Here is a 51,072-nt window from a genome sequence, read left to right on the forward strand (position 1 = left end):
GAGCCGCTGACGGAGCCGACCGATGAGGTCAGTGTTCCAGGCGGTGTCAGAGGTGTTCCCGTCGAGGATATCTCCGACGACGGGAACGCCGGCTCGGTTGACACCGAGACCGACTTGGAATTGCTTGAGATCAGGCCGATGGTCTTTGCTGTAGCCATGCGTGATAGAGAGCGTCTCGTCAGCGTCTTCGTCAGTTTCNTGCTTGAGATCAGGCCGATGGTCTTTGCTGTAGCCATGCGTGATAGAGAGCGTCTCGTCAGCGTCTTCGTCAGTTTCGTAGAGCCCGTGGACGGAGAAAGAAGTGGTATCGGCGTGAACCACGTCAGTAGAAACGTCTTCGCGAGCAGCGGCTTCGACCAGCACGGTCCCGAGGACCGTGCCTGGGTCGGCGTCAGAAAGCTTATCGAGTGCTCGTCCAAGCGTGTGGTCGTTCAGATCTTCAGGTGAGATTCCTCCGCCAAAGAGGTTCTCTGTGTCGGTATCGTGGAAGAATTCAGGCAGCCGATACATCGGCTGCCCTCGGGTCAGACAGTTCGTGATCAACGCCATGAGCCGCAGACCAGGCGAGAGCTGAGAGCGTTGTTCGTCCCAGTCCAGCTCCTCGTTGAGAACAGCAATGAGACCGCTTTCCTTGCAGACGGCACAAATGACCGGAAGAGGACCTGGTGCGAGGATTTTCACAGACGAACTCACGGTGCCGTGAGTTTGTCTGTGTGCCTCAAGAAGCTCACCCTAATCATCAGCAGAAAATAACGTCGTCAATCTAGACGAGGTACTGAAAGTGGGNCGTGAGTTTGTCTGTGTGCCTCAAGAAGCTCACCCTAATCATCAGCAGAAAATAACGTCGTCAATCTAGACGAGGTACTGAAAGTGGGATACTTACTCCCTGACCAACGTTTCAAGCACTGACGTATGTTTCACACCATGAAACATACACATATAGAAGTTTTGACTGTTTCTCCAACGACAATGGGGATGGGTGTTTGGTCGGTGTCGTCGCCGATCCGTACCCCAACGTTAACGCTCCCGGCTGCCTGATTTTCCAAAAATGAGTACACAGGAGGTCTCGCGCGGTCGTGCGTGGCTGATGGCCGCGCGACCGCAGACGCTGCCGGCGGCCGCCGCGCCGGTGTTCGTCGGCACCGGTCTCGCCGTCTCGATGGACGTGTTCGCACCGCTACCGGCGCTCGCGGCGCTCGTCGGCGCGCTGCTCATCCAGATCGGAACGAACTTCGCGAACGACTACTACGACGCCAAATCCGGCGTCGACTCCGAGGATCGCGACGGGTTCACGAGAGTCACCCAATCGGGCCTCATCGGGGCGAGCGAGGTCCGGCGCGCGATGATCGCCACGTTCGCGCTCGCCATCGTTCTCGGGAGCTATCTGGTCTTCGTCGGCGGCCTGCCGATCGTGATCATCGGGCTGTCGAGCGTCGCCGCGGGGATCCTCTACACCGGCGGTCCCTACCCCTACGGCTGGTACGGCCTCGGCGACCTCTTCGTGTTCGTCTTCTTCGGGCTGGTCGCCGTCAGCGGCACCTACTACGTGCAGGCCGCGGCTCTCGCGCGCTCGTTCCCGCTCTGGCTCCCACCCGACACGCTGCCGCTCGCGGCCGTCGTGGCGAGCCTGCCCGCCGCTGGCCTCTCGACGAACATCCTGATCGTCAACAACCTGCGCGATCGCGAGACCGACATGGCGGCGGGCAAGCGCTCGCTCGCGGTGCTCCTCGGCTACCGCTGGAGTCGCGTCGAGTTCCTCCTCATGACGGGAATGGCCTACGTGATCCCCGTCGTCTTCTGGCTCACCGGCTCCGGCGCGCTCGTGCTCGCACCGCTGCTCACATTGCCGTACGCCGCCTCGATTGCCACGACCGTGCTGACCAAAACCGACGGCGACGCGCTCAACCCCGCGCTCGAACGGGTGGGCAAACTGCTCGCGGCCCACTCCGTGCTCTTCGCGCTCGGACTCGCGCTACCGGGGCTGCTATGAGGATCGAGCCGTTCTCGCTGGCGCTCGCGAGCCCGCTCTCGACCGCCAGGGGTACGATCGATACAAGGGAGGGTTTCCTCGTCACGATCGACCACGACGGGGTCCGAGGCGTCGGCGAGGCGACACCGCTGCCCGGCTGGACGGAATCACTCGACGAGTGCCGGACGGCGCTCGATCGTGCGCGCGACATCGACGATTGGTCGGCAGCCCTTGACACGCTCGACGGAACGCCGGCTGCCCGCCACGGGCTCGCGCTCGCGCTTGCCGATGCTCGCTCGCGTGCCGCCGATCTCCCGCTCTACCGCCATCTCGGCGGTGATCCAATGAACGAGATCCCGGTGAACGCGACGATCGGCGACGGCTCGGCCGACGAAACCGTCGCCGAAGCCACCGCGGCCGTCGAACGGGGGTTCGAGACTCTCAAGATCAAGGTCGGGGCGCGGGCGGTCGCGGAGGACATAGAGCGCGTCGCCGCCGTCCGAAACGCGATCGGCGAAGACGTCGAGCTCCGTGCGGACGCGAACGGCGCGTGGGATCGCGAGACAGCACGCGCAGCGTTCGACGGGTTCGCCGACGCAGGGCTCGCGTACGTCGAACAGCCCCTTCCCGCGGACGACCTCGCCGGCCACACGGATCTCCGGGGACGGCTGCCGATCGCGCTCGACGAATCGCTCGCGACCCACTCCGTCGAGCGCGTTCTCGCCGCCGACGCCGCGGACGTTCTGATAGTGAAACCGATGGCGCTCGGCGGGCCGGATCGCGCGCGGACGGCCGTACTTGCTGCCCGCGCGGCCGGCTGCGAGGCGGTGCTCACGACGACGATCGACGGCGCGCTCGCACGGACGGGGGCCGTCCACGTCGCGGCGAGTCTCCCCGACCCGCCGGCGGCCGGGCTCGCGACCGCCGATCGGCTCGCCGAGGACCTCGTTCCGGATCCGGCACCGATCATCGATGGTCGTGCGCGCGTGCCACAGGAACCGGGCAACGCGCCACTGGAGGACGGATGACCGACGTGCTTGCCCGGCGCGTACAGGCCTCGCCCGACGCGACCGCGCTCGTCGGGATCGGGGGAAGGGAGTGGACGTACCGCGACCTCGACGAGCGCGTCGAGCAGGTCGCCGGCCGGCTCGCGGCGCTCGGGGTCGCGGGCAAGCATCTCGGCTGCCTGCTCGAAACCCGGCCCGCGACGGTCGTCCTCGTCCACGCGGCCGCGCGCCTCGGCTGCGTGCTCGTTCCCTTGAACACGCGTCTCACGCCCGCCGAACTCGACAGTCACGTCGAGCGTGCTGAGCTCACGACGCTCGTCTGCGGGGCGGACACCGCCGACACCGCCGTCGGGCTCTCGGCGGACGTTCCGATCGCCTCCGTCGACGACACGGAGCATGCGGCGATCACCGCTCTCGACAGCGTTTCGCCGGCGGAGTTCGCGCCTGCCTCGCGCGAGGCCGACGAGCCGGCGGTCATGCTCGCCACGTCGGGGACGACCGGCGAGCCGAAGCTCGTCGTGCTCACGACCGAAAATCTCCGTGCGAGCGCCGTCGCCTCGGCGTTCCGGCTCGGCATCACGCCCGACGACCGCTGGTTCGACCCGCTCGCGGTCTACCACATGGGCGGGCTCGCGCCGATCGTTCGCTCCGCGCTCTACGGGACGGCCGTCGTCGTTTCGGGCGAATTCGATGCCGAGACGACGCTCGGCGCGCTCGAACGGTTCGACTGCACCGGGATCTCGCTCGTGCCGACGATGCTCCGCCGGCTGCTCGATGCAGGGTCGCTCGCCGACTCGCTCCGGTTCGTCCTCTTGGGCGGTGCGCCCGCCTCGGAAGAACTCATCGAGCGCTGCGAGGAGCGGGGCGTTCCCGTCCACCCCACCTACGGCATGACCGAGACGGCCTCGCAGGTCGCCACCGCCCGTCCCCAGGAGGCGTTCGCCCACACCGGTACGGTCGGTCGCCCACTCCTGAGCACCGATCTCTCGGTTCTCGACGGCGACGGGAAACCCGTCGATACCGGCGAAACGGGCGAACTCGTCGTGTCTGGCCCGACGGTGTTCGCGGGCTACTACAACGATCCCGACGCGACCGCGCGGGCGTTCTCCGACCGTGGCTTTCACACCGGCGACGTCGGCCATCGCGACGCTGGCGGACGGCTCTGGGTGACGGGGCGGCGCGACGAGATGATCTCGACAGGTGGGGAACTCGTCGCACCCGGAGAGATCGCCCGCATGCTCCGGTCCCATCCGGCCATCGACGACGCCGGCGTGGTCGGTCTCCCCGATTCAGACTGGGGCGAGCGCGTCGGCGCGCTCGTCGTCGGCGATGTTGCCGACGCGGAGATGGTTCGAGATTACTGCCGCGAGCGCCTCGCCGGCTTCAAACTCCCACGGACGATCGCGTTCGCCGACGAACTCCCCCGCACCGCTTCGGGCACCGTCGAGCGTGCGGCGGTTCGAGAGCAGCTCTTGGACGCCAGCGACTGATCGGGTCGGTCGTGGCTCTCAGTCAGCACCGCCTTCCGCGACCGGCCGGCCGTCGGTGTCGAGCGCTGCCGCGGTGGGCGGCCGTGTCCGTACGTCCGCGCCCTCGCGCTCGTCGATGACGTCGGCGTAGGCCTCGGGCATCACCTTCACGAAGTCCGCCAGCTCCTCGTCCCAGTTGTCGAGAACGGACTGTCCTCTGTCGGAACCGGTGTAGGTGACGTGGTTTTCGACCAGCCGGCGGAGCATCCGCTCGTCCTTCTCGTCGAGTTCGGCGGTCGTCCGCACCATGCCGTGGTTGACGCGCGATTCGAACTCGCCCGCCCTGTCGAGCACGTACGCGACGCCGCCGCTCATGCCGGCCGCGAAGTTCTTGCCCGTCTCGCCGAGCACCGCGATCGCTCCCCCGGTCATGTACTCGCAACCGTGGTCGCCGACCGACTCGACGACACCCTTTACCCCGGAGTTGCGCACCGCGAACCGCTCGCCGGCCTTTCCGTTGACGTACACCTCGCCCTCGGTCGCGCCGTAGAGGGCGACGTTGCCGATGAGACTGTTCGCCCCGGGTTCGTAGGGCGCGGTCGGCGGCGTGTTCACGACGAGTTTGCCGCTCGAGAGCCCCTTGCCCACGTAGTCGTTGGCGGTCCCGGTCAGATGCATCGTTACGCCCGCGGCGAGAAAGGCCCCGAAGCTCTGGCCGGCAGTCCCGTCGAAGTCCACGGTTATGGAATCCTCGGCGAGACCGTCACCGCCGTGCTCGCGGGAAATGTGATGGGAGAGCAGCGCGCCGACCGCGCGATCGGCGTTCGAGATCTCCCGACTGAGCGAGACGGGTTTTCCATCCTGGATCGCCGCCTCGGCGTCGGCGATCAGCTCGTGGTCCAGCTGCTCGTCGATCTCGTGGGTCTGTTCCCGTACCTTCGTGCGTTCGGTGCCCGGCTCGCCGTCGCTGCGCGGCTCGGCGAGCATCGATGAGAGATCGAGCTTCCTGGCCTTCTCGTTGGCGACGTCCTCGCGCTGGCTCAGGAACTCGGGCCGGCCGATCATCTCCTCGACCGTTGCGAAGCCGAGCTCGGCCATGATCTCGCGGAGTTCCTGTGCGATGAACGTCATGTAGTTGACGACGTGTTCGGGTTCGCCGGGGAACCGGTCCCTGAGCTCCTCGCGCTGGGTGGCGACGCCGACCGGACAGGTGTTTTCGTGGCACTGCCGGGCCATCACGCAGCCCGAGGTGACGAGGGAGGCGGTCCCGAACACGTACTCCTCGGCACCCAGGAGCGCCGCGACGGCCACGTCACGACCGGTCTTCATCCCGCCGTCGGCCGAGACCCGGATGCGCGAGCGGAGTCGGGTCTCGCGGAGCAGCTGGTTCGCCTCGGCCAGTCCGAGCTCCCAGGGAAGCCCGGCGTTCTTGATCGAGGTGCGCGGGCTCGCGCCCGTGCCTCCCGAGTGGCCCGAGATGTGGACGACGTCGGCGTTGGCCTTCGCCACGCCCGCCGCGATCGTGCCGATGCCCGCCTCCGAGACGAGTTTCACGTTGACGTCCGCCTCGGGGTTCGCCGCCTTCAGATCGTGAATCAGCTGCTTCAGATCCTCGATCGAGTAGATGTCGTGCAGTGGCGGCGGCGAGATGAGGCCCACGCCCGGCGTCGCGTATCTGACGTGGGCGATCATCTCGTTGACCTTCTTCCCGGGGAGATGGCCGCCCTCACCGGGTTTGGAGCCCTGGGCCATCTTGATCTGTATCTCGTCGGCCGATGTGAGATACTCCGAAGTGACGCCGAACCGACCCGACGCGACCTGCTTGACCGGACACTCTTTTTCGGTGTCGAACCGTGCTGGCGGCTCGCCACCCTCGCCGGTGTTCGATTTCGCGCCCAGCCTGTTCATCGCGATCGCGTTCGTCTCGTGCATCTCCGGCGAGAGACTGCCGAGGCTCATCGCTGCCGTCGAGAACCGCTCGACGATTTCGTGGATCGGTTCGACCTCCCCTACTGGAATCGACTCGCGCTCGCTGTCGAATTCGAGCAGACCACGCAGCGTCTGGAGCTGCTCGTTCTGCTCGTTCATCAGGCGGGCGAACTCCCCGTACTGCTCGTAGTCGCCCTGTCTGACGGCCTGCTGGAGCGTGCCGACGGTTTGCGGGTTCCACTCGTGGAAGATCCCATCCGAGCGGTGTTCGTACTCGCCCTGCCGTTCGATATCGGGCTGGTCGCCGAACGCGACCGCGTGGCGGTCTTCGAGATCATCTTCGATCTCCGCGAGGCCGATACCCTCCGTGCGGGCGGTCGTCCCCTCGAAGTAGTCGGCGACGAAATCGGAATCCAATCCGACTGCCTCGAAGATCTGGGCACCCTGGTAGCTTTGGACTGTGGAGATCCCCATCTTCGACATGGTCTTCAGGAGACCGTCTTCGAGCGCACCCCGGTAGGCCGCGACGGCCGCATCGCGATCGGCACCGTCCGCGCCACGCGTGAGATCTGCGATCGTCCGGTAGGCGAGATAGGGGTTGACCGCACCCGCACCGTAGCCGATCAGCGCCGCGACGTGGTGAACGGTACGCGGATCGGCCGATTCGACGACGAGTTCGACGCGGTTGCGGCGGCCGTTGCGCACCAGGTGATGGTGGACGGCACCGGTCGCCAGCAACGACGGGATCGGTACTCGCTCGTCGCTCGCCGCCCGATCCGAGAGAATCAGGATATCGTTCTCGTCGGCGGCTGCGGTCGCCTCGCGTCGCACGCGCTCGACGGCCGATTCGAGGTCGCCGTCGACGTCGTAGGTGATGTCGACAACTCGGCTCTTCATTTCGTTGGCTGCCTCGCCGCCCATCCCTCTGATCGCTGCCGTCTCGTCGTTCGAGAGAACGGGCGAGTCGGCGACGAGCTGGCGGGCGTGGGCCGGCGACTCGGCGAGCAGATTGCGCTGGTGGCCGAGGCGCGTTTCGAGCGACGTTACCAGCTCCTCGCGGATGTAGTCGAGCGGCGGGTTCGTCACCTGCGCGAACAGCTGCTTGAAGTAGCTGAACAGCGGGCGATTGAACTGCGAGAGCACCGAAAGGGGTGTGTCGTCGCCCATCGAACCGACCGGATCCTTTCCCTTGGTCGCCATCGGTTCGAGCAAGTTGTCGAGCTCGTCATGTGTGTAGCCGTAGAGCGCTTGTCGACTGCGGAGATCGATGTCGTTCTCGTGCTTCGAGCCCCCTCGACGATCACCTGTCGCGTCGACGAGCCCGGCGAGATCGACCTGCTCCTCGTCGATCCACTCGCCGTAGTCCTCGTCGGTCAGCTCCCCGAACACTTCCTCGTCAGGCAGAACGCGTCCTTCCTCGGGATCGGCGAGGAACAGCTGGCCGGGTTCGAGACGACCACGCTCGGCGACGTTCGCCGGGTCGAGATCGAGCGCCCCGGTTTCGGAGGCCATCACGAGCTGTCCATCGGTCGTCACGTCGTAGCGACAGGGCCGGAAGCCGTTGCGATCGAGCACCGCGCCGACCCGTTCGCCGTCTGTCGCCGCCACCAACGCCGGCCCGTCCCACGGTTCGGACAGTGAGGCATGGAAATCGTAGAACGCACGGCGCTCGTCGCTCATCTCGTGTTCGTCGCCGCGGAACGCCTCCGGGATCAGCAGCCTGAGCGCGTGCGGGAGCTCGCGACCCGATTCCAGGAGGAGTTCGAGCGCGTTGTCGACGCTCGCGGTGTCGGACTGCTCGGTGTCGGCGATCACCGGCCTGACCGCATCGACGTCGAACTCGTCGGTCTCGATATCGGTCTCGCGGGCGCGCATCCAGTTGACGTTGCCCTGAATCGTGTTGATCTCGCCGTTGTGGATCGTCCGGCGGTAGGGATGGGCGAGATGCCACGCGCCGAGCGTGTTGGTCGAAAACCGCGCGTGGACCATGACGAACGTCGAGGCGAGCCGCGAGTCCCGAAGGTCGGGGTAGTAGCCGCCGAGCTGGTCGCCCTTCAGCAGCCCCTTGTAGACGAGCGTCTGGCGGTCGAGCGAGCAGACGTAGAACCGCTCGTGGCCCGCGGGCGCACGCTTGGCGACGCGCTTTTCGACCGTCCGACGACCGACGTAGAGCCGCGTGTCGAACTCGTCGGTAGCGAGGTCGTCCTCGGGGACGACGATCGCCTGAGAGACCGTGGGTTCGGAATCGATCGCCGTCCGGCCCAGCTCCGCGTTGTCCGTCGGGACCGCCCGCCAGTGGGCGACCGAGAGACCGTGCTCGGCGAGTGCGTCGGCGACGAGTTCCTGGAGCGCCTCGCGCTCGGCGTCGTCCTGCGGGAAGAACAGCGATCCGACGGCATAGATCTCGGGAAGGTCGATCGGGAGTTCGTCGGCGAAAAAGTCGTGGGGCGTCTGGAGCATGACACCCGCACCGTCACCGGTGTTCTCCTCCGCGCCGGTCGTGCCGCGATGTTCGAGGTTCGAGAGGAGGTCGAGCCCATCGGCGACGACCGAGTGGCCCCCCTCCCCGTCGAGGTCCATGACGACCCCGACGCCGCAGTTCGCGCGCTGCTCGGACGGATCGGCCAGTCCCGTGGCCGCCGACTGCTCTCCAGAGGGGTGTGTGTTAACCATCTGCACCCGAGTCTTCCGGTCATGTATAAGAGGTTAACCCTGAAGGACTAAATGTGTGCTAATACCAAATAAGGGCGACAGTGCGTGTCGTTGCGGGTCGTTAGCGCCGAAAGAGAGAGGAGACGAATTGGTGGAACTCCTCAGTAGGATTTGGCGAAGTAGGCCGTCTCGGTCGCGTCGTCGCCACAGATCGCACACGTGTCGTCGATCGGCCCCTCGTCCTCGTCGAGCGGGACCATCACGATCTCGGCGGCGATCTCGTCTTTGATCTCGGTCTCGCAGCCTTCCTCGCCACACCAGGCGGTCTTGACGTAGCCACCGTGTTGGCCGATCGTACCGAGCAGCTCGTTGCGGCTCTCGGCCTCGCGGACGTTCTCCTCCAACTCATCCTCGGCGGCGGCGTACAGTTTCGCGTAGACGGTGTCGAGATGGTCCTCGACCGTTTCGGCGATCTCGTCCCGTGTCTCGACGATCGATTCGCCGTCCGGGCGGTGGACGAGCGTCGCCTCCTCGTCCTCGACCTCGTTCGGCCCGATCTCGATGCGCAGCGGAACGCCGTTGAGCTCCCATTCGTTGAACTTGAAGCCGGGGTTGCGCCCGTCGCGGTCGTCGAGTTCGACCCGCAGACCGGCTTCATCGAGCTCCGCCGCGAGCTCGGCGGCGTAGTCGAGCACCTCCTCCTGGGTGTCCTCCTGCCAGATGGGCACGACGACGACCTGTTCGGGCGCGATCGCGGGCGGGAGCACGAGCCCCTGATCGTCCGAATGGGTCATGACCATCCCGCCGAGCGCGCGCCAGGAGAGGCCCCACGAGGCAGTGTGGGCGACGTGTTCGTTCTCGTCCTCGTCGACGTAGGTCACGTCGAACGCCTCGGCGAATCCGTCGCCCAGGTAGTGACTCGTCGCCGCCTGGAGCGATTTCCCGTCGGGCATCAGCGACTGCACGGCGGTCGTCGTCTCGGCCCCGGGGAACTTGTCGTGTTCCGGTTTGCGACCCTCCAGAACCGGGATCGCGAGCACCTCTTCGTGGAGGCGGCGGTACTGCTCCAGTCGGAGCATCGTCTCCTCCCACGCGCTCTCGCCGTCGCGGTGGGCGGTGTGACCCTCTTGCCAGAGGAACTCCTTGGTGCGGAAGAACGGTTTCGTGTCCGTCGCCTCCCAGCGGACCACCGAACACCACTGGTTGAGCCGCATCGGGAGGTCGCGGTGGCTCCGGATCCACTGGCTCATGAACGGCGTGATGATCGACTCGCTGGTCGGGCGGACCGCGAGGCGCTCGTCGAGCTCGTCGTTGCCCGCCTCCGTCACCCACGCGACCTCGGGGTCGAACCCCTCGACGATCTCCTTTTCCCGTTCGAGATAGCTCTCGGGGATGAACATCGGGAAGTAGCTGTTCTGGACGCCCGTGTCCTTGAACCAGCCGTCGAGATGGTCCTGGATTCCCTCCCAGAGGGCGTAGCCACGGGGACGAGTGACGATGAACCCCCCCATCGGCGCGTAGTCGGCGAGCCCCGCCTTCTGGACGAGTTCGGCGTACCACTCGCCGGGGCTGTGTTCCTTCGATTCGGTGATCCCGAGGTCCTGTTGTGGGTCGCTCATAGATACCGATCCGTCCGCTGGGTTAAACACGGTACGATTCGCACAGGCGTCGGAGCTATTCCAGTCTGCGTTTGGTCTCGCGGTGGCGATAGCGGAACATCGGCTCGAAACCGATGTCGCCAAAGGGTTCGGCGAGGCGGCCGAGCTCGCCACAGGGGAGTCGGTACTCCACACGATCACGGAGGATCGTCCCGCCGGCGTCGGCGTAGAAACTGTGGGTGTGGACCCAGCGCTCGAACGGGCCGTCGTGCATCGTATCCCGGAACAGCCCGGCATCGCCGTCGCGCCGTCGCTCGACGATCCGGGAGGTCCAGCCCTGTCGCGGGCCGACACCGAACGGGCGCATCGAGAGGTCGATCTCGGAGCCCTCTTTCAAGATGTCGGGGTCGGGTTCACCGTCCGGGCCGCGCGAGGCCTCCACTCGGAGGTTCATGAACCGTGGTGTGACCGCCGTCAACCCAGTGGTCGCCGAGTGGAACTCCCAGACGTCCTCGAAGGGCGCGCGCAGGTACGTCTCGCGCTCGTAGGTGGCCATAGCCATTCTTCGCCCCGCGCGGGCAAAACTCCCGCGGACGGGCAACGGCGAAAAAAGCGGCACGCATATATCCCGCGACTGAGAATCAGCAAGTATGACCCGGACCTGCAGGAACTGCAAGCGGACCTTTAGCAGCGAGCTCGAACTCGAACTCCACCGCGACGTCTGCTCGGACGCACAGTTGGTGTGTGAGGTATGTGGCGAGCGCTTCGCCGAGCGGTATGCGACGACGGACGGTTGGCGATACGACTGTCCGAACGACGACTGCGACGGCACAGGACTGAAAGAAGATCTCCGACCGGTCAGCGACGTACTCGTCAGCCAGTAGCGTCGCCGGCGAGTCGTTCGATCGCGACCAGCGCCCGCCGACAGACGGGTGCGTACGCCGCCGCAGGCAACGGGATCTCGAACGCCGCTCGACAGTTCTCTCCCACAGGTTCGACCCGATGGCCGGTCGCCGGAACGCCGGCGACGCGCCACGTCCACCGACGATCGGCGCAGCTCGTAACGCGAAACGGAACCCGTAGTCCGCTGTCCGGCAGACTCGGGAGTAGTGCGCCGGGACCCACGGTTTCGACGTGGCCACGCGATCCCTCATGGATGAATCGGTCGGGACAGTCGACGGCCGCGATCGACGGTCCCCACTCGGGCCAGCGGTCGGTATCGGTGAGGATCGACCAAACGGTCTCGGCGGGCGCGTCGATAGGTTGCGAAATCACGAGCCGACGGCCGTCGGGCGTACGCTCGATGGCTGGGTTCACGACACGTGTCGGAGTTCGGGCAGCATATACCGTGGGTCGATGACGGCGACGTTGATCTCGGGTCGATGCTACGACTTTTCCCAGCGGCCGCCGATGACATGCTATGGAATACACGACCCTCGGTGACACGGGCATGGAGGTCAGTCGGCTCTGTCTCGGCTGTATGAGCTTCGGCAGCTCGGAGTGGCGTGACTGGGTGCTCGAAGAAGAGGAGAGCCACGAGATCATCGAGCGCGCGATCGACCTCGGCATCAACTTCTTCGACACAGCGAACATGTACTCGCTCGGCGAATCAGAGCGCGTGCTCGGCAACGCGCTCGCGGGCTACGATCGCGACTGGCCGGTCGTCGCCACGAAGGTCTATCATCCGATGGACGAAGACAATCCGAACGCCGGCGGACACTCCAGAAAGGCCATCGAGCAAGAACTCGATAACAGCCTCGACAGGCTCGGAATGGACACGATCGACCTCTACCAGACCCACCGCTGGGACGAGAACACGCCGATCGACGAGACGCTCGGCGCACTCGACGACGCGGTGCGCCGGGGGAAAGCCAGATATATCGGCGGCTCGTCGATGTGGGCCCACCAGTTCGCCGACGCGCTGCACACGAGCCGAGTGGAGACCCTCGAACGGTTCGTGACGATGCAGAACCACTACAATCTCGTCTATCGCGAGGAAGAGCGCGAGATGCTCCCGCTCACCGAGAAGGAGGGCATCGGCGTCATGCCGTGGAGCCCGCTCGCGCGCGGCTACCTCACTCGTCCGCACGAGGAGATCGGCGCGACCGACCGCGGCGCGAGCGAGGAACACCTCTACGAGCATCCCTACCGCGCGGGCGGCGGGCGGGAGATCAACGAGCGCGTCCAGGAACTCGCCGACGAAAAGGACGTCACGATGGCGCAGATCTCGCTCGCGTGGCTGCTGCACAAGGAGTGGGTCGACGCGCCGATCGTCGGTACGACGAGCATCGAACACCTGGAACAGGCCGTCGCAGCGCTCGACATCTCGCTGTCGGAGAGCGACCAAGAATATCTCGAAGAGCCCTACGAACCGGTACCCGTCTCGGGCCACGACTGAGCCGTGCAGCCCGTCGTGCGATGGCGTTCCAGTCGCTTTATCCGCGTCTCGACCGTACGACCGCCGTGAACACCGACCGTGCCACGCTCGCGGCGATGATCTTCGCCGTCATGTTCGGGCAGGTGGCACTCTATCCTGGCGTGCCGGAGCTCGTCGCTGCACTCGGTGCGCAGACGACGCTCGACGCGAGCACGTGGTTTCTCGCTGCCGAGTACGCGGGTTTCGTCCTTTTCGCCGGCGTCTGGGGCGCGCTGAGCGATGCCGGCGGCCGCCGAACCCGGTTCATCGTCGCCGGCGCGCTCGGCGGCGTGGCGAGCTACGCGCTCCTGGTCGGGCTCGCGTGGTTCACCGAGATCGGCTTCACGACGATGCTCCTCGTCCGCTTCGTCGAGGGGAGTTTCACCATCGGAGCGTTCTCGCTGTCGATAACGATGCTGATGGACATGGAGGGCGGGCACGGCCGGAACATGGGTGCGGCGGGCATCGCCATCGGCTCGGGAACGGCACTCGGCGCACCGCTCGGCGGCCAGCTCTCGGCCGTGGGCCCGCTCGTCCCGCTGGTCGTCGCCGCCGGTCTGCTCTGCCTCGTCGCGCTGCTCGCAGTGCGACTGTCGGATCGTACGGTCGAGAGCCGGCGAGGCGGCATCGGGGCGGCGCTCTCGGGGCTCACCGATCGCCCGGCGCTCGGGCTGCCCTACCTGTTCGGCTTCGCCGACCGCTTTACCGCAGGGTTCTTCGCGCTCGTCGGCACGCTCTACTTCAGGCAAACCTTCGGCCTCGATGCCGGCACGGCGGGGCTCGTGCTCGGACTGTTCTTCGCGCCGTTCGCGCTCGGCCAGTACCCGATGGGCCGGCTCTCCGACCGGATCGGCCGCCTGCTCCCCGTCGTCGCCGGATCGGTACTCTACGGCGGCGCGGTGCTCGCCGTCTATCTCGCCCCGACGGTCGAGATCGCCGGCGCGACGATGGTTCTTCTCGGCGTCGCTGGCGCACTCGTCGCCCCGGCGACGATGGCGCTCGTCACCGACCTCGCGACCGACCGCGGCACGGCGATGGGCGGGTTCAACGTCTTCGGCAGCCTCGGCTTCCTCGTCGGCACCGTCGGCGGCGGCGCGATCGCCGACAGTTTCGGCTTCGGCGCGGCCTTTTTCGCCGCCGCGGCGCTCGAAGCCGGCGTCGTGATCGTGACGCTCCCGCTGCTCGTCCGCCTCGATGTTCCGCGGAGCGTGTTGCTCGGTGATCACGACTCCGCCTGAGAGCCCGACGATCGGCCGTCCGTCCCGAGAACGTTTCCCGTTGGAAGCGGTAGCCGACGCATGGCCGATCCCGAAACCGTGGTCCGGCGGTACTACGAACTCGTCGACGCCGAGAACTACGACGACCTCGTCGCGCTGTTCGCCGATGACGTCAGCTACGAGCGCCCCGGCCAGGACGCCATCGAGGGCCGCGACGCGCTGCGGACCTTCTACGAGGAGGGTCGCCCGCTCGACGACGGCTCCCACGAGGTCCACGACGTGGTCGTCGATGGCGATACGGTCGCCGTACGGGGTTCGTTCTCCGGTCGGCAGAACGGCGAGCGCGTCGGGTTCGGTTTCGCCGATATCCACGAGTTCGAAGACGGAGCGATCGCGCGACGATACACCTTCACCGACCGCGACGAGGTCTGAATCGGTGTTCTGTACGGGAATTTCCGTTTCAGCAGATTTATTCCGAATCGAGACCGAGCAACCGTATGCATCGTTCTCACACGGTCAGTAGTGCTCCGTTCGATCGTCCCGCCGTCGGGCGGTCGGCGGACTGATGTCGTCCGCGGCCGAATCGAGCGACGTCGACTATAGCGCCCGCGCACGCGAAGCGCTCGGCTACTCGCGCTGGTGGCAGATCGCCGCTGCCGCGGTGATGATGGCACTCATCAGTCCCTACCAGTACGTCTGGTCGTCGATCGAGGGGCCGCTGGCGGCCGATCTGGATCTCCAGCTGTCGGCGCTCGGGCTCGTGTTTACCCTGTTCGTCGCCTTCCAATCGATCTCACAGTTCCCCGTCGGGACGTGGCGTGACAGCCACGGCCCGCGCCGCATCAGCCTGCTCGCCGGCGTGCTCGCCGGCGGCGGCTATTTCGGTCTCGCCTACGCGACCGAACTCTGGCAGGTCTACGTGCTCTACTCGCTCGGTGCGATCGGCGTCGGCATCGTCTACACCGTCTCGATCAACACCGCGCTCAAGTGGTTCCCCGACCGGCGCGGGCTCACCACGGGCATCGGCACGATGGCCTTTGCCGCCGGCAGCGCCGCGTTCATCCCCTACGTCCGTGCGAACACGACCGTCGGCGGCTACTCCGCGGTGGTTCGCAACATGGGGCTGCTCATCGGTGTCGGCATCCTCGTCGGCGCGGTCGTGCTCCGCGACCCGCCAACCGACTGGCTTCCGGGACGAACCGACGGCGGGCAGGCCGCGACAGCTGCACACTCGGGAAACGACTACACCTGGCGCGAGATGCTACGTACCTGGCAGTTCTGGGATCTGCTCGTCATGTTCGCGTTCGTCAACACGGCCGGGCTGATGCTGACGGCGAAGGTCGTCTCGTTCGCCCAGCAGTTCGGTCTCGCGGCGACGGTCGCCACCGCCTCGGCGACGATCCTCGCGCTCGTCGGCGGCCTCAGCCGCGTCGTCGTCGGCGGCATCTCGGATCGGTTTTCACGCCGGCGCGCCATCCTCGCGTCGGCGATCCTCACCGGTGTCGGACTGTTCGCGCTCGTCTGGTTCGCTCAGCTCGGCTCCGGCATCGGCTTCGTCGCCGCCGTGATCGTCACCACGTTCTTCTGGAGCCCGCAGTTCGCGCTCTTTCCAAGCATCGTCGGCGACTACTACGGACAGACGAACTCGTCGAGCAACTACGCGCTGGTCTACATGGGGAAGGTCGCTGGCGGCACCCTCGGTGGCGTCGTCGCCGGCTTCCTCATCACCATCGTCGGCTGGTCGACGACGTTCCTCATCGGCGGCGGGCTCTCGCTGCTGGCGGGCATCGGCGCGTTCGCGCTCAGACCGCCCGGCCGATCCTGACAAAATACGCTGAGAGCGCGTCAGTAGCCGGCGACCGTGCCGTCCTTTCGCGGTTCGGTCGCGCCCGAAAGGGTACCCTCGTTGTTTCGCGCGATCTGTGCGCCACCGAACTGCGTCGGCGTGTCGATGCGCACGTCGTGACCCATGCGAGCGAGTTTCGTCGCGAGATGGCCACCGATACGACCTTCGACGGCGAGTGATCCGTCCTCGCGGTAGCGCCAGCGTGGGCGATCGAGCGCCGCCTGGAGGGGAAGATCGTGATCGACGAGATTCGAGATCACCTGCACGTGGCCTTGAGGCTGCATGAACCCACCCATGACGCCGAAGGCCGCCCAATCGTCCTTGCTTTCCTCGGGCGCGAAATCGACGACGCCGGGGATGAGCGTGTGGAACGGACGCTTGCCCGGCGCGAGGCTGTTCGGATGCTCGGGATCGAGCGAGAACGAGGCACCACGGTTCTGGAGGGTGATCCCCGTTCCGTTGGCGACGAGACTGGAGCCGAAACCGGCGAACAGCGAGTTGATGAGCGAGACGACGTTGCCCTCGCCGTCGGCAACGGAGACCAGAACGGTATCGGCGTCCTCGGCGTGGCTGTCGGGCACCCCGAAACTCACATCGCTCGCGGCCGCGCCGATGTCCGTCGCGCGTCGCGTGGCCCACTCTCGTGAGGCGAGCGGCGGCACGTCCACGTGGTCGGGATCGGTGATGTATCGATGGCCATCGTGAAAGGCACGCTTCATCGCTTCGGCGAAGTAGTGGACGCGCTCGGGCGACTCCAGCGGCTGTGCGCCGGCGTCGATCTCCTCGGCGATGTTGAGCGCTTCGAGCGCGATGAGTCCCTGATTGTTCGGCGGGAGTTCGTACACCTCCGCACCGTGATAGCGCGTCGAGACCGGGTCGGGGAACTCGACTTCGAACGCCGCGAGATCTGCATGCGAGAGGAAGCCGCCCTTCCCCTGGATCTCGTCGACGATCGCGTCGGCGATCTCACCCTCGTAGAACGCGTCCGCACCCCGCTCGGCGATCGTTGCGAGGCTCTCGCCGAGGCGTGGGAGGCGAATCTGCTCGCCGGCTGCGGGGGCAGCGCCGTCGTTGAGATAGGCGTCGACGGCGTGGCTGTCGGTGAACAAATTCTCTGCGGCCTGCCACTCGTGGGCGATGACCTCCGAGACGGGGTAGCCATCGGTCGCGTAGCGGATCGCGGGCTGGAGTGTATCGCCGAGCGAGCGCCGGCCGTAGCGCTCGACGGTCGCCTCCCAGCCGCGCGCGCTGCCCGGCACCGTGACGGCGTGCGGGCCGAGAAACGGCATGCTGAGGTCGTCGGAGTCGTCGCTGCTATCGACCGCATAGCCGCGGTTTTCGGGATACCACGACGCCGACTCCTCGTGATCGCGCACGGACTGGCGAACGTTCTCGATGGTCGCATCGGCCGGCGCGCCGCCACAGGCCCGCATCGAGCCGACCTCGCCGTCGGCGGTCCGATAGAGTGCGAACGTGTCGCCACCCAGTCCGGTGCTCATCGGCTCGACGACGTTGAGCGCGGCGGCGACTGCCACGGCGGCGTCGAAGGCGTTGCCACCATCCCGAAGGAGTTCGACGCCGGCCTCGGCGGCGAGCGGTTGGCTGGTGGCGACGATACCATCGTTCGCGTAGACGGTCGAACGACGTGAGGTGAACCGATCCAGATCGGGATTCGGCATGTGTTCGCTCACCATCCTATCCACCTAAAGATGGCTATCCGACGGTGGTGTCGAACGCCCATTTCGTCACGGTTGCTGCGATGACTATCGGCGCTGTAGTCAGAAATCACGGGCGGAGACCGGAGCACGAATTCGATTCACAGTACCGATACGAACCGTCGGGTTATCGAAGGAACCCGAGCAGTTCGTAGTCGTGATCGGGGGTGTAGTTCCGGAACAGCAGGCTGTTCGAGAGCACCGACACCGACGAAAACGCCATCGCCGCGGCGGCGAGCGCGGGCTGGAGCAGCCCGAGCGAGGCGAGCGGGATCATCGCCGTGTTGTAGCCGAGCGCCCAGAAGAGGTTCTGCTTGATCTTCCGGAGCGTCCCGTCGCTGATGCGGATCGCCTTCACCACGTCGAGCGGATCGTCGCGCATCAGCGTGACGTCGGCGGCCTCAATGGCCACGTCGGTCCCCGAACCGATCGCCGTGCCGACGTAGGCGGTCGCGAGCGCTGGCGCGTCGTTGACGCCGTCGCCGACCATCATCGCCCGCCGTCCATCCTGCTGGATGTCGTCGATCGCATCGGATTTGTCCTCGGGGAGCACGCCCGCACGGACGTTGTCAGGATCGATGCCGACCGCCTCGGCAACCGCCTCGGCCGTCCGTTCGTTGTCGCCGGTGATCATCCGGGTCGTGACGTCACGATCCTGCAGCGCCGCTACCGCCTCTTTGGCGCTCTCCTTCACCGTGTCGGCGTCGGCCACGACGCCCAGGAGACGGCCGTCGCTCGTGCCGGCGGGCACGCGTGCGACCAGCATCGCCGTCTTGCCCTCGCCTTCGAGCCGTTCGAGCGTCTCGACGGCGGGTTCGGGATCGATGTCGGCCTCGCGCAGCAGCGTCCGGTTGCCGACGAGCACCTCCTCGCCATCAACTGTCGCGCGCACGCCCTGTCCGGGAACGTTCTCGAACCCCTCGGGGTCGGCAAGGTCGATGCCACGCTCTTGGGCCCCTTCGACGATCGCCTGCGCGAGCGGGTGTTCGCTGCCGGATTCGGCACTCGCGGCGGCCCGGAGCACGGTTTCCTCGTCGATTTCATCGGTGGCGGGTTCCGGATCGCCACCGATCGCCTGCGTACCCCCGTCGGCCGCCGTCTCGGTGCCGCCGTCGGTGGAGCGACCGTCGAGCGGGACGACGTCGGTCAACTCCATCTCGCCCTCAGTGAGCGTCCCGGTCTTGTCGAAGACGACCGTGTCGACGTCTTTGGCGCGTTCGAGGACATCGCCGCCCTTGAACAGGACGCCGTTTTTCGCGCCGATCGAGGTGCCGACCATCGTCGCTGCTGGGGTCGCGAGCCCGAGTGCGCAAGGACAGGCGATCAGGACTGCGGAGGCGAACACGACCACGGCGAACTCGAAGACCGAGACCGTGCCGCCGGCGATCGCGGGTCCGCCAGCGACGAGCCCCCACAGCGGGAGCCAGTCGACGAAGCCGGCGAACGCTTCGGGGAACAGATACCAGACGACGCCCCACAGCAGCGCGTTCGCGATCACGATCGGGACGAAATACGACGAGATGCGGTCGGCGAGGTTCTGGATGTCGGGCTGGCGCGACTGGGCCTCTTTCACAGTCTGAACGATCTGCTGGAGCGCCGTGTCCGCGCCGACCTTCGTCGCCTCGACGATCAGCAGGCCGTTCTCGTTGATCGTCGAGCCGACCACCTCGTCGCCCTCGCCCTTCTCGACGGGCACCGACTCGCCGGTGACCATCGACTCGTCGACCGCCGACTGGCCCGAAACGACGGTCCCGTCCGTGGGAACCTTCTCGCCGGGTCGGATCTTCATCCGGTCACCGACATCGACCTCGTCGAGGGCGATTTCCTCTTCGTTGCCGTCCTCGTCGACGATCGTCGCGGTATCGGCCTCCATCTCCAGGAGCTGCTGGAGCGCCGCGCCGGCCTGGCCCTTCGAGCGGGCTTCGAGATAGTTGCCGAACGTGATGAACACGAGGATCAGCGCGGCGGTGTCGAAGTAGAGACTGCCCGCGAGCAGCCCGAGCAGGACGACGACCGAGTAGACGTAGGCCGTCGAGGAGCCGAGCGCGATCAGCACGTCCATGTTCGCCGTTCGATTCTTGACGAGCGCGTTGTACGCGTTCTCGTAGAACGGTCGCCCGAGCACGAGCTGGACGGGCGTCGCGAGCAGGAACTCGATCCAGCCGAAATCGACGCCGAAGATCGTCTCGGGGAGCGCGCCGCCGCCCAGCAGCAGCTTCTCGACCATGAACGCGATCAGCGGGAGCGACAGCGCCGCGCCAAACAGGGTGAGCCGGAGCTGGCGGCGGATCTCGCCCTCACGGGCGGCATCGCGCTGCTCCTGTTCGGACTCACCGCTACCGTCGTCGCGCACGGGCGAGTAGCCGGCGTCCTCGATCGCCGCGTAGAGGTCCTCACGGTCGGTGTCGGCAGGGTTGTATTCGACAGTCGCCTCGTCGGTCGCGTAGTTGACTTCCGCCGCAAGCACGCCCGGCACGGCTTCGAGCGCCTCCTGGTTGGTCTCGGCGCAGTTCGCACACGACATGTCGGTGATAGCGATCGACGTCGAGCTGCTCACCGCCTCGTAGCCGGCGTCGTCGACCGCGGCGTAGATCTCGGCAAGCCCCACCGCGTCGGGATCGTAGTCGACGGTTCCCTCGTCGGTCGCGTAGTTGACGGTCGCCTCGCTCACCCCCACGAGTTCCTCCACGGATTCCGTTATCGACTGGGCGCACGTCGCACAGCTCATGCCCCGAACGTCGAGTCGGGCGGTTCGGTTACTCATCGGTTGTAGCTACGCGATACTCGTTTAACGTGGTTTCCGTTACGATCGAGGAAGATTCCCGCCGGCGGACTTTCGGTTCCAAAACGATCGTTTCAGTCGATCACGCAGCACCTTCCTCGAACTGCTCGTACTGCTCCTCGAAGCGCGCCTCGCAGGAGGGACAGCAGAACTGATAGAGATCGCCGTCGATCCGGGTCGCGACGCCCTCGCTGGTCACCGTGTTGCCACACTCGGCACACGTGAGCGCGAACTCCGTGCCGCCGGTCGAGGGTCGCCATTCGGCGTCGGTGAGCAATTGGACCTCGTAGTCGGCGATGCGATCGGTCTCGATCGTCCGCGAGAGCCAGAACGGAACGTCACCGTCTGCGATGCGCGCATAGCAGAGGAGGTCGCCCTCGGCGGTCGTGAACACGTACTCGACGGCTTCGGCGTTGAGCAGCGTCTCGCGAACGTCTTCGAATCCCTCCGAAGCTACCGATAGCGTGAGCAACACGGGAACGCCGCCACCAAGCTGCGAGCGGTCGATATCGACCGTGAACCGACGGAGAACGCCGCGTTCCTGGAGTCGTTCGACACGGTCGGCGACCGCCGGTGCCGAGAGGCCGACGACCTCGGCGAGCTCGCTCCAGGGCCGGCGCGCGTCGCTCAGCAACAGTTCGAGCAGTTCGAGATCGGTCTCGTCGAGATCGCGCATACCGACCGAACGGGTGCGATGGACAAAGGTCCTTCCGACCGGTCGGTTTGGAATCGACGGTTTGTCGACCGACCAACCATCGATTCGCAGTCGGTGTCGAAAGACAGGATGAACGAGGAGGAGAAGGAGGGAAACGAACCGGATCACATCGGGGTCCGCAGTGCTTTCGGGCCTATTGTTGCCTACGGGCGCGGCGCGGCCTTTTGGAGCGCCGTTTCGGCGATATTGCCACCGTAGTCGGCGCTGCGCGACAGCGAGTCCGCGACGAGGCCAAGCCGTTTGACGCGCTGGGGGTCGAGCGTTCGCAGTAGGTCATCCACCTCGCGGGCACGCTCGTCGACCGTCTCGATGCCCGCCATCGCCTCGTTGGCCAGTTCGACGGCCTCGTCCGAATCCTCGGTGAGTAGCGCATCCATCGCCGTCTCGACGACCGCCGCGGCGTCGCTGTGAAGCGTCCCGAGCGCCTCGCCCGCGTCGTCGGGAACGCCGTCGAGCGCGCCCGCGAGATCGGCGATCTTGGTCGCGTGGTCGCCAACCCGTTCGAGCTGGCGCGCGCTCGTGTGATAATCGAAACACGTCTCGCGCGGCAGGCCGATGTCGGACGCTGCGCTCGGGTGGCGAAGCGCGCCGCGGAAGACGCGCGAGGTCATATACCAGAGCCGATCGACGTCGTCGTCGCGTTCGATGACGTCGGCCGCCAGATCCTCGTTGCCCGTCCGCAGCGCCGTCACGGCGTCGTCGAGCATGGTGAGCGCGACCAGCCGCATCCGGGTGACGGCGTTGTGGATCGACAGCTCCGCCGAATCGAGGAGATCCTGCAAGCTCACGTGTTCAGCCGTCTCCTCGATGATTTCGAGCCCCACCAGCCCCTGAGCGGTCTCCCGGATGGTCCGGCGCTGGGCGGCATCGACGCTCGCGGTTTCGAGCGTAATGACGTCGAACCCGCTGACGTACATCGTCACGACCGCGCGGGTGAGTTCGCCGTCGTTCAACCCCGTCACGTCGAGCGTTCCCTCGGCGTTCTCGGTCTCGGTACGCGGCGCGAGCAACAGCGATCCCTCCTCGGGATAGAACTCGATCTCGCCGCCGGCCTCGACGCCGTGGGCGGTCGCCCAGCCCTTCGGTAACGAAACGGTGTACGTCGAGCCACCCGTGACCTGCACCTTGCGCGTCTCCATACGCCAGATCGCCACGCCGGCACAATAAATCCGTGTATTCTATATAGTAAATTCGAGATTTTGCAATCAGCTGGACTTTCGTCCACTGATCGCTGCCAATCGTACGCTGCGGCTCTGAAGCGGTACATAGTTCGCTATTGAAATCGTTATTCATCCGAAATCGGTCGCCGATCGGCGTGTGAACGGCGATTTCGGCGAAGGGTACATTAGGTGGACGGTCCGACGGGTCGACATGCCCCGCGAAAGCTATCAGGAGCAGCTCGACAGCCTCCGCGAGGACGTCCTCTACATGAGCGAGATCGTGCTCGAACGCCTCCGGATGGGGCTCGAAGCGCTCTCGACGAAGGACGAACGCCTCGCACACGAAGTAATCGAAGGTGACGACGAGATCAACCGGATGTATCTCGATCTCGAACGGAGCTGCATCGATCTCTTCGCCCTCCAGCAGCCCGTCGCCGGCGATCTCCGCTTCATCGCCGCCTCGTTCAAGATCATCACCGATCTCGAACGGGTCGCCGATCTCGCCACCAATCTCGGCAAATACACCCTGCAGGCCGAACGCGACGTCTTCCCCGAGGTCGACATCCAGGGCATCGGGGGCATCACACAGGAGATGGTCGAGACGGCGATGACGGCCTACGACGAGAACGACACCGACGCTTGCTACGCCATCGACGAGCGCGACAACGAACTCGACGCGCTCTGTGAGCGTGCCTCGGAGATCGTCGTCCGCGATCTCATCGAATCGGAGCTCGATCCCGCCGACACCGACCAGCTCATGGCCGACGTCTCCCGCCTGCTGCTCACGATCCGCGATCTCGAACGCGTCGGCGACCACGCTGTCAACATCTCCGCACGCACCCTCTACATGGTCGACAACGACGACGAGCTCATCTACTAGTACCTTTTTACTTCGTCGGGTTCGCGCTTCGCGCGCACCACTCTCTGCTCGCGGGCGTGCGAGGCGGCGAAGCCGCCTCGAACTCGCGGCGCTACGCGCCGCGCATGGCCCGCTCGCATGGTACGAGGGACCGGAGGTCCCTCGCTACTCGCAAAAAGTACGCTGAAAACTCCCTGCTCGCGCCTGACGGCGCTCGCAGTGAACCGCGCTCACTGCTCACGGTTCACTCCGTTCACCGTTCGCTACCGAGGTTCTCCCTCCGGTCGAACCTCGCTTCGTTCGCGCGGACACTACCACTCTCCGCGACCGCCCGCAAAACCGCAACAGCACCCTCCGCCGAAGCCCTCGCGCTCCCGCTGGTCGCGCTCGCCCTTCATCCGCCAGGGGCGGGCAATCACGAGCGATTCGACAGCAGAGAATCAGGATCGATGAAACGTTCGCAGAGACGAGGGGCTTCCAACCGGCTTGCGACGTGATGTTCTCCAGCCGGCACCCCATCACCACGATTGAGGCGTGATCTGATCCTCTCCTGTAAGATGAAAGCTGAGCGCCGGAGCACGAACCCAACCGGAAAACGGTGGCGTTAGTAGTGTCGTTCTTTCGGCTCGTAGCTCTTGTCCTCACCGTCGAGAATGACCGGCGCGTAGTAGAGATCGGGCGATCCCTCGTTCCACGCGAGCATCGTGTGTTTGATCCAGTTCTCGTCGTCGCGGTCCTGATACTCCTCGCGCCAGTGTGCACCCCGGAACTCGGTGCGGGCGAGCGCCGAGAGCGTGATCGCCTCGGCGAGATCGATGAGATTCCTGGTCTCGATCGTGTGCTGGAGATCGGTGTTGAACGTGCGCGAAGGGTCGTTGACGTAGACATCCTGATAGGCCTCGCGGGCCTCGCGGATGTCGCGCAGCGCCTGCTTCAGCCCCTCCTCGTTGCGGAAGACGTTCACGTTCTCGGTCATCGACTCCTGAAGCTTCGAGCGGATATCAGCGTGCTGGACGCCCTCGTCCTTCTCCAGGAGATGCTCGATGCGCGCCTGTTCCTGATCGAGCGCGCGCTCGACGGTCTCGTCCATACCGACCACCGCACCGCCGTCGGTCGCACGATCGTCGCCGGCCTGCCCGCCGTCGGCGGCCACACCGTCCTCGGAGGTGTCGATCGATCCTGGCGAGACGGGGGTGTCGACATCGCCGGAACCGATGCTCGCGGCGGGGCCCGTCTCGATCTCGGCGGTTTCCATCTCCTTACCGGCGGCGTGACGACCCGCGCGTGCGCCGAAGACGATGAGTTCGGGCAGCGCGTTCCCGCCCAGGCGATTCGAGCCGTGGACCGAGACGCAGGCACACTCGCCGGCGGCGTACAGCCCGCCGATGCAGGTCTCGCCGTTCTCCGAGACCTCGATGCCGCCCATCGCGTAGTGCTGGCCGGGCTTGACGCGCATCGGGTCCTCCAGTGGGTTTACTCCCTCGAAATCCTCGGAGAGATGGATGATGTTTTCGAGCCGATCGGTGATGCGCTCCTCGCCGAGGTGGCGCATATCGAGATGGACATAGTCGTCCTCGAAGCCCCGGCCCTCGTTGATCTCGGTGAGCTCCGCCCGCGCCACGACGTCGCGGGAAGCGAGCTCGCCGACGTTCTTGGCGTAGCCACCCTCGAACATGAAGCGCTCACCCTCGGCGTTGTAGAGGATCCCACCCTCGCCGCGGACACCCTCGGTAATCAATACTCCTGTGGAGGGCAGCGTCGTCGGGTGGAACTGGATGAACTCCATGTCCTCCAGGGGAACGCCAGCCCGGTAGGCCATCGCGGGCCCGTCACCGGTGTTGGCGACGGCGTTCGTGGTGTGGTCGTAGACCTGCCCCGGCCCACCCGTCGCGAGGATCACGCCGTTGCGGGCCTTGAACGCGTCGACTTTCCCAGTTTGAACGTCGTAGGCGACGACACCGTGGCACTCGCGGTCCTCGGGCTCCGCGTGGTCGGTCACGGCGAGGCGGGAGACGTACCACTCGTCGTAGACCGTGATGCCTCGTTTGACGACCTGCTCGTACATCGTGTGCAGCAGGTGATGACCGGTCTCCGCGCCGGCGTAGGTCGTCCGGGGGAAGGAGAGCCCACCGAACGGGCGCTGGCTCATCCGGCCGTCGTCGTCCCGCGAGAAGGCCATCCCCCAGTGTTCGAGCTGGACGGTCTCCTTGGGGCTCTGATGGCAGAGCGTCTCGATGGCGGGTGCATCGCCCAGGTAGTCCGAGCCCTTCATCGTGTCCTCGGCGTGGCTCTCGAAGGAGTCGCCATCCCGGAGCACGGCGTTGATCCCGCCCTCGGCGGCCCCCGTGTGGCTCCGCACGGGATGGAGTTTCGAGACGAGGGCGACGTCCGCACCCTCCTCGTTCGCCGCGACCGCCGCCCGAAGGCCGGCCCCGCCCGCGCCGACCACGATGACGTCGTGTTCGTGCATCCTTGTTCGTGATGAGGGCTACCCGGACTTGAGGTTGTTCATGCCCGGCGTCGAGTTCCGGAATTTCTCAAGAAATGTCGTATTCGCCGGCTGGTTCGAGACCTGTGCGGTCGATGTCTATCGCTTCGTGTTTGCCCTCGAAACCGTGGAAGTCCGCAAAAGTCCTCGCCATTTTCATGTGCTTCGCCTCCGTGCTAGATAAATCTATTACGTCACCAGAATTTTAAGTTGTCCTTCACCGCTTCGCGCTTCATCTCCTGGATGTGCTCCGTGAGCGGGATGTCCTTCGGGCAGACCTCGGTACAGGAGAACTGGGTCTGACAGCGCCAGACGCCGTGTTCCTGTTCGAGGATGTTCATCCGGTGTTTCTTGATGTCATCGTCCTCACGCTCGTCCATCGCGAACCGGTAGGCCTTGTTGATCGCGGCGGGGCCGAGATACTCGTTGTCGCCGGCGGCGATGTTACACGAGGACTGGCAGGCACCACACCAGATACAGCGCGTGCTCATCTTCACCTTCTCGCGGTTCTCGCGGCTCTGGAGCTGCTCTTCCTCGTCGGGCGTCTCACCCTGGAAGTACGGCTCGACGGCCTCCATCTGGTCGTAGAAATGCTCCATGTCCACCACGAGGTCCTTCTCGACCTCCTGGTGGGGGAGCGGTTCGACGCGCACGGGCCGCTGGTCCAGATCCTGGATCTGCGTCTGGCAGCCGAGTCGCTGTGAACCGTTGATGAACAGCGCGTCCGAGCCACAGACCGCCTGCCGACAGGAGTGGCGGAAGGTGAGCGTCGAGTCGAACTCGTCGCGGGCGTACATCAGCGCGTCGAGCACGGTCGTCCCCTGCGGCGCGGGCACGCGGAAGTCGTCGAAGCGCGGTTCGCGCTTGGCCTCGACCTCCGGATCGTAGCGGAACACCTTGAGGTGGACGTGCGGCGTCTCGTCACCGGTCGATTCCTCCTCAGTGCGCTGGGCCTCGCGTTCGCCCTCGGCGAGACTCTTGCGTTCGAGGCGCTGCTCTTGTGGCGATTCGTCCCCTTCGGTTTCGGTTCGTTGTAGCTGTGTACTCATGTGTTTACACCAGTCCCGTCATCGCGAGTGCGAGTCGGATCCCCTGAATGACGAGCCCCAGGCCGGCGATTGCCAGCACGCCGAGGACGACCTTCTTCTGGGTCCCCTTCAGCCCCTGGTTCACCAGCGCGTTGAACACGCCGTTGACGCCGTGGAACGTCGCCGTCACCAGGAAGAGCACCATCGTGATGAAATAGCCCACCTGGCTCATCCGCGCCTGCGAGCCGAGGAAGGTGATCTCGTAGGCGTGGTTGACGAAGTGCAGCAGCATGAAATGGAAGGCGAGTACGATGACGAGAAACGCCGCGGTCAGTCGCTGGAGGAACCACGCCCAGCCGCGCCGATCGAATGAAGAATAACGTTCGGCCATTCAGAAGGCCCCCGAGAGGAAGGTCGGCACGCTCGCGACGGCGATCGCACCCGTCAGCACGAGCGATGCGTAGAAGCTCTTGTCCTGTGATTCGAGACCCACGCCGAGATCGATGAACAGCAGCCGGATCCCGTTCATGATGTGGAAGGTCGCCACGGCGAGCAGCCCCACTTCGAGGACGCGCACCAACAGCAGACTTTCGAGCGAGCGCAGCGTCGTCGTGTACAACTGCGGGCCGGAGATCGCGGTGCTCAGGACGGCGACGTGGGTGAACAGGTAGCCGATGAGCACCCAGCCGGTGAACTTGTGAAATATCCACGCCCACATGCCGGGCGCGAACTCCCGCCACCGCCCGAAGTCCTCGATGAGACCCCGATTATGCGACTGACTCATGCACGTTAACGGTCGAACCCGCATGATAAAGGCGTTACGTCACCGGATAGCGATACAGACTGCACGACGGCTCCCGATTCATGATCGATACCGGCAATGGACGGTCGGCCCATCGATAATAATCCACGCCGAAAAATTTAATAATCATGGCCAGCAATTGGGGCCATTTTGACAGTAGAGTTAATACATCCGGAGAGCCGATAGTCGGTAATGAGCGATACACCAGCGCACACTGGTGAGCAAAACGGTGGAGGGGTCGGTGGCCACGGACACGAGACGAGCCACGACCACGATCACGCGACCGATCACGATCGTGCGGACGGTCACAGCCACGCGGGTGGACACGGCGACACGAGCACGCGCAATCTCGCGCTCGTCGCGGCGATCAACCTGCTCGGCTTTGTCGCCGAGCTTGCCGGCGGGCTGCTGTTCGGTTCGGTCGCCTTGCTGAGCGACGCGATCCACATGCTGTTCGACGCGCTCGCGTACGTGATGGCGTTCGCAGCCTCCTACGTCGCCGCTCGCTACGGCACCGACGATCGCTACTCGTTCGGCCTCCACCGGCTCGAACCGCTCTCGGCGTTCGTCAATGGCGCGCTGCTGCTCCCGATGGTCGGGTTCATCCTCTACGAGGCCTACCAGCGTTTCGTCGATCCCGTCGCCATCGCCACCGGGCCGACGCTTGCCATCGCCGTCGGCGGTCTCATCGTGAACCTGCTGTCGGTCTACGTCATCGAGGGCGGCGAGATGAGTCTCAACGAGCGTGGCGCGTTCTACCATCTCCTCGGCGACGCCGGCGGGTCGATCGCAGTCATCGTCTCCGTGCTCGCGGTCACGTATACAGGCATCCGAATCATCGACCCGATTACGGCGGGACTCATCGCGCTCGTCATCGTCTGGAGCGCGGGCAAGCTCCTGCGCGGGAGTGGCCGGATCTTCCTCCACCGCACGCCGTTCGACACCGAAGCAGTGCGCGCGACGATCGAGGAGACCGACGGCGTCGAGCGGGTCGCCGACCTCCACGCCTGGCAGATCTGCAGCGAGATCACCATCGCCACCGCACACGTCGAAGTCGATACCTCTACCGACGACAACGCGCTCACCCGACGCGTGCACGACGTGCTCGCCACGAACGACGTCGACCACGCGACCATCGAACTCTGTCCACCCGGTGAGACCGATCACGCTCACCTCACCGCCCACGATCATCGCTGACCGCAGACGCCGAAATTTGTTTGACGATATTCACCTCGTGGACAGGTCGTATCGCTGAACAAGCGGGAAGGAGAGGAAAGGATCGAGCCAGCCGAGATGGACGAACCGACAGCTGTGACGGCTACGACTCGTAGTGGTGCCAGATGTAGAGCGTGGCGAGGCTCCGGTACGGTCGCCAGCGCTCGGCGATCTCACGCATCTCTCCACGTGTCAGATCCCCGCCATCCCCGTATAGCGATTCGATGCCACGGCGCACCGCGAGATCGCCGAGCGGGAGGACGTCCTCGCGACCGAGCGCGAAGATGAGGTACATCCGCGCGGTCCACTCGCCGATCCCACGGATCTCGCCGAGTTCGTCGATGACCTCCTCATCGGACGCGTCGGCGAGCCCCTCGCGGCCGAGATCGCGCTCGCGGAACGCACGAGCAGCGTTTCTGACGTACTCGGTTTTCGTCTCACCGAGGCCTGCATCGCTGAGTTCGTCGGCATCGGCCGCGAGCACCGTCGCTGGCGTGACCTCGTCGAAGCGCTCGAAGACGCGTTCGCGGACGGCGTTCGCCGAGGCCGTCGAGATCGATTGGTTGACGATCGAAACGACCAGTCGCTCGAAGGGTTCCTCGGCGGTGTCGATCTCGATCTCGCCGAACTCCTCGATCAGCGCGCGCAGTACGGGGTCCTCGCGGAGCGTCTCGTGGGCGTCGGACACGGCTCGAATGGGTGCGTGACGGCGATATCGATTGTGGTCGCGGCGATCGCTCGTAAGCGACACATCGAACGCGAGTCGGTCTCAACCGAGCGCGACATCGAGCGAGAGCATCACGACCAGCCCGATGATCGTGCCGAGCGTCGCCACCCGCTCGTGGCCGCGCTCGTGGGTCTGGGGAACGATCTCGTCGATGATGACGTAGAGCATGCCGCCGGCGGCAAAGCCCATCGCGTAGGGCAGGAGAGGAGCGGCGAACGAGACCGCGACCGCGCCGAAGACGGCGATCGGGAGTTCGACGAGTCCCGAGCGGATCCCCGTGATGCCGGCGTAGAACAGCGAGCCGAGCCCGGCGTTGCGGGCGGCGACCGCGACCGCGAGCCCCTCTGGGATGTTCTGGATGCCGATGGCGAGCATCAGCGCGATGGCGTTGCTCAGGTTGCCCGAGCCGAAGCCGACGCCGACCGCGAGCGCCTCGGGCATGTTGTGCAGCGTGATGGCGACGATGAAGATGATGAGTGGGGTGATACGGCGCTCGCTGGCTGCCTGCTGGGCCGCGACTGCCTCGCCTCCATCAGTCGAAAGCTCCTCCCTGCTGCGGCCGGTGACGAGGCGCTGGACGTATGGAACCCACTTCTCGCCGCGATCGAGCACGACTGCACCGAGCAGGACGCCGACGACGACCGGGAAGAGGCTCCCGTTGGCGTACTCCTCGATACCGGGGATGATGAGACTCGTGAAACTCGCCGCGAGCATGACGCCGCCGGCGAAGCCGAGCGCGCCGTCGAGCGCGCGATCGCTCGGATCGCGCCAGACGACCACCGACAGCGCGCCGACGGCGTTGAGCCCGGCGATGACCAGCCCGCCGACGAGCGCCTGCCAGATCGGGTCCGTGCCGGCCAGCCGGACGAAGAACTCCTCTAACATGGGTCTATCGTCCGATGGTGGTGATCTCCGGGGGAAATCGCATCGTTCGTTGTAGCCGATAAACGGCTCTTGCGCTGCATCCAACGACTCGTTTAGTCGGATGAAAGGATATGAGTTTCGTCTCCGAAACAGTTCGTTGTCGTTGCCACTGTTCGTTCGTGATCGCGAGCGAAAAACGGGCCGGCCGGTTTGGCCCCCGGCCCGTGGTTCGCGTATGCTCCCACACTCGGCGGCCCCGTGTCGGCCGAGCGTAGCGCAGACCCCGCGTGTCTGCATCCCACGGTTGCACAGCCAGTTGCTTAAATGTTGTTACCAATTGCCACGCTCTGCTGGCGGTCGCCGGCTCACGACCGATCGGAACGCAGGACTGCACCCAGAAACGATCGAAAAACGGGGAATCAGCGGTTTACAGCAGCTCTTCGACGTTGTCGGCGACTTCCTCGGGCGTGTCGCCGACGGGCACGCCGGCGTCGCCGAGCGCCTCGATCTTGCTCTCGGCGGTACCGGCACCGGAGCCGCTCACGATCGCGCCGGCGTGACCCATCCGCTTGCCGGCGGGCGCGGTCCGGCCCGCGATGAAGCCCGCCACGGGCGTGTCCATGTTCTCGTCGATGTATCGGGCGGCTTCTTCCTCGTCGCTGCCGCCGATCTCGCCGCACATCACGATCGCGTCGGTCGCGGGATCGTCCTCGAACAGCGAGAGCGCGTCGACGAAGTCCGTCCCGATGATCGGATCGCCGCCGATCCCGATCGCCGTCGTCTGACCCAGCCCGCGATCGGTGAGGTTATCGACGACCTGGTAGGTCAGGGTGCCCGAGCGCGAGATGAGCCCAACGTTGCCCGACGAGAAGATGTTGCCCGGCAGAATTCCCAACTTGGCCTCGCCGGGTGTGATGACGCCGGGACAGTTCGGCCCGACGAGGTGTTTGTCGGTCTCGCCGAGGCGCTTTTTGACGCGACTCATGTCCTGGGTCGGGATCCCCTCGGTGATCGCCACCACCAGATCGACGGGCGAATCGAGCGCCTCGAAGATGGCGTCGGCCGCAAAGGCCGGCGGGACGAGGACGACGGACGCGTCGGCGTTCTCGGCCTCGGCAGCGCCGGTGACCGTATCGTAGACCGGCACGCCGTGGACCTCCTCGCCACCCCGACCGGGGACTGCACCCGCGACGACGTTCGTCCCGTACTCCATCATCTGACCGGCGTGGAACTCGCCCTCGCCGCCGGTGATCCCTTGAACTACCACGCGCGTGTCCTCGTCGACGAGCACGCTCATTGTGCACCCCCAGCCTGCTCGACAGATCGCTGGACCGCGCCTTCGAGCGTCTGCTCGATGTCGAGCGCGTCGGCGTTCAGGATCTCCATCCCCTCCTCGGCGTTCGTCCCTGCCAGCCTGACGACGACGGGTTTCGGGAGCTCGTCGAACTCCTCGATGGCGCTGTTGATGCCGCGTGCCACCTCGTCGCCGCGGGTGATGCCCCCGAAGAGGTTGAAGACCACGCTGTCGACGTTGTCGTCCGAGAAGACCATGTCGAGCGCGTTCGCCACGCGTTCGGCCTTCGCGCCGCCGCCGATGTCGAGGAAGTTCGCGGGTTCGCCCCCGTAGTAGTCGACGAGATCGAGCGTCGTCATGACGAGCCCGGCCCCGTTGCCGATGATTCCTACGTTGCCGTCGAGGCGGACGTAGTCGAACCCGTACTCGTTGGCCTTCGCTTCGAGATCGTCGCCCGCCGCGGCCTCCTCCATTTCGGCGAGGTCTGGCTGGCGAAAGAGCGCGTCGTCGTCGATGTTCATCACCGCGTCGGCGGCGACGACCTCGTCGTCGCCCGTGATCATCAGCGGGTTGATCTCGGCCTCACTCGCGTCGCGATCCTCCCAGAGGTCGAACAGCGTCGTGAGCACGCTCGCGACGTCGGAGGCGACCGCGCGATCGACGCCCGCATCGTAAACCGCCCGGTTGGCCTGGTAGTGGTGCATGCCGAAGGCGGGATCGACGTGTTCGCGCGCGATGGCTTCCGGGCTCTCCTCGGCGACCGATTCGATGTCGACGCCACCCTCAGAGGAGACCATCGCCACGGGCTCGCCCGCGCCGCGGTCCATCGTCACGCCGACGTAGAGCTCGTCGACGAAATCCACGGCCTGTTCGACGAGCACGCGCTCGACGGTGTAGCCCTTGAGATCCATTCCGAGGATGGAGTCGGCGGCCTCGCGGGCCTCCTCGTCGCTCTCGGCGAGCTCGATCCCGCCGGCCTTCCCCCGCCCGCCGACGTGGACCTGTGCCTTCACCGCAACCGGATAGCCGATCGATTCGGCCGCATCGAGCACCTCGTCGGTGCTTTCGGCCAGCACCGACTCGGGCGTCGGCATGCCGGCCTCGGCGAAGACTTCCTTTGCCTGATATTCGTGGAGTCGCATCACCTCGTGAACGGAGTGGCGAGCGCATAAATCCCCGCGATTCGCGACGTTGCTCGTTCCGGTCAGCGGACTCTTGTCGGACAGATCGTGGACATGTCGCCGCTCGTGGCCACCGACGAACGATGTTCGCCAACTCTCCCCACTCAGAGTACGTCCGGCGAATCGGCGATGACGCCGTCGACGCCGGCCCGTTCGAGCAGCCCGACCGCGATCGGGCTGTCGATCGTCCAGACGTTCACCCCCATGCCGGCGTCGTGGGCGCGCTCGATCGCGTCGGTCAGCAGCCAGTGACTCCAATGGACGTGGATATACCCACAGTCGAGCGCGAGCGCGTTCTCGAAATCCTCGTCGGTGTTCAGCCCGAAGAGATAGGCCAGCTCCACGGTCGGATCGTCGGTGTCGAGCTGGTCGAGCGCCTCGCCGTCGAACGAGGAGACGATGACCTCGTTGTCGACCGTGGAAGCGGCCGCGACCGCCTCGTTCGCGATCCCGCGCTCCTTCAGTTCGAGGTTGATCCCCGTTCCGTTCGGGATCGCGTCAGCAGCCTCCGTAAGCGACACAATTCCAGTATTCGTGTCATGTACGTCGAGCGCTTCGAGCCGCGAGAGCGGGAGCTCGTCGACGCGCCCGGAGCCGTCGGTCGCCCGATCGACCACCTCGTCGTGGAAGACGACGAGTTCACCCGAGCCACACCGTCGAACGTCAAGCTCGATCACGTCCGCGTCGGCGACCGCGTTCTCGATGGCGACGAGCGTGTTCGCGGGATAGCGGTCGGCGAAGCCGCGGTGGGCGATGAGCCGCATCGGGGCCGTTTGACCGCCGACGGACAAAGCCCTCTCGGAGGTAGTTTTTTCTCGCTGGTCGACGAGTCACCGTCATGCGCGCCGTCAGATATCACGATCACGGCGGTCCGGACGTGCTCACAACCGAGGAGATCGACGACCCCACACCAGACGACGAGGAGGTGGTCGTCGACGTCCACGCCGCCGGCGTCAACCCCGTCGATACCTACTTCCGAGACGGGGGATACGAACCGTTCTCGCTCCCGATGGTTCCTGGAACAGACTTCGCCGGCGAGGTCCGCGAGACCGGCTCCGCGGTCAAGGGATTCGCGTCCGGCGATCGCGTCTACGGGACGGGCATCGGCCGCGAGCACTACGGTGGCTACGCCGAGCGCGTCGCCGTCCCCTCGGATCGACTCGTCACGCTGCCCGACAGTGTGGACACGACTGCGGCGGGCGCGGCGGGCGTCGCCGGCGTGACGGCCTGGCGCGCGCTCGTCGATCACGCGGCGCTCGAACCCGGTGAAACCTGTCTTGTCCACGGCGGCTCCGGCGGGGTCGGCCACGTCGCGGTCCAGCTCGCCGCCGCGGCTGGCGCACGGGTGCTGACGACCGCCAGCCCGGACTACCACGACCGCCTCGCCGAACTGGGTGCCGACGCGGTCCTCGATTACTTGCGGGACGATCTCGCCGACGCGGTCCAGGAGGTCGCGAGCGCGGGTCCGGGAACCGACGGCGTCGACGTGATCCTCGACCACCGCCTCGACGACTACCTCCAGTTCGATGCCGACGTGGCCGCGACCGGCGCGCGGGTGGTCGGTATCGGCGAGAGCGATCCGGCGGTCGGTCTGGAGAACGACGGTGTCGCGCGGAGCAAGGACGTCTCCTACCAGTTCATGAGTATGTTCAACACGCCAGAGTTCCGCGTGCCGCTCGCCCGGCTGGCTCAGCTCATGGATGCCGGCGACCTCACGATCGACATCGCCCGCGAGTACGGACTCGACGAGGCGGGCGACGCACAGCGCGCCGTCCTGGAGGAGAGTTTCCTCGGGAAACTCGTGCTCGTTCCGGAGCGATGATCGGCCCGGACCGTCTCGCAACGTTCGTAACCCGGTGTTGAGTAGGCCGGGCCATGTCGCTGCTCTCGGTCTTCGCCACGGCCATCCTCCCTATCGTCACCATCGCGGCGGTCGGCTTCGTTCTCGGGCGCGTCCGTGAGATCGACGTCGGCCCGCTCAACACCGTCACCGTCTACGTACTCGTGCCAGCGCTGGTTTTCCACAGTCTCACGACGACCACGGTCGGCGGCGCGACGCTGGCGAAGGTGTTCGTCGGCGTCGTCGTCTTCATCCTGGTCATGGTCGGGCTCGCGGAGGGTGTCGGCCGCGTGCTCGGCGAGAGCGAACCGATACAGAGCGCGTTCGTGTTGGTGAGCGCTTTCTCGAACTCGGGCAACTACGGGATCCCCCTCTCCGAGTTCGCCTTCGGCGAGACCGGCCGGGCGACGGCGGTCCTCTATCTGGTCGCCCAGAGCGTCGTCATCTACACCGTGGGCGTGTATCTCGCCTCGCGGGCCGGCGGTGCGCGCGGTCTCGGCGCGCTCACGAAGGTGTTCAGACTGCCGTTGGTCTATGCGGTCGTGCTCGCACTCGTCGTGCGCGCGCTCGGGCTCGTCCCACCGGCCGACGGCGCGACGATGACGACGATCCAGCTCGTCGGCGACGCGTCGATCCCGCTGATGCTCATTTTGGTGGGAGTCCAACTGGCGAGCGCGAACTACGGCGCGGCGCTGTCGCGCGTGGGACCGGCGAACGTTCTCAAACTCCTCGTCGCGCCGGCCGTCGGGCTCGCCATCGTGTCCATGCTCGACTTCGGCAACACGACCGTCGCGCGCGTGTTCGTCCTCGAATGTGCCGCGCCGGCGGCGATCACGTCGCTCATCCTGCTCATCGAACTGGGTGGCGAGCCGCCGGCAGGCGTCAGCGGCCCGGAGTACGTCAGCGCGGCCGTCCTCACGACGACGCTCCTGAGCGTGCCCGTGCTCACGCTGTTGATTACGCTCCTCAAATCGGGCCTCGTCGAGTCGCTGCTGTAGCGGAGTTGGTATCCGTTATCATAGCTCTTAACAGCGCTTCGCGCCCATCGAACGTATGGCCGTCGATGACGAGTTCTACGACCCACCGGATATCCAAACCTCGGCCGACGCGCTCGGCCACGATCACGCCGACGTCGCCGAGTATCGCGCGCTCGCCGCCGATCTCCGCGAGCAGATCCGTGGCGAAGTGCGCTTCGACGAATACTCACAGATCCTCTACGCGACCGACGGCAGCATCTATCAGGCCCGACCCGCCGGCGTGGTCTGCCCGCGCGACACCGAGGACGTGCGAGCGGCGATCCGGGTCGCTGCCGACCACGACACACCGGTGCTCCCGCGCGGCACCGGCTCGTCGCTGGCCGGGCAGGCCGTGGGACCGGGCTGTGTCGTGCTCGATACGACCCGCCACATGGATTCGATCCTCGATGTCGATCCCGACGGGAAAACTGCAACCGTCCAGCCCGGCGTCGTCCAGGATCATCTCGACGACCATCTCGATCAGTGGGATCTCAAGTTCGCACCTGACCCCGCCTCCTCGAACCGGGCGACGATCGGCGGCGGGATCGGGAACAACAGTACCGGCGCGCACTCGGTGCGCTACGGCATCACCGACGCCTACACCGCGGAGCTGCGGGTCGTGCTCGCCGACGGCTCGCTGATCCATACTCGCCCCGTGGTCCTGGATAGTCCCGAGTGGGACGGGTTGGTCGACAAGGACGACCGCGAGGCCGCGCTCTACCGCACGGTACGAGAACTGGTCGAGGAGAACGAAGCGGAGATCGACGAGCGCTATCCGACCCTGAAGCGCTCGGTGTCTGGCTACAACCTCCACAAAGCTATCTACGAGAACGAGGCCGGCGAAGAAGTCATCAACCTCACGAAACTGTTCGTCGGCGCGGAGGGGACCTTGGGGACGATCGTCGAGGCGACGCTCGACCTCGTGAGCAAGCCCGACGAGACCGCGCTCGCGCTCTACTGTTTCGAGAGTTTGGGCGACGCGATGGAGGCCGTCCCCGAGGCGCTCGACTTCGACGTGAGCGCCGTCGAGCTGATGGACGACGAGGTGTTCCGGCTGGCGAGCGAGTCGACCGAGTTCGCCCAGTACGCCGAACCGATCCCCGAGGGGACGGCCGCGGCGCTGATGCTCGAATACGATTCGGAGCTCCGCGACGACTTCGAGGACGCGATCGGGGCGACGAACAACCACTTCGTCGACGAGGGAAGCGCCTTCGAGGTACTGGAGGCCTATTCCGAGGAAGATCAACTGAAGCTCTGGAAGCTCCGCAAGGCCGCGATCCCGCTGTTGATGAGTCTCGAAGGCGATCCGAAACCCTACCCGTTCATCGAGGACGCGACCGTTCCTCCTGAGGAGCTCGCCGAATACGTGGGTGAGTTCGAGGAAGTGCTGAAAGACCACGACACGTCGGCGGCGTACTTCGCGCACGCCGGATCGGGGACGCTCCACATCCGTCCGATCCTCAGCCTCAAGGAGAACGAAGGAGTCGAGACGATGCACTCGATCTCAGAGGACGTCACCACGCTCGTGCTGGAGCACAACGGCTCCTTTTCGGGCGAGCACGGCGACGGCCTCGCACGCACGGAGTTCAACCCGAAGATGTACGGCGAGGTACTTTGGAGCGCGTTCCAGGAACTCAAACTCGCCGCCGATCCCGACCGGCGGATGAACCCCGGCAAGGTGGTCTACTGGGCGGACGATCCGGCCGACATGCGCGAGAACCTCCGGTACGGGGCGGAATATTCCTCCCTCGAACCGCAGACCGAGATGGACTTCGAGGGAGAAGGTGGCTTCTCGCACGCCATCGAGCTCTGTAACGGCTGTGGCNGGAATATTCCTCCCTCGAACCGCAGACCGAGATGGACTTCGAGGGAGAAGGTGGCTTCTCGCACGCCATCGAGCTCTGTAACGGCTGTGGCACCTGCCGGCAGACCGACTCGAACACGATGTGTCCGACCTACCGCGCCTCGAAGGAGGAGATCCAGACGACGCGCGGGCGGGCGAACATGCTCCGGGCGGGGATCTCCGGCGAGATTTCTGAGGAGGAGATGTTCTCCGAACGGTTCCAGGAGGAGGTGCTCGACCTCTGTGTCGGCTGCAAGGGCTGCAAGAGCGACTGTCCGACGGGCGTCGACATGGCGAAGATCAAGACGGAGGTCAAACACGAGTACCACGAGCGCGAGGGGGCGGGTCTCCGCGAACGCCTCTTCGCCAACATCGACAGTCTGGCCGCGCTCGGCAGCCGATTTGCGCCGCTGTCGAACTGGGGGCCGAAACTACCGGGCGCACGAACCGCGATGGAACGAGTCGCCGGCATCGCCGCCGAGCGCGAACTGCCACACTTCGAGCGCGAGAGTCTGGAGGAGTGGTTCGCCGCCCGCGGTGGTTCCAAAATTTCGGTGGCCGACGCCAACGAGAAGGCCCTGCTCTTTCCCGACACCTACACGAACTACAGCAACACCACCCCGGGGAAGGCCGCGATCTTGACGCTCGAAGCGGCCGGTGTCCACGTCGAGATCCCCGACGACGTGGTGTCGAGCGGCCGGCCGGCCTACTCGAAGGGCTTTCTCGACGAAGCGCGCGGGCGCGCGGCAACGAACGTCGCGGCGCTCGATCCCTACGTCCGGGACGGCTGGTCGGTCGTCTTCACCGAGCCCTCGGACGCCGTGATGTTCCAGGACGAGTATCTCGATCTCCTGCCGGACGACGACCCGACTCGGCGAGTCTCCGGCGACGCTTACGGCGTGCTCGAATACATCGACGTGCTGCGACTCGACGAGGAGATCGACTTCACCGATCGAGAGGAATCGCTCACCTACCACGGCCACTGCAACCAGAAGGCGCTCAACAAGGACCACCACGCGGTCGGCGTTCTCAGACGGGCCGGCTACGCCGTGGACCCGCTCGATTCGGGCTGCTGTGGCATGGCCGGCTCGTTCGGCTACGAGGAAGAACACTACGACCTCTCGCAGGCGATCGGGAACATCCTCTTCGAGCAGGTCGACGAGAGCGGCGGCGAGGAAGTGGTCGCGCCCGGCACCTCCTGTCGCACCCAACTCGGCGACCGCCCCGACGAAACCGCGCCGCGTCATCCGATCGAGAGGGTCGCGCTGGCGATCGCGCGCTGACGCCTCAGCCGCCCGACTCGCCGAACAGCTGGCCGATCGTCCGCAACAGATCGACGACCGATTCGAGGATCGCGTCGATGCGCTCGATGAGGTCCTGTGCACCTTCGAGTTGGAGCATGACCGCTGCGCCGCTCGACAACTCGACGGAGAGGGCTGCTGTGTCGGGGCTACCGGACACGACCACGACAACGCCGACGGCCACCAATCCGACCGCTACGGGAAGCGGTTTCATGGGGCGTCGGTATCTCGCGCTCGCCTATACCGGTTGCGGTGATCTACCGCGCACCACGGTATCACCCGATTTTTCGACAGCTCGACTCAGGAATCGCGCTGCTGGCGGGCACAGTCGGCGATCGGGGCGAGCACGCTATCGGCGATCTCGTAGGGGTCGGTCTCGCCGGCGGTGACGCCCGCGACGAGCTCCTCGATGCCGCCGTGGGCGGCGATTTCCTCGGTGAGGAGTTCGGCGGTGTCCTCGCGCAGCAGGGTACGGATCTCCTCGGCGTAGCGGGCGCGTGCCTTCGCTTCGAGTTCGCCCGTCGCTTCGAGGTGTGCCCGATGGTCGTCGAGCGCGTCGACGTACTCTTCGACGCCCTCGCCACGGGTGGCGACCGCCTCGACGATCGGCGGCATCCAGCCGTTTTCGGCCTCCGTGCGCTGGAGCGCGACCGCCTCGGCCGACTCGGCGTGATGGCCCGCGTGGTGGCCGGTCGAAGAGCGTCCACCGTCGTCATCGCGCAGTTGGAGCATCTCGTTCAGTTCTTGGACTGTTCTGTCGGCACCGTCGAGATCGGCCTTGTTCACGACGAACACGTCGGCGATCTCCAGAATGCCGGCCTTGAGCATCTGCACGTCGTCGCCGCTGCCGGGCTGGACGAGCACCGTCACCGTGTCGGCGGTTTTCACGATGTCGATCTCGTTTTGGCCGGCTCCGACGGTCTCGACGATGATCCTGTCCTTGCCGAATGCGTCGAGCGCCTTCACGGCGTCGGCGGTGGCGATCGAGACGCCGCCGAGCGAGCCGCGTGCGCTCATCGAGCGGAAGAAGACGTCCATGTCGCCGACGTTCGAGGCCATTCGGATGCGATCGCCGAGCACCGCGCCGCCAGTAAAGGGCGAGGAGGGGTCGATGGCGATGACGCCGACGGTGAGGCCCTGACTCCGATAGTGTTCGGCGACCTTGTCGACGAGGGTTGATTTGCCCGCGCCCGGGCTGCCCGTGATGCCGATGACCTCGGCGTTGCCGGTGTGATCGTAGAGCGAGGAGACCAGCTCGCGGTGGCCCGGCATGCGGTTTTCGATCTTCGTGATCGCCCGCGCCAGCGCGCGGTGATCGCCGTCGAGCAGGCGGTCGAGCAGCCCGCTCATTCGCGCTTGGGGGCGTTCTCGCGAACGAATTCGATGGTGTCATCCATCGACGCACCGGGGCCGAAGATGGCCGAGACGCCCCGTTCTCTGAGCTCGTCCTCGTCCTTGTCGGGAACGATCCCGCCGACGATGACGAGCGTGTCGTCGAGCGCGCCGTACTCGTCGAGTCCGTCGAGGATCTTGGGCACGAGCGTGTTGTGCGCCCCCGAGAGAATGGAAATCCCGAGGACGTCGACGTCCTCCTGGACGGCGGCCTGGACGACCTCGTCCGGCGAGCGATGGAGGCCAGAATAGACGACCTCGAAGCCCGCATCGCGGAAGGCGCGCGCGATGACGTGCGCGCCGCGGTCGTGGCCGTCGAGTCCGACCTTGGCGACGAGACAGCGGATTGGCCGCTGTGTCTGCTCTGCACTCATGCACGCCCATTCAGCCGCCGCCGATTTGTGTTTATCGGTGAAAAACGATGCACGATCGTCAGTAGCCGTGCGGTCCGAGCTGTCGGCGCTCGTGCTGGACCGCCTCGAAGACCAGCCAGAATCCGGCCAGCGCGGTCAGGATCGGGACGAACGATCCCGGATTTGCCCAGTCGATCGCCCGTCTGGACGTGAACCCGTAGAACGTCCCATCGCGCGAGACGTATTTCGGCAGGCTCCGGCTGTCGTCCTCGAAACTGTAGCTCTGCCCGTCGATGGCGTTGTCGACGATGCGTTTCGTCCCGGCGTCGAGCTGTCGGTACGGTGTCGTCTGCGTTTGCTGCTGGAAGCTGAGTTCGTCGACCTGGCCATTGTACCCGAACTGGTAATCGAAATCGGCCGTGCCGAGCCAGATCGGCCCGCTGGCGAGCAGAACGCAGACGCCGAGGAGCATCAGGAGGAATCGGAGCGACGAGTACCGCGTGAGCAGCGCGCTCCGAAGGATCGATCGGACCATACATTTACTGCCGAAACCGCCAATAAATATCTTCCCCCGCCGCCGCGCCGAACCAGAAGACCGATGGTTCGAACGAGCCAACGGCCGAGAATGGCAACAGCCAGCACGCACGGCCCCGTCAAGGAGCATCCGCTCGCGGCGACCGCCGTCCTCTCGGTGATCGGCTACGTGCTCGTCATCGGGACGTTCGCCGGCGTCCTCGATATCTTTCCGTCGATCGACGACGGGACGGTCATCCTGCTCTCGGACGCCATCGCCGTCGTCAACAGTCTCGCGCTGACGGCGCTGCTCGTCGGCTTCTTCTTCATCCGACGCGACGACGTCCGCCGCCACCGCGCGGCGATGCTCACCGCCTTCGGGCTCATCATGGTCTTCCTGGTGCTCTATCTCTGGAAGGTCGGTGGAGGCTTCGAGAAGCAAATCGTCATCGAGCAGGGTCAGTTCCTCGCCAGCTATGCTGGCATCGTCAAGCCGCTCTATCTGGTGATGCTCGCGATCCACATCCTGCTGTCGGCGATCGCGGTCCCCGTCGTCATCTACCCGGTCGTGCTCGGGCTGACCCACACGCCGGCCGAACTCAAGGAGACCGCCCACGCACGCATCGGCCGCATCGCGGTCGCCTCGTGGTCGCTCAGTCTCTTTTTGGGTGTCGTGACCTACTTCCTGCTGAACCACCTCTACGGCTGGGCACCACGGTAGCGCTGTCGAACTGAGAGCATCCTCTATCCGGTCGATTCGCGGCGATCTCTGCTACGGCTGTTCCGCTTCAGGATGAAAATCGAGTCACAGCTCTCCGGTCAGTCGGTCCGCGGCAGGGCGTACGCCCCGAGCGCGAAGAAGACGACCGCGAGCACGCACAAAACCACGAGATCGAGCTCCCAGCCGCTCCCGCCGGTGACGACCGTGCGTACGCCGCGGGCGAAGTACGTCAGCGGCGAGACGTTCATCACCGGCTGAAACCACTCGGGGAGCAGATCGGGCGGCACGAACGTATCGGATAGGAAAAGGAGCGGGAGCGCCAGCGAGTTGCTTGCGGCGATGACCCCGTCCTGGGAGTCGGCGAGGCTGCCGAGAAGCGCGCCCACGCCACAGAACAGCGCGACCGAGACGACGACGAACGGAACGACGACGACCGAAAGCGTCACGTCCGCACCCGTGAGGAGGACGACGAGTCCGAGGATGAGCAGGCCAGCAAGCCCGATGATGAGCACATTGACGAGCGTCTGGGCGAGTAGCCACTCCGGACGGGTGAGCGGCGTACTGGCGAGTTTCTCGAAGCGATTGCCCTCGCGATGGCGCGCGACCGTGCTGCCGACGCGCGAGAGCGGCGTGAAGAGCACGACGACGGCCAGATAGCCCGGCACGTAGTACGCCGGCGATTCCGTGAAGAGTCCGCCGCCGGTCGGGCGCGTGCCGACCAGCACGCCGAAGATGAGGATGAGGATCACGGGGAAAAAGAAGGTGAAGAAGACGGCCGTCCGCCGGCGCAGGAACGAGCGCCACGCCGCGCTGGTGGCTGCACCGATCCGGCCGGTCGCGGTCATTGCGCCACCTCCGCTTCCTGTCCCGCATCCGCAAGCGAACAGTCGTCGTCGATACCGTCGCGCGAACGGCTCTCGTCGGTCACCGTGAGATAGACGTCCTCCAGGTCGGGCTGTCGCCACGCGAGTTCGCCGTAGTCGATGCCGTTCCGTTCGAGCGCGTCCACCACCGTCCCGATCTCGGTCGCCGAAACGTCGCTCACGACGATGCCCGTCGGGTGGGAGTCGATCGTGTGAGCGAGCCCGTCGAGCGCCGTCGCGTCGGCGTCGGTCTCGATCTCGAGTCTGGACCGACCACCGTATTCGGCGACGAGATCGCCGGGCGTACCGACGGCGGCCAGCTGGCCGTCGGCGAGCAGCCCAACCCGATCGGCGAGCCGTTCGGCCTCGGCCATGTAGTGGGTGGTGAGGAGGATCGTCGTGCCACCGGCCGCGAGCCCCTCCAAGAGTCGCCAGAGCGCGCGCCGGCCGGCCGGATCGATGCCCGTCGTCGGCTCGTCAAGCACCAGCAGGTCGGGATCGTTGACGAGCGTCGCGCCGACGCAGGTCCGGCGCTGTTGCCCACCCGAGAGATCCTCGTACCGGGTGTCGGCGCTGTCGACCATCCCGACGTCGTCGAGGACGCTCTCGACGTCGCGTGGATCGTCGTACAGACCGGCGTAGTAGTCGAGCAGTTCGCGCGCGCTCAGCCGTGCCGGGGGCGAAAACGATTGGGGAAGCACGCCGAGGCGTGCGTTCTCGACCGCGTCGGGCGACGAGCCGAACAGCGACACCGACCCGTCGATCGCGGTGGTGCCGGTCAGCGCACGCACGAGTGTCGTCTTGCCCGCGCCGTTCGGGCCGACCAGCGCGAACACCTCGCCGGCGGCGACCGACAGCGAGACACCGTCGAGTGCCACCGTTTCGCCGTACTCCCGGCGAACGTCCTCAGCACGCAGTACCGCATCCATGCCGGATCGACGACCGCAGCCGTTCTAAGGGGTTCGATTCGGCGAGCGTCAGAGCCGACCGCGCACCTCGCGGGTGATGCCGTCGACATCGTACTCGTCCTCGCTCTTGTCGAAGACCGTCTCGCCGTCGACGCGTACTTCAAGGACGCCGTGATCGCCGGTGACGAGCGCCACCCGGTCGAGTTCGGCACCGAAGTTCGTGAGCAGCGCGTGCTGGACGTTTTCGGCGCGTTCGAGGAAGCCACAGGGGACGCAGTATTCGATCTCGACTGTCGCCATGGGCGCGATTGCATCTCGGCCGATTTACGCCTATCGCCGGCTCAGAGCAGGATGGCGTCGACGACGATGGCGAACAGCAGCGCACCGAGATAGGCGTTCGAGGCGTGAAACGCGCGGAAGGCAGCCTGTTCGCTGCGCTCGCGGTGGAGTCTGACGACCGTCCAGAGGAACAGTGCGCCGAAGGCGACCGTCGCGCCGGCGTAGAGCCAGCCGAGCGACGTGACCGCCGACAGCACGCTCGCGCCGAGCAGCGTGGCCGCGAGATACCAGACGATATGCCGGCGGGTGACACGCTCGCCACGGACCACGGGTAGCATCGGAAAGCCACCGCGGGCGTAGTCGTCCTTGTACGCGAGCGCGAGGTTGTAGAAGTGCGCCGGCGTCCAGAGGAAGATGACGCCCGCGAGCGCGAGCCCTGGCACGCCCACCGTTCCCGTCACCCCGACCCAGCCGATGAGCGCCGGGAGCGCGCCCGCGGCACCACCCAGAACGGTGTTCTGTACCGTGTTCGGTTTGAGGACGAGCGTGTAGATCACGCTGTAAAAGAGGATGGCACAGAGGCCGAGCGCGGCCGCCAGCAGGTTGACCGAGAGGAACAGCGCGAGCGAGGCGGCCGCCAGCAGGAGGCCGAAGGCGAGCGCGTTCGTCACGCCCACCTGGTCGGTGGCGAGCGGGCGATCGCTCGTCCGCTGCATCTTCCGGTCCTTCTTGCGTTCGAGAACGTGGTTGAACGTGCCGCTCGCACCGATCGCGAGCACGCCACCGCCGAGCACGCGGATCACGATCCCGGCATCGAGCGACGGCCCGGCCGCGAGCGCCATCCCAGCAGCCGCCACGAGACAGAGCAGCCACATCAATCGGGGCTTCATCAGTCTGAAATACGCCGCGCCGATCCGCCTCGCGCGGGCGAGCGGGCCGGATGGCGGTGACGGGGTTTGCAGTGACGGGGTTTCGCCGGTGTCGGTGTCGGTCGGTGTGGCCGTGAGTGGATCCGGGTCCGTGACCGGTGCCGTGTCGTCGGTGCCGAGTTCGAGCGTCCACGCGAGTGCGAGAACGAGCCCGACGAAGATCGCCATCCCGGAGAGCAGGTGAAGCGTCGAGAGCCAGTCGGCGGTAGCGGTCGTCGCGGTCGCGGCGAGCGCGCCCAGTCCGATCTGGACGGGGTAGAGGACGAACGGGACGAGGAGGGTAGCCTTCGCGCGCCGCGACGTGGACGATCGCCAGGTCGTGACGAGCGCCGCGAGGACGACGACGCCGACGACGAGCGCCGCGAGGCGGTGGCCCCACGCGATGAGCACGCGCGGATCGGAGAGATCGGTGCCACAGAGCGGCCAGGTCGAACAGGCTTGCGTCGCCTCGGTCAGCGCCGTCGTCGCCCCGACGACGATCAGGAGATAGACGCCGATGGCCGCGGCCGCAAGCAGCGTCGTCACCCGTCTGCGCTCGGTGGCTGTGTTGGCTGTCACGGTGTTGTGACTCGGTTTCGATCTTCGCAATCGGCGTACTTAGGCCCCGCGTTTTCGGCCATCGGCGGGGGAGTCAGCAGGTATTTATGCTCCACTACCGAAGCGCGGACAGATGACCAAAACGCGTCTCGGGCGGTACGCCCTGCTGGTGGTCGGGGCCGTTCTCGCCGCGACGGAACCGGTGTTGGCACAGTCGGTCAACGCGGACCTCATCTACGGATTGAACGCGAAGCTGCTCTACGTCGCGATCCCGATAACGCTGCTCGTCCAGGTCATTCTGGTCTACGCAGTCTGGAAATTTCGGAACAACGACGATCCGCAGCCGACCCGCGAGAACCGACGGCTCGAAATCACGTGGACGATCGCCACCGCGATCATCCTCCTGTTCGTCGGTGTCGCCTCCTACACGGTGCTCGGCAACCCGGCGATCGCGCTAACGGCCGACGAGAATCAGGCACAGCCACAGGCCCAACAGGAGATCCAACCGTCGGTCACGCATCCGAACCGCTCGGGAGCGACCGCCCCGGATAGTAAGCAGGCCGTCGAGATCGAGGTCGATGCCTTCCAATGGGGGTGGGAGTTCATCTATCCGGACGCGGGCGTCAACTCCTCGACCGAGCTCGCGATACCGGCGAACAAGTCGGTCTATCTCCACATCACCTCCCGTGACGTCATCCACGCCGTCCACGTGCCGTCGCTCGGCCTCAAACAGGACGCCATCCCCGGCCAGTACAACACGATCATGACCAACGCGACCGAACCCGGCACCTACCAGCTCTACTGCGCCGAGTTCTGTGGCTCCGGCCACTCGAAGATGCTCGCCAACATGACGGTCATGCCGCAGGGCGAGTACCAGTCCTGGCTTGACGAGCAGGAATCCAGTAGCGGTTCGAGCGAGAGTGCGGGCGACTCGGCGAACAGTTCGTCGCTGGCCCCCGTCGCCGCGAACCCGGCCTAAACCCCTTCTTCGACCGCTTCGAGACCGTCGTTCGTGATCGCAAACCGGCAGGTCTCGCCGGCGGCTTTCGAACCGTGTTTTTCGAGCGTCGCTCGGCGGTTGCCCGCTCGGAACCGTTCGAGTCTGAGGATCGTCCCCGTCAGATGTGAGAGCGTGTGGCCGCCGAGCGCCCGCGCCCGCCCCGACTCGCTCTCGGGGTCGGCAAACACCTGATTGGTGAGCAACACGGCGAGATCGTGTTTGCGTGCGAGCGACAGTAGATGCGTCACCTGACGACCGATCTGCCGGAGCGCTTCGCCGTCCTCCCGGTTCGTCCGCTCCAGACGATAGAAGCCCGTCGCGCTGTCGAGGACGATCAACGAGGTGCGTTCGGCGAGCTGTTCGGCATCGCGGACGGCCTCCTCCTGTTCGTCGAAATCGAGCGCCTCGGCGACGACGATGCGCGAGGTGAGATCGTCGAGATCGGCGCTGCGTGCCTGCGCGAGCTGCTCGAAGCGTGCCACGGAGAGGCCCTCGGTGTCGATGTAGTAGCTCGGATCACCGTCGACGGCCGTTGCGACGGCCGCCGACAGCGCGAGATTCGTCTTGCCGGCGGCCGGCGGGCCGTAGACCTGGGTGACGGCCCCGCGCGGGAGCCCGCCGCCGAGGAGGTCGTCGAGCACCCCACAGCCGGTCGAAAGCGGTTCGCTCACGGCGTCCGTTGCCGCCCGCCCACCAAAAGTCGTCCTGTCGCCGCGTGGTGAGCGTTTATCTGTGCCGGCGGTCGAGTGTGGACGTGATCGTCGTCGCCACCGCCGACTTCGAGCTCTATCACGGCGTCGTCACCGAACTCCGCGAGCGCGGCGTCGAGTTCACGACGGTGGAGCCCGGCGACGAACTCCCCGAGCGGACGCACGTTCTCATCGTTGGTGACGGGGACGACGTGCCCGACAAAGAGATCGAGATCGTCCGCGCCGATCCGACGGAGCCACGGCGGGCGGTCGAGAGCGCGCTCTCGTCGCTGCGCGACGGTGGGCGGACGATCGTCGGCGTCGATCCCGGCGATCGCCCCGGTATCGCCGTGCTCTCGGGCGACGTGGTGGTCGCGGCGTTTCACGTCCCACTCGCGGACGCTGCCGGGGTCATCACCGACGAGATCGCCGACGCGGCGGACCCGATCGTTCGCGTCGGCGATGGCGCGCGACTCACGGGTGCATCCGTCATCGACGAACTCGACGTTCCCGTGGAGCTGGTCGACGAGACCGGCACGACGCCCTCGCTCGGCACCGGTGCGCGCGGAATGGGCGACGTGCTCGCCGCCGTCAACATCGCCCGGCGCTCCGGCGAGCAGGTCCGCGAACGTACCGTCGAGCCGACCGTCGGCGAACTCGACGTGATCAAGGCGCGCTCGCGCGAGCAATCGGCAACCAACCGCGAGATCGACGAGACGCTCGCCCGCCGTGTCGCCGCCGGCGAGTTGACCATCCAGGAGGCGCTTGCGGAGCATCGTGGCCAATGAACGACGACAGTGTGGATCTCCTTCCGCTGCTCGACGAACTCCGGGTGATGGCACAGGCCGGCTTGTTCTTCGCGGACGATCCCTACGACCGTGAGCGGTACGAACGAATCCTAGAACTCGTCGGCGAATACTACGGTATGACCCTTGACGTTCCACCGGAAGAGATCCATGACCGCCTCGCACAGGATCTCGGTTACGTCACGCCGAATGTCGGAGTCAAGGCCGCGATTTTCGACGACGAGGGCCGGATGCTGTTGATGCAACGGCCGGAGGGCTCGGAGTACGTCGCCGGCACGTGGGACATCCCTGGCGGCGCGGTCGAACCGCTCGAACCGCCGGCCGAGACGGCGATCCGCGAGACTCGCGAGGAGACGGGTCTCGCTGTCGAAACGATCGAGGTCGTCGACGCCTACATGATGGAACCGAACCGGCTCAATCCGCACGGTCACGTGCTCCTGTTGTATCTCTGTGAGATGGCTGGTGGGACGCTCGGCCTTTCACACGAAGGCGATGCACTGGACTACTGGGAGATCGAGGACGTTCCAGCGTGGACGCTCGACTTTCGCGGACCGGCGCTCGATGCGCGCGACCGCTGGTCGGAGCAACAACGTGACGGACGCGAAGGCGACGATTAGCTGCGGACCGCGTTTTCGACTCGCCGCATGACCTCTCGAATTGGCACGTCGGTTTCGGCGGCGACCGCACTCGCGTCGTCGTATTCGGCGCTCACGTCGTAGACCGTTCCCTCGGAATCGCTGGCGATCTTCACCGCGACCTCGTACTCCTCGCCCTTGACGGCGACTGTCGCGGTCTCGAAGGCGCGTTCGGCGACCCAACGGTGGCGTGCGCCGGTCTCGCGCACGCCGAGGGTTCCCGTTTCGACGGCGAGCCGGCGGGCGACCCGTTCCGTGTCCTCGGGCCTGACGATGACTTTCACGAGATGGCCCGGACGGGATTTCTTCATCGTCGTCGGGAGGATCGAGACGTCGCGCGCGCCGGCCTCTGTGAGACTGTCGTGCAGCCCGCCGAGTACCTCCGGCGAGGCGTCGTCAAGGTTCGTTTCGAGCACGCGAATCCCCTCGCGCGTGAGGCCCTCGCTGCTCGAACCGACCAGCGCCCGGAGCACGTTCGGATGCTCGGGGAAGTCGTGCTCGCCAGCGCCGTAGCCCGACGCGTCGAGATCGAGTGCAGGCAATCGCTCGACGCCGTCGGCGACGTGTGCGAGGATCGCCGCACCCGTGGGAGTCAGGAGTTCGCCGTCGACCGGGCCACCGTGGAGCGCCCAATCGGCGCGTTCGACGGCCTCGACCACCGCGGGTGCCGGCACGGGATAGGTGCCGTGGCTCATCGCGACCGTGCCGCCGCCCCCTGCGATCGGCGTCGTCACGACGCGCTCGACGTCGAGCGAATCAAAAAGGAGCGTCGCCCCGACGACGTCCGCGATGGCGTCGTCAGCGCCGACCTCGTGGAAGTGAGTTGCATCGAGATCGGTGCCGTGGACCGCCGCCTCCGCCTCGCCCAAGATCTCGAAGATCGCCGTCGCGTCGTGTTCGACTTCCTCGGGGAGCTCCATCGACTCGACGAGTTCGACGACCTCGGTGTAGGATCGGGTCGGGCCAGCGCCCTCGGCATGCGTGTGATCGTGGGGATGGTCGTGATCGCCGTGGTGGTCATGTCCCTCGTGTGTGTGCTCGTGATCGTGGTCGTCGTGAGGATGGGTGTGGTCGTGTGATCGATCGTCGTCGGCTTCGCTGTGGCCGTGGCCGTCGGTGGATTCGTCGTCCAGAAGAACGGTGACGGTCGTCGCGTCGATACCGTTCTTCGTCGTCGTGTCGATCGCGTACCGGACGTCGAGTGCCTCCTCGATCGGTTCCAACACATCGGGATCCGCGCCGGCGGCGAGCAGCGCGCCACAGAGCATGTCGCCGCTCGCGCCCATGCGACCGTCGAACGCCAGTGTTCGCATAGTTGGGGTGGGGTTGGCATGGCGAAAAGCCGTCCGGTCGCCGTGATTGTTCGGCATGGGCGGACAGGCAAAAGGCATAACCCCGCCAGCGACGGAGTATCGGACATCAGCCAGCCATGAACGAAGTCCAACTGGAGGTGGCGAAGGCGTACCCCAACGACTCGGGCCGCGGCATCGCCCGCCTCGATCCGGATACCCTGTTGCATCTCAAGCTCTCGCCGGGCGACATCATCGAGATCGAGGGTGGCGACACGACCGCCGCGAAGGTCTGGCGCGCCGATCGGCAGGACTGGAACACCGATACGGTTCGGATCGACGGGTTCACGCGACAGAACGCCGATATCGGCATCGGCGAACGTGTCGAGATCCGCAAGGCCGATCCCGGGACGGCCGACCGGCTCGTGCTCGCGCCGCCCGAGGAGGCCTCCGTCCAGTTCGGCAGCGACGCGGCCGGGATGGTCAAACGCCAGATCCTGAAGCGACCCGTGGTGGAACGCGACATCGTGCCCGTGATGAGCTCGACCAACCACCCGTTCATGCGCTCGCCGGGCCAGGCGATCCCGCTCATCGCCGTCGACACCGAGCCAGACGGGGTGGCGCTCATCACCGAGGACACCGACGTCGAGCTCCGCGAGGAGCCGATCTCGGGCTTCGAGAAAACCGGCGGCGGCATCACCTACGAGGACATCGGCGGTCTCCAGGGTGAGATCCAGCGCGTCCGCGAGATGGTCGAACTGCCGATGAAACACCCCCAGATCTTCCAGAAGCTGGGTATCGAGCCGCCACAGGGGGTGCTCCTGCACGGTCCGCCCGGCACGGGGAAGACCCTGCTGGCGAAGGCCGTCGCCAACGAGACCTCGGCGAGTTTCTTCTCGATCGCCGGTCCGGAGATCATCTCCAAATACTACGGCGAGAGCGAACAGCAGCTCCGGGAGATCTTCGAGGACGCGACCGAGGAGTCGCCGGCGATCATCTTCATCGACGAACTCGACTCGATCGCACCGAAGCGCGAGGACGTGACGGGAGAGGTCGAGCGCCGCGTCGTCGCCCAGCTACTGACGATGATGGACGGCCTGGAGAGTCGTGGTCAGGTCATCGTCATCGGCGCGACCAACCGCGTCGACAGCATCGACCCCGCGCTGCGCCGTGGCGGCCGCTTCGACCGCGAGATCGAGATCGGCGTGCCAGAGGTTGGACCACA

The 51,072-nt window shown here is 66.0% G+C and carries 45 protein-coding genes and 1 pseudogene; 18 read left to right on the forward strand and 28 right to left on the reverse strand.

Going from position 1 to position 51,072, the window contains the following annotated elements:
- Window positions 1-681: DUF4277 domain-containing protein (locus tag C448_RS15490; RefSeq protein ID WP_004053011.1), on the reverse strand; the 681-nt coding region annotated here is incomplete at its 3' end.
- 367 nt (window positions 682-1,048) lie between these two features.
- On the opposite strand from C448_RS15490, the gene C448_RS06595 reads away from it, so the two are divergent.
- The 3 genes from C448_RS06595 to menE are packed head-to-tail and all read left to right on the forward strand — an operon-like array spanning window position 1,049 to window position 4,466.
- The gene (locus C448_RS06595; RefSeq protein WP_004053012.1) at window positions 1,049-1,990 is read left to right on the forward strand and encodes a 1,4-dihydroxy-2-naphthoate polyprenyltransferase; all 942 of its coding nucleotides are present in this window, start codon (window positions 1,049-1,051) and stop codon (window positions 1,988-1,990) included.
- Window positions 1,987-2,997: an o-succinylbenzoate synthase gene (gene menC / locus C448_RS06600; protein WP_004053013.1), complete on the forward strand. Its 1,011-nt coding sequence runs from the start codon at window positions 1,987-1,989 to the stop codon at window positions 2,995-2,997. Before C448_RS06595 ends, menC begins: the two co-directional genes overlap by 4 nt.
- Window positions 2,994-4,466: an o-succinylbenzoate--CoA ligase gene (gene menE, locus C448_RS06605; RefSeq protein ID WP_004053017.1), complete on the forward strand. Its 1,473-nt coding sequence runs from the start codon at window positions 2,994-2,996 to the stop codon at window positions 4,464-4,466. Before menC ends, menE begins: the two co-directional genes overlap by 4 nt.
- Window positions 4,467-4,484: 18 nt before the next feature.
- Here menE and gltB read toward each other — a convergent pair whose 3' ends face one another.
- The 3 genes from gltB to C448_RS06620 form a co-directional block, all read right to left on the reverse strand.
- Complete coding sequence (gene gltB / locus C448_RS06610; protein WP_049916122.1) at window positions 4,485-9,047, reverse strand: glutamate synthase large subunit; 4,563 nt, start codon at window positions 9,045-9,047, stop codon at window positions 4,485-4,487.
- A gap of 140 nt (window positions 9,048-9,187) precedes the next feature.
- Window positions 9,188-10,645 carry a proline--tRNA ligase gene (gene proS / locus C448_RS06615; protein ID WP_004053020.1) on the reverse strand — a complete coding sequence of 486 codons (1,458 nt, stop codon included), beginning with the start codon at window positions 10,643-10,645 and terminating at the stop codon, window positions 9,188-9,190.
- A gap of 55 nt (window positions 10,646-10,700) precedes the next feature.
- Complete coding sequence (locus C448_RS06620; protein ID WP_004053023.1) at window positions 10,701-11,180, reverse strand: SRPBCC family protein; 480 nt, start codon at window positions 11,178-11,180, stop codon at window positions 10,701-10,703.
- 94 nt (window positions 11,181-11,274) lie between these two features.
- Between C448_RS06620 and C448_RS06625 the strand changes: the two genes are divergently transcribed.
- Window positions 11,275-11,508, forward strand: coding sequence for a hypothetical protein (locus C448_RS06625; protein ID WP_004053024.1), 234 nt, complete (start codon window positions 11,275-11,277; stop codon window positions 11,506-11,508).
- Here C448_RS06625 and C448_RS06630 read toward each other — a convergent pair.
- Window positions 11,498-11,941 (reverse strand): SRPBCC family protein, encoded by a 444-nt coding sequence (locus C448_RS06630; protein ID WP_004053025.1) that lies wholly within the window; start codon window positions 11,939-11,941, stop codon window positions 11,498-11,500. The genes C448_RS06625 and C448_RS06630 overlap by 11 nt on opposite strands.
- Before the next feature lie 103 nt (window positions 11,942-12,044).
- On the opposite strand from C448_RS06630, the gene C448_RS06635 reads away from it, so the two are divergent.
- The 4 genes from C448_RS06635 to C448_RS06650 all read left to right on the forward strand — a co-directional run bounded on the left by C448_RS06635 (window position 12,045) and on the right by C448_RS06650 (window position 16,082).
- Complete coding sequence (locus C448_RS06635) at window positions 12,045-13,022, forward strand: aldo/keto reductase (protein ID WP_004053028.1); 978 nt, start codon at window positions 12,045-12,047, stop codon at window positions 13,020-13,022.
- A gap of 65 nt (window positions 13,023-13,087) precedes the next feature.
- Entirely contained in the window at window positions 13,088-14,278 is a 1,191-nt protein-coding gene (locus tag C448_RS06640; protein WP_049916129.1) for an MFS transporter, read from the forward strand.
- Between the two features lie 60 nt (window positions 14,279-14,338).
- On the forward strand, window positions 14,339-14,689 hold the full coding sequence (locus C448_RS06645) for a nuclear transport factor 2 family protein (RefSeq protein WP_004053031.1): 351 nt from the start codon (window positions 14,339-14,341) through the stop codon (window positions 14,687-14,689).
- 133 nt (window positions 14,690-14,822) lie between these two features.
- Window positions 14,823-16,082 (forward strand): OFA family MFS transporter, encoded by a 1,260-nt coding sequence (locus tag C448_RS06650; protein WP_004053033.1) that lies wholly within the window; start codon window positions 14,823-14,825, stop codon window positions 16,080-16,082.
- 20 nt (window positions 16,083-16,102) lie between these two features.
- On the opposite strand, the gene ggt is transcribed toward C448_RS06650, so the two are convergent.
- From ggt to C448_RS06670, 4 genes are all read right to left on the reverse strand, one after another.
- Window positions 16,103-17,782 (reverse strand): gamma-glutamyltransferase, encoded by a 1,680-nt coding sequence (gene ggt / locus C448_RS06655; RefSeq protein WP_193363115.1) that lies wholly within the window; start codon window positions 17,780-17,782, stop codon window positions 16,103-16,105.
- Between the two features lie 163 nt (window positions 17,783-17,945).
- Window positions 17,946-20,582, reverse strand: a complete 2,637-nt coding sequence (locus C448_RS06660; protein ID WP_004053037.1) for a heavy metal translocating P-type ATPase — start codon at window positions 20,580-20,582, stop codon at window positions 17,946-17,948.
- A gap of 100 nt (window positions 20,583-20,682) precedes the next feature.
- Window positions 20,683-21,276, reverse strand: coding sequence for an AsnC family transcriptional regulator (locus tag C448_RS06665; RefSeq protein WP_004053039.1), 594 nt, complete (start codon window positions 21,274-21,276; stop codon window positions 20,683-20,685).
- A 182-nt stretch (window positions 21,277-21,458) separates the two neighbouring features.
- Window positions 21,459-22,454, reverse strand: coding sequence for a phosphate uptake regulator PhoU (locus C448_RS06670; RefSeq protein ID WP_004053041.1), 996 nt, complete (start codon window positions 22,452-22,454; stop codon window positions 21,459-21,461).
- 232 nt (window positions 22,455-22,686) lie between these two features.
- On the opposite strand from C448_RS06670, the gene phoU reads away from it, so the two are divergent.
- Complete coding sequence (gene phoU / locus C448_RS06675) at window positions 22,687-23,355, forward strand: phosphate signaling complex protein PhoU (protein WP_004053043.1); 669 nt, start codon at window positions 22,687-22,689, stop codon at window positions 23,353-23,355.
- A gap of 583 nt (window positions 23,356-23,938) precedes the next feature.
- Here the strand turns inward: phoU and C448_RS06680 are convergent.
- The 4 genes from C448_RS06680 to sdhC all read right to left on the reverse strand — a co-directional run bounded on the left by C448_RS06680 (window position 23,939) and on the right by sdhC (window position 27,634).
- The gene (locus tag C448_RS06680; RefSeq protein WP_004053045.1) at window positions 23,939-25,804 is read right to left on the reverse strand and encodes an FAD-binding protein; all 1,866 of its coding nucleotides are present in this window, start codon (window positions 25,802-25,804) and stop codon (window positions 23,939-23,941) included.
- Between the two features lie 212 nt (window positions 25,805-26,016).
- The gene (locus tag C448_RS06685; RefSeq protein ID WP_004053047.1) at window positions 26,017-26,871 is read right to left on the reverse strand and encodes a succinate dehydrogenase/fumarate reductase iron-sulfur subunit; all 855 of its coding nucleotides are present in this window, start codon (window positions 26,869-26,871) and stop codon (window positions 26,017-26,019) included.
- A gap of 4 nt (window positions 26,872-26,875) precedes the next feature.
- On the reverse strand, window positions 26,876-27,241 hold the full coding sequence (locus C448_RS06690) for a succinate dehydrogenase hydrophobic membrane anchor subunit (protein WP_004053049.1): 366 nt from the start codon (window positions 27,239-27,241) through the stop codon (window positions 26,876-26,878).
- Entirely contained in the window at window positions 27,242-27,634 is a 393-nt protein-coding gene (gene sdhC, locus C448_RS06695) for a succinate dehydrogenase, cytochrome b556 subunit (protein WP_004053050.1), read from the reverse strand.
- Window positions 27,635-27,844: 210 nt separating this feature from the next.
- On the opposite strand from sdhC, the gene C448_RS06700 reads away from it, so the two are divergent.
- On the forward strand, window positions 27,845-28,849 hold the full coding sequence (locus C448_RS06700; protein WP_004053051.1) for a cation diffusion facilitator family transporter: 1,005 nt from the start codon (window positions 27,845-27,847) through the stop codon (window positions 28,847-28,849).
- Window positions 28,850-28,970: 121 nt separating this feature from the next.
- Here the strand turns inward: C448_RS06700 and C448_RS06705 are convergent, their stop codons facing one another.
- The 5 genes from C448_RS06705 to C448_RS06725 all read right to left on the reverse strand — a co-directional run bounded on the left by C448_RS06705 (window position 28,971) and on the right by C448_RS06725 (window position 33,697).
- Window positions 28,971-29,555: a DNA-3-methyladenine glycosylase family protein gene (locus tag C448_RS06705; RefSeq protein ID WP_049916124.1), complete on the reverse strand. Its 585-nt coding sequence runs from the start codon at window positions 29,553-29,555 to the stop codon at window positions 28,971-28,973.
- Between the two features lie 81 nt (window positions 29,556-29,636).
- Complete coding sequence (locus tag C448_RS06710) at window positions 29,637-30,479, reverse strand: ZIP family metal transporter (protein WP_004053059.1); 843 nt, start codon at window positions 30,477-30,479, stop codon at window positions 29,637-29,639.
- Window positions 30,480-30,885: 406 nt separating this feature from the next.
- Window positions 30,886-31,755 carry a succinate--CoA ligase subunit alpha gene (gene sucD, locus C448_RS06715; RefSeq protein ID WP_004053061.1) on the reverse strand — a complete coding sequence of 290 codons (870 nt, stop codon included), beginning with the start codon at window positions 31,753-31,755 and terminating at the stop codon, window positions 30,886-30,888.
- Window positions 31,752-32,894 carry an ADP-forming succinate--CoA ligase subunit beta gene (sucC, locus tag C448_RS06720; protein ID WP_004053071.1) on the reverse strand — a complete coding sequence of 381 codons (1,143 nt, stop codon included), beginning with the start codon at window positions 32,892-32,894 and terminating at the stop codon, window positions 31,752-31,754. The genes sucD and sucC overlap by 4 nt, the downstream gene beginning before the upstream one ends.
- Before the next feature lie 143 nt (window positions 32,895-33,037).
- A complete protein-coding gene (locus C448_RS06725) occupies window positions 33,038-33,697 on the reverse strand; it encodes a glycerophosphodiester phosphodiesterase (protein WP_004053073.1) in 660 nt (219 codons plus the stop codon).
- 74 nt (window positions 33,698-33,771) lie between these two features.
- Here C448_RS06725 and C448_RS06730 point away from each other — a divergent pair, with 74 nt between their 5' ends.
- The 3 genes and pseudogenes from C448_RS06730 (at window position 33,772) to C448_RS15495 (ending at window position 38,915) form a co-directional block, all read left to right on the forward strand.
- Window positions 33,772-34,755, forward strand: a complete 984-nt coding sequence (locus tag C448_RS06730; protein ID WP_004053076.1) for an NADPH:quinone reductase — start codon at window positions 33,772-33,774, stop codon at window positions 34,753-34,755.
- A gap of 53 nt (window positions 34,756-34,808) precedes the next feature.
- Entirely contained in the window at window positions 34,809-35,771 is a 963-nt protein-coding gene (locus C448_RS06735) for an AEC family transporter (protein WP_004053077.1), read from the forward strand.
- A gap of 55 nt (window positions 35,772-35,826) precedes the next feature.
- A pseudogene (locus C448_RS15495) lies at window positions 35,827-38,915 on the forward strand (FAD-binding and (Fe-S)-binding domain-containing protein).
- Window positions 38,916-38,919: 4 nt separating this feature from the next.
- Here the strand turns inward: C448_RS15495 and C448_RS06750 are convergent.
- The 4 genes from C448_RS06750 to C448_RS06765 all read right to left on the reverse strand — a co-directional run bounded on the left by C448_RS06750 (window position 38,920) and on the right by C448_RS06765 (window position 41,213).
- Complete coding sequence (locus C448_RS06750; RefSeq protein ID WP_004053079.1) at window positions 38,920-39,147, reverse strand: hypothetical protein; 228 nt, start codon at window positions 39,145-39,147, stop codon at window positions 38,920-38,922.
- Window positions 39,148-39,233: 86 nt separating this feature from the next.
- Window positions 39,234-40,283: a methylmalonyl Co-A mutase-associated GTPase MeaB gene (gene meaB, locus C448_RS06755; protein WP_004053081.1), complete on the reverse strand. Its 1,050-nt coding sequence runs from the start codon at window positions 40,281-40,283 to the stop codon at window positions 39,234-39,236.
- Window positions 40,280-40,699 (reverse strand): cobalamin B12-binding domain-containing protein, encoded by a 420-nt coding sequence (locus tag C448_RS06760; protein ID WP_004053084.1) that lies wholly within the window; start codon window positions 40,697-40,699, stop codon window positions 40,280-40,282. Before C448_RS06760 ends, meaB begins: the two co-directional genes overlap by 4 nt.
- 58 nt (window positions 40,700-40,757) lie before the next feature.
- Window positions 40,758-41,213: a hypothetical protein gene (locus C448_RS06765; RefSeq protein WP_004053086.1), complete on the reverse strand. Its 456-nt coding sequence runs from the start codon at window positions 41,211-41,213 to the stop codon at window positions 40,758-40,760.
- A 90-nt stretch (window positions 41,214-41,303) separates the two neighbouring features.
- On the opposite strand from C448_RS06765, the gene C448_RS06770 reads away from it, so the two are divergent.
- Window positions 41,304-41,912, forward strand: a complete 609-nt coding sequence (locus tag C448_RS06770) for a DUF420 domain-containing protein (protein ID WP_004053089.1) — start codon at window positions 41,304-41,306, stop codon at window positions 41,910-41,912.
- Between the two features lie 98 nt (window positions 41,913-42,010).
- Here the strand turns inward: C448_RS06770 and C448_RS06775 are convergent, their stop codons facing one another.
- The 4 genes from C448_RS06775 to C448_RS06790 are packed head-to-tail and all read right to left on the reverse strand — an operon-like array spanning window position 42,011 to window position 45,449.
- Entirely contained in the window at window positions 42,011-42,757 is a 747-nt protein-coding gene (locus tag C448_RS06775) for an ABC transporter permease (RefSeq protein ID WP_004053091.1), read from the reverse strand.
- Window positions 42,754-43,704, reverse strand: a complete 951-nt coding sequence (locus C448_RS06780; RefSeq protein WP_004053093.1) for an ABC transporter ATP-binding protein — start codon at window positions 43,702-43,704, stop codon at window positions 42,754-42,756. The genes C448_RS06775 and C448_RS06780 overlap by 4 nt, the downstream gene beginning before the upstream one ends.
- Before the next feature lie 48 nt (window positions 43,705-43,752).
- Window positions 43,753-43,983: a SelT/SelW/SelH family protein gene (locus C448_RS06785; RefSeq protein ID WP_004053096.1), complete on the reverse strand. Its 231-nt coding sequence runs from the start codon at window positions 43,981-43,983 to the stop codon at window positions 43,753-43,755.
- Window positions 43,984-44,024: 41 nt separating this feature from the next.
- On the reverse strand, window positions 44,025-45,449 hold the full coding sequence (locus C448_RS06790) for a heme o synthase (RefSeq protein WP_004053098.1): 1,425 nt from the start codon (window positions 45,447-45,449) through the stop codon (window positions 44,025-44,027).
- Window positions 45,450-45,561: 112 nt separating this feature from the next.
- On the opposite strand from C448_RS06790, the gene coxB reads away from it, so the two are divergent.
- Entirely contained in the window at window positions 45,562-46,407 is an 846-nt protein-coding gene (gene coxB, locus C448_RS06795) for a cytochrome c oxidase subunit II (RefSeq protein WP_004053099.1), read from the forward strand.
- Here the strand turns inward: coxB and radB are convergent.
- A complete protein-coding gene (gene radB / locus C448_RS06800) occupies window positions 46,404-47,099 on the reverse strand; it encodes a DNA repair and recombination protein RadB (RefSeq protein ID WP_004053101.1) in 696 nt (231 codons plus the stop codon). The two genes, coxB and radB, sit on opposite strands and share 4 nt — an antisense overlap.
- Before the next feature lie 83 nt (window positions 47,100-47,182).
- Between radB and C448_RS06805 the strand changes: the two genes are divergently transcribed.
- On the forward strand, window positions 47,183-47,905 hold the full coding sequence (locus tag C448_RS06805; RefSeq protein WP_193363116.1) for a hypothetical protein: 723 nt from the start codon (window positions 47,183-47,185) through the stop codon (window positions 47,903-47,905).
- Window positions 47,902-48,540: an NUDIX hydrolase gene (locus C448_RS06810; RefSeq protein ID WP_004053105.1), complete on the forward strand. Its 639-nt coding sequence runs from the start codon at window positions 47,902-47,904 to the stop codon at window positions 48,538-48,540. Before C448_RS06805 ends, C448_RS06810 begins: the two co-directional genes overlap by 4 nt.
- On the opposite strand, the gene larC is transcribed toward C448_RS06810, so the two are convergent.
- Window positions 48,537-49,871 carry a nickel pincer cofactor biosynthesis protein LarC gene (larC, locus tag C448_RS06815; protein WP_049916127.1) on the reverse strand — a complete coding sequence of 445 codons (1,335 nt, stop codon included), beginning with the start codon at window positions 49,869-49,871 and terminating at the stop codon, window positions 48,537-48,539. The two genes, C448_RS06810 and larC, sit on opposite strands and share 4 nt — an antisense overlap.
- A gap of 116 nt (window positions 49,872-49,987) precedes the next feature.
- Between larC and C448_RS06820 the strand changes: the two genes are divergently transcribed.
- Window positions 49,988-51,072 (forward strand): AAA family ATPase (locus C448_RS06820; protein ID WP_004053109.1); only part of this gene is annotated, 1,085 nt, incomplete at its 3' end.

Source organism: Halococcus morrhuae DSM 1307, assembly GCF_000336695.1.
In the GTDB taxonomy this organism is placed as follows: domain Archaea; phylum Halobacteriota; class Halobacteria; order Halobacteriales; family Halococcaceae; genus Halococcus; species Halococcus morrhuae.

What these genes read in the sequence shown, in the direction of transcription:
- C448_RS06595 (WP_004053012.1), top strand. Translation starts at nt 1,049, where the DNA reads ATGAGTACACAGGAGGTCTCGCGCGGTCGTGCGTGGCTGATGGCCGCG.
- menC (WP_004053013.1), top strand. Translation starts at nt 1,987, where the DNA reads ATGAGGATCGAGCCGTTCTCGCTGGCGCTCGCGAGCCCGCTCTCGACC.
- menE (WP_004053017.1), top strand. Translation starts at nt 2,994, where the DNA reads ATGACCGACGTGCTTGCCCGGCGCGTACAGGCCTCGCCCGACGCGACC.
- gltB (WP_049916122.1), bottom strand. Translation starts at nt 9,047, where the DNA reads ATGGTTAACACACACCCCTCTGGAGAGCAGTCGGCGGCCACGGGACTG.
- proS (WP_004053020.1), bottom strand. Translation starts at nt 10,645, where the DNA reads ATGAGCGACCCACAACAGGACCTCGGGATCACCGAATCGAAGGAACAC.
- C448_RS06620 (WP_004053023.1), bottom strand. Translation starts at nt 11,180, where the DNA reads ATGGCCACCTACGAGCGCGAGACGTACCTGCGCGCGCCCTTCGAGGAC.
- C448_RS06625 (WP_004053024.1), top strand. Translation starts at nt 11,275, where the DNA reads ATGACCCGGACCTGCAGGAACTGCAAGCGGACCTTTAGCAGCGAGCTC.
- C448_RS06635 (WP_004053028.1), top strand. Translation starts at nt 12,045, where the DNA reads ATGGAATACACGACCCTCGGTGACACGGGCATGGAGGTCAGTCGGCTC.
- C448_RS06645 (WP_004053031.1), top strand. Translation starts at nt 14,339, where the DNA reads ATGGCCGATCCCGAAACCGTGGTCCGGCGGTACTACGAACTCGTCGAC.
- C448_RS06650 (WP_004053033.1), top strand. Translation starts at nt 14,823, where the DNA reads ATGTCGTCCGCGGCCGAATCGAGCGACGTCGACTATAGCGCCCGCGCA.
- ggt (WP_193363115.1), bottom strand. Translation starts at nt 17,782, where the DNA reads ATGCCGAATCCCGATCTGGATCGGTTCACCTCACGTCGTTCGACCGTC.
- C448_RS06660 (WP_004053037.1), bottom strand. Translation starts at nt 20,582, where the DNA reads ATGAGTAACCGAACCGCCCGACTCGACGTTCGGGGCATGAGCTGTGCG.
- C448_RS06665 (WP_004053039.1), bottom strand. Translation starts at nt 21,276, where the DNA reads ATGCGCGATCTCGACGAGACCGATCTCGAACTGCTCGAACTGTTGCTG.
- C448_RS06670 (WP_004053041.1), bottom strand. Translation starts at nt 22,454, where the DNA reads ATGGAGACGCGCAAGGTGCAGGTCACGGGTGGCTCGACGTACACCGTT.
- phoU (WP_004053043.1), top strand. Translation starts at nt 22,687, where the DNA reads ATGCCCCGCGAAAGCTATCAGGAGCAGCTCGACAGCCTCCGCGAGGAC.
- C448_RS06680 (WP_004053045.1), bottom strand. Translation starts at nt 25,804, where the DNA reads ATGCACGAACACGACGTCATCGTGGTCGGCGCGGGCGGGGCCGGCCTT.
- C448_RS06685 (WP_004053047.1), bottom strand. Translation starts at nt 26,871, where the DNA reads ATGAGTACACAGCTACAACGAACCGAAACCGAAGGGGACGAATCGCCA.
- C448_RS06690 (WP_004053049.1), bottom strand. Translation starts at nt 27,241, where the DNA reads ATGGCCGAACGTTATTCTTCATTCGATCGGCGCGGCTGGGCGTGGTTC.
- sdhC (WP_004053050.1), bottom strand. Translation starts at nt 27,634, where the DNA reads ATGAGTCAGTCGCATAATCGGGGTCTCATCGAGGACTTCGGGCGGTGG.
- C448_RS06700 (WP_004053051.1), top strand. Translation starts at nt 27,845, where the DNA reads ATGAGCGATACACCAGCGCACACTGGTGAGCAAAACGGTGGAGGGGTC.
- C448_RS06710 (WP_004053059.1), bottom strand. Translation starts at nt 30,479, where the DNA reads ATGTTAGAGGAGTTCTTCGTCCGGCTGGCCGGCACGGACCCGATCTGG.
- sucD (WP_004053061.1), bottom strand. Translation starts at nt 31,755, where the DNA reads ATGAGCGTGCTCGTCGACGAGGACACGCGCGTGGTAGTTCAAGGGATC.
- sucC (WP_004053071.1), bottom strand. Translation starts at nt 32,894, where the DNA reads ATGCGACTCCACGAATATCAGGCAAAGGAAGTCTTCGCCGAGGCCGGC.
- C448_RS06725 (WP_004053073.1), bottom strand. Translation starts at nt 33,697, where the DNA reads ATGCGGCTCATCGCCCACCGCGGCTTCGCCGACCGCTATCCCGCGAAC.
- C448_RS06730 (WP_004053076.1), top strand. Translation starts at nt 33,772, where the DNA reads ATGCGCGCCGTCAGATATCACGATCACGGCGGTCCGGACGTGCTCACA.
- C448_RS06735 (WP_004053077.1), top strand. Translation starts at nt 34,809, where the DNA reads ATGTCGCTGCTCTCGGTCTTCGCCACGGCCATCCTCCCTATCGTCACC.
- C448_RS06750 (WP_004053079.1), bottom strand. Translation starts at nt 39,147, where the DNA reads ATGAAACCGCTTCCCGTAGCGGTCGGATTGGTGGCCGTCGGCGTTGTC.
- meaB (WP_004053081.1), bottom strand. Translation starts at nt 40,283, where the DNA reads ATGAGCGGGCTGCTCGACCGCCTGCTCGACGGCGATCACCGCGCGCTG.
- C448_RS06760 (WP_004053084.1), bottom strand. Translation starts at nt 40,699, where the DNA reads ATGAGTGCAGAGCAGACACAGCGGCCAATCCGCTGTCTCGTCGCCAAG.
- C448_RS06765 (WP_004053086.1), bottom strand. Translation starts at nt 41,213, where the DNA reads ATGGTCCGATCGATCCTTCGGAGCGCGCTGCTCACGCGGTACTCGTCG.
- C448_RS06770 (WP_004053089.1), top strand. Translation starts at nt 41,304, where the DNA reads ATGGCAACAGCCAGCACGCACGGCCCCGTCAAGGAGCATCCGCTCGCG.
- C448_RS06775 (WP_004053091.1), bottom strand. Translation starts at nt 42,757, where the DNA reads ATGACCGCGACCGGCCGGATCGGTGCAGCCACCAGCGCGGCGTGGCGC.
- C448_RS06780 (WP_004053093.1), bottom strand. Translation starts at nt 43,704, where the DNA reads ATGGATGCGGTACTGCGTGCTGAGGACGTTCGCCGGGAGTACGGCGAA.
- C448_RS06785 (WP_004053096.1), bottom strand. Translation starts at nt 43,983, where the DNA reads ATGGCGACAGTCGAGATCGAATACTGCGTCCCCTGTGGCTTCCTCGAA.
- coxB (WP_004053099.1), top strand. Translation starts at nt 45,562, where the DNA reads ATGACCAAAACGCGTCTCGGGCGGTACGCCCTGCTGGTGGTCGGGGCC.
- C448_RS06810 (WP_004053105.1), top strand. Translation starts at nt 47,902, where the DNA reads ATGAACGACGACAGTGTGGATCTCCTTCCGCTGCTCGACGAACTCCGG.
- larC (WP_049916127.1), bottom strand. Translation starts at nt 49,871, where the DNA reads ATGCGAACACTGGCGTTCGACGGTCGCATGGGCGCGAGCGGCGACATG.